Raw genomic sequence first — 52,720 nt, forward strand, 5'->3', positions numbered from 1 at the left:
CGCGGCTGAGCTCCGTCGTCGGACCGGAATGGACGCGCTCGCCGTCGCGCAGCACGGTGACCCGATCAGTCAGTTCCAGCGCCTCTTCGAGCGCGTGCGAGATGAAGATGATGGCGACCCCTTCCGCCTTGAGCCGGCGGATCAGGTCGAAGAAATGCAGCTTCTCCTCGGGCGTGAGCGTCGCGGTCGGCTCGTCGAAGATGATCAGCCGCGCCCGGTGATGGACGGCGCGGGCGATCTCGACCATCTGCTTCTGCGCGGCGCCCAGCGTCGACACCATGGCGGTCGGATCGACATGGAAATTCATCGACTGCAGGAGCTGCTGGGCGGCGATGTACATGCCGCGCAGCCTGGTCATGTACTTCTCCCGGCCGAGGATGATGTTTTGCGCCACCGTCATGGTCGGGATCAGGCTGGTCTCCTGGTAGACCATGACGATGCCGGCGCGCAGCGCATCCGCCGGCGTGGCGAAGGACTGTTTCTGGCCGTCGAACAGGATGTCGCCGGACGACAGCGATATCGCTCCGGCCAGCGCCTTGCACAGCGTCGACTTGCCGGCGCCGTTCTCGCCGACCAGACCATGGATCTCGCCGCGGCCTATGTCGAAGTCGACGCCGCTGATGGCCTGCGCCCCGCCATAGACCTTGGTTCCCTTGACGACGCGCAGCATCGGTTCTTCGCGGTTCTCCATGGTCATTGCGTCAACCTCGCGGTCACCTGCATGATCTTGCCGTTACCCTTGGAAGCGACGAACACCTGGTGCCCGTCCGTCGCCACGCCGGTGATGCCGTGGCACGTCCCGCCGACGCGGCTGTGCAGGCTTGATTCCGGCTCGAGCTCATCGTCGAGGAAGACGACCAATCCGTAGGAGCGTGGCGGCGCCCACGCCTTCAGGCTGCCATGTTTCTTCAACCCGCCGCCCTGGACCGGTTCCAAGTAGTGCCCCTCCGACCGCAGCGCGGGCGCGATCCAGAATGCCGGCTCGATCCGCTCGATCATCTTGCGCCGGTAGGAGTCCTCGGTCAGCACGAAATCGACCAGTTGCGTGCGTAGCGCGAACATGGCGAGGCAGTAGCCGGTCCCGCAGGGAACGATCCGTGCGGGATAGCCGGGAAGGTTCTGCTGCACCGGCACGGGACGCGGCCTCGCTCCGGCAGGCCCCATTGGCAGTCTGAGCAGGTCGTGCGTCCAGGCTTCGGACACGATCAGCGAGGAGCCGTCGAGCGCCACGCAGATTCCGTTCGGATAGCCTAGCCCGTCGGCGATCACGTCGACCTGCCCGCCGGCGCCGATACGCAAAACGCGGCCGGAACGCCGCTTCTGCATCAGGTCATAGGCCCAGCGGTCAGGCGTGTTGTCGCGCGAACCGTCACAGACGTAGATGTCGCCCTCCGGGCCGACGACAAGCGCCGTCGGGCATTTCAACCCGCCCTGGCCCTCGATGCCAAGCATGCGGCCTTCGTCCGGCCCGCCGATCAGGGCAATGCCCTGCCCGGCCACGCATACCGCCACGCCGCCCGCCGGATGGGCGGCGATGCCGGTGGCCGGTCCGTCGAACTCGGCGACCACCGTCGGATTGGAGAAATCAGCGCCGTTGAAGCGATGGACGCCGCGGCCCGCGGTCACATAAACGCTGCCATCCATCGCCACGGCGATGTCGTCCGGTTCGGCGATGGCGGTGCTGAGCACCGGGCATTCCTCCAGCGCCGAGTTCGGCCGCATCGGTCCATCAAGCACCGGATTGGCGCGACGGTCCCGATTGCGGAACACAAGCTCTTTCAGGATGTCGACGACGACGCTGCTCATCGGGGTTCTCCGTGTGCCTCGGTTGCGCTCATGACCGCTTGCCCCAGTAGGAGGCCGGACCGTTCCAGCTCTCGTCGACCCCGCTCAGCTTGACGCGGCCGATACGGTCGTTGGAGAGGCCGCCGATATAGAGGTAACCGCGCTCCTCGCGCATCGAGGTGACGGATGGATGGGATTTGCCACCGATGTCGCCCAACGTCTCGAGGATGGTGCCGTGCTCGTCGAATTTCACCACGCAGCCATTGTTGATGTTGGGATAGAGCCATTCGTCGTTGGGAATGCGCTTGATCATGCGGGTCCGGAAACCCGGATCCTCCATGGCAAGGTCGTAGGCCGGGGTGCGCAGCCCGACGAGCGCCAGCCAGTAGCAGCCATCGGATGCCCGGTTGATGTTGTCGGGCATGCCGGGCAGGTCGGCAATCAGCGTCTCCAGCTTGCCCGCCTTGGGGCCGGCGATCCAGTAGCGCTCGATGCGGCATGCCCATGTGAGCGCAAACAGCACCGATTGACCGTCATGGGCGACGCAGACACCGTTCGGGAAGATCTGGTTCTGCAGCAGCGTCCTGGTTTTCCTGGTTGCCGGATCGAAGACGATGATGCGGCCGTTGCCCCGCCCTTCCAGCGCGTCGGTGGCCCAGGTGTGGGCGGTGTAGCGCAGTGTCGCCTCGCTGAAATAGATCTTGCCGTCCGGCGCGATATCGAGGTCGTCGGCCAGCACCAGCCGCGAGTCATCGATGACCTTGCCGAATGTACGCGTCGTCTCATCGGTCAGCTTGTAGACGGAACGGTCCGGACGCACGCCGTAGACGCCCATGCCGGCCACGCAGATGATCAGGTTGCCGTCGCGGTCGAAGGCCATGCCGAGCGGTCGGCCGCCGGTGCGGGCGAAAACCTCCTGGGTCTGCAGGTCCTTGCCGCTGAACCGCCAGATGAACCCTTCGCGCGTGCCGCAGTAGAGGTTGCCGTCCCTGTCGAAGATAACGTCTTCCGGTCCGTCGAGCTTGCCAAGGCCGATCGCCTCGGCGTCGCGCAGCCGGTTGTTGAGCGCATAGGGCGAAGAGCTCTGCGGCGCGATGTCGTGGCGCTTGCCGAGCTTGAAATAGGTCGGCACGACATAGATCTTCTCGATCGCCTTGTTGCGGTTGCGCGCCCATTTGACGTCGATGCCGACGGCAAGCAGCATCATGAAACCGAGGAAGGCGGACGTGGCGCCGCCGACCAGGCCGAAGCGCACCAGGCCGTTGATCAGAACGAGGACGATGGTGGCGCCGATCAGCGACTGACCGATGGACCCTCTGCCGCCTGAGAGATTGACGCCGCCCAGCACCACCGCCGTCAGCGCCAGCACTTCCATGCCGACGCCGGTATCCGAGCTCGGGCTGTTGAGGCGCGCCGCGTAGAAGACGCCGCCAAGGGCGGTCAGCACGCCGGAGATCACATAGGTCAGGAACAGATGCCGCTCGACCGGTATGCCGGCGTGACGGGCCGCCTTGCGATTGGCGCCGATGGCGGCAATGTACCATCCGGGCCGCCCACGGCTGAGGAAGATATGGCCGACGATGGCGACGAGTGCCAGGATCAGGATGTTGGCGGGGACGCCGAGCACGCTGCCGCCGCCCAGCCAGTCCCAGACGCTGCTGTCGCCCATCGAGATCGCCATCTCGACGGAATAGCGCAGGATCAGCAGGTTGAGGATGGCGCGGAAGATCAGCATGGTGACGAGCGTCGTCAGGAAGGCGCCAAGGCCCACATAGCCGATCAGGATGCCGTTGACGGCGCCCATCAGCGCGCCGGCCATCAGCGTCACCAGTATGGAGACCGGCGCGGACACTTCGTACATGTTGAACAGCATCAGCGCGATGAAGTTGGCCATGGCGAAGATCGAGCCGACCGAAAGGTCGATGCCGCCGGAGATGATGACCACCGCGATCGCGATCGCGACGAAGCCGAATTCACCGAATTGGCGGCCGGTGGAGACGATGTTGCCCACCGTCAGATAACCGGGGATGAGGAATGCGAACGCCAGCACCACGAGCGCGGCGGCGGTGAAAGGCACCACCGGCTCCATCCAACGCTTCTGCAAAAGCTCGGCGATGAACTGCTGGAACGACCATTTGTAGCGGAGACGGATCAACGTCTCCCTGAAGCTGGTGTCGGCCACCCGATCCTCCTCCCTTGGATCTTTCGGGCGGCCCGTCGGGGCCGCCCGTGTCGTTATCGCGAGCGGTCAGCTCTTCTTGGGAATATCGGTGCAACGCGCCTGGTCGACATTGTCCTTCGTCACCCAGAAATAGGACGAGAACGACGCGACGCTGTGCGAGCCCGGAGGTTCGCCGGCCATCAGCAGGTTCTTCGCCATGACCATGACCTCGCGGCCCTGGTTCCAGGCGTCCCAATCCATGTAGCGATCGATCAGTCCGGCGCGCACGGCGTCACAGCCTTCCTTGTAGCCGCCGCCATTCGAGTAGACGATCACCTTGCCGCTGAGTCCGGCCTTCTTGACCGCCTGCGCGCCGCCGATCGTCATGATGTCGTACGGGCCGAAGATCGCGCATACATCGGGGTGCTGCTGCAGCACCGCGGTGGTGATGTCATAGGCCTTGGTGGCGTCCCAGTTGGTCGCCTGGCTGGACACCACCTGGATCGCCGTATCCTTGGCGAATTCCTTCATCAGCGCGTTGGTCATGTAGACGTTCTGCGCCGATGTCAGCTCTCCCTGCAGGATCACCACCTTGCCGGACTTGCCGCTGCCGGTGCCGCATTGCTTGACGATGTCCTTGCCGGTGACCTCGGCCTGCTCGATCCAGTCGCCACCGACGTAGCCGTCGCTCAGCGTGTTCGACATCATCGAAAGCTGGATGACGTAGATGCCTGCTTCCTGCGCCTGCTTGATCTGCTTGACGAGGAGCTGGACATTCGGGTTCTGGACGATGATCACGTCCGGCTTGTCGGCGATGGCGCCCTCGAAGGCCTGGGCAAGCGCCGTGCTGTTCCAGGCCGGATCCTTGACCGAGTACTTCATGTTGCTGCGCTCGGCCTCGGTGCGGATGACATATTCCCAGGTGTCCATCAGCGGCGCGCCCAGGGTCATCGGCAGGAAGGCGATGGTCTTGCCTTCGATAGCCTTGGTGTATTGCTCCTTCAGCTGGGCACCGCCGTCGGCGGCATTCGCAGGCACGGCAGCGATGCCGAGCATGGCGGTGAACATCAGCGCAATCGGCTTCGATAGCCGGCTGCATTTACTCATCAACGTCATCTTTTCCTCCCGAGATGATGCGCCTTGATTGTTGGATCGTGTCGAGGAAGGCGTCGCCTCTACAGATCTCCCTGCCTGGCCGTTTCCTCGTCGCGAGGATGCAGCTTGCGATCGAGTGTGATGGCGCCAAGAAGCACCACGCTCTTGACGATGTTCTGGACGTCGCCCTGGACGTCCAGCAGGATCATGGCATTCAAAAGCGTGCCGATGAGCGCCGTTCCGGCGAGCACGCTGGCAATGGAGCCGCGGCCGCCGCTGAGGCTCACGCCGCCCAGCACGACGATCAGCAGCACGTCGAAGATCAGGCTGGAGCTGAACACGTTGGTATTGATCGAAGCGACCGAGCCTGCGGTGACCAGCCCGGCCAGAAAGGCGACCGCGGCCGAAAAGGCATATTGGCCGATGGTCAGCACGCGCACCGAGACGCCGGTGAGCCTTGCCGCCTCGGCATTGTCGCCGAACGCATAGACGAAGCGGCCGGCAGAGGTGCGCGACAGGATGAGATGACCGATCATCGCGACCACCGCGAAGATTACCAGCGGCACCGGGATGCCCAGCAATTCTCCTTGTCCGAGCGCGAGCAGGAACGGCTGGTTCTCGGGCGCATAGGTGATGATGCCGTCGAGCATCAGCCATCGCCCGACGCCATAGACCAGAGTTCCCGAGGCCAGGGTGGTGAACAGAGCGGGGATGCCAATGATGGATATGGCAAAGCCATTGAACGCGCCAATCGCGACGGCCAGTCCCAGACCCATGGCGATGCCGGCGGCAAGCCCATAGCCCAGTCCGATCAGCTTCAGCGACCAGGCGGCGCAGATGGCGAGCACCGCAACCTGCGACAGATCGAGGCCACGTCCGATCACGACCACCGTCATGCCGACGCCGAGGATGCCCAGCACCGAGACGCTGCGGGCCAATGTCGAGATGTTCGGCAGGGTCGCGAAGCCGTTGACGAAAAGCGCGCACGCCGCGAAGATCACGATCGTGGTGGCGAAGACCAGCGTTTCCTGGCTCAGATTGCTGAGGCTGAACTTGCCCTCGCTCTTCTTCACAGCAGCGGCTCCCCTGTCCTTTATCGCAACTGCGTCTGCCATCGGCCCTGTCCCCGTCAAGCGTCCAATACCTGTCGATCCCTAAACCAGCATCGTCATCGGCTGCTCGATCAGCGCCTTGAACGCCGACAGCAGCTCGGCGCCCGTCGCGCCGTCGATCGCCCGGTGATCGACGGAGAGCGTGACCGTCATCAGGGTTCGCACTTCGGGCTTGCCGTCCCGGGCGACCACCCGCTCCTCGCCCGCCCCGACAGCAAGGATCGATGCCTGCGGCGGATTGATGATGGCCGCGAAGTCACGAACGCCGTACATCCCGAGATTGGAAACGCTGGCGGTGCCGCCCTGATATTCATCCGGCCGAAGCGAGCGCGTCCTGGCGCGCGCGGCGAGTTCCTTTATCTCATTCGATATGACCGCAAGCGTCTTTGTCTCGGCCTTGCGAACGATCGGTGTCATCAATCCACCGGGAATGGCGACCGCGACGCCGATGTCGGCATGGCGGTGGCGCAGCAATGCGCCTTCGGTGAACGAGACATTGGCATCGGGCACCCGATGGAGAGCCAGCGCCAGCGCCCTGATCACGAAGTCGTTGACCGAAAGCCTGTAGGCACGCGCGCCGTCGCGGTGCGTCGGCGCCGCTTCGTTGAATTGGCGACGCAGGGCCGCAAGCGCGTCGATCTCGCAATCGGCCGTCAGGTAGAAATGCGGGACGGTGCGCTTGGCCTCCGACAGCCGGCGCGCGATGGTCAGCCGCATCGAATCGTGCGCGACTTCCTCGAAGCTGCCGGGCTCGAACAGGTTCTTCAGGCGGGCATCGGCTTCGGCCAGCGACTGGGCCGGGATAGCAGCGGAAGGCGCGGCCGGAATGTCGGCCACCGCGGGCTTGCCCGGTATTTCGGCCTTGGCTTTCGCAGCACGGGCTTCGATGGCCTGCTTGACATCGCGCTCGACGATCCTGCCGTGAGGGCCGGTGGCCGTGACGTGCGCCGCCTCGATACCCGCTTGCGCCATCAACCTGCGGGCGATCGGCGACGCGAAAACACGGCCTTCGTCCTGGCCGTTGGACATGCTTGCGGCAGGAGCCGGCACGGCTTCGGGCAGGACTATCGGCATTGACGGCTCAGCTGGAGCCGCCTGCGCGGTCGCGGATACTGCCTCAACCGTCTCGCCGTCCGCCGCGAGAGCACCAATCGTCTGGTTGACGGGAACGTCGATCGACCCGGCCGGCACGGCGATACTGATCAGCACGCCGTCGACTGCAGCCTCCACTTCCATGGTCGCCTTGTCGGTCTCGATCTCGGCCAGGACGTCTCCGGCGCGTACCGGATCGCCAACCGCCTTCAGCCATTGGATAAGGTTCCCCTTCTCCATGGTCGGCGAAAGCGCTGGCATGAGGATGTCTACGGGCATAGCTCTTCGAGGTCCCAGGTGCCGGTTCCGGCTTCAGCGGTAGCAGACGCGGCGGACCGCGTCGGCGATGGCGTTCTGGTTGGGTATCACTGCCCGCTCCAGCTTGTCGTTGTAGGGCATCGGCACCTCCATGGAGCCGAGCCGTTCCACGGGAGCATCCAGCCAGTCGAAGGCGCGCTCGTTGATCTGCGCGGCGATCTCGCCACCGAGGCCGCCGGTGCGCCAGGCCTCGTGCACGACAACGCAGCGATGCGTCTTCTTCACGCTGCGGATGAAGCAGTCCATGTCCAACGGGCGCAGCGTGCGCGGGTCGATGACCTCGACGGAAACATTTTCGCGCGCCAGCATGTCCGCCGCCTGCAACGCGCGCTCGACCATGACCTGCGTGGCGATGACGGTGACGTCGGTCCCCTCGCGCTTGATGTCGGCCTTGCCGAGCGGAATCTCGTAGGGCGCTTCCGGCACGGGCGCGGTCTGGCCGAGATAGAGCATCTTGTGCTCCAGGAACATCACCGGGTTGTCGTCGCGGATGGAGGCGATCAGCAGGCCCTTGGCGTCGTAAGGGGTCGATGGCGCCACCACCACGAGGCCGGGCACATGCGCGAACCATGCCTCCAGCGACTGCGAGTGCTGAGCGGCGAGGCGGATGCCGCCGCCCTGTGGCCCGCGGAACACCACCGGCACGGTCGGAGAACCGCCGAGCATGTAGCGCAGCTTGGCCGCCTGGTTGACGATCATGTCCATCATGAAGGTGACGAAGTCGAAAATCTGGATCTCGGCAATCGGTCGGCGCCCGCAGACGGCCGATCCGACAGCGGCGCCGGCGATACCCATCTCGGAGATCGGCGTGTTCATCAGCCGGTCCTTGCCGAAGCGCTGAAACAGGCCGCGCGTCACGCCGAACGTGCCGCCGATCGGCCCGACATCCTCGCCGATGACGAAGACGCGCTCGTCGCGCTCCATCTCCTGCGCCATCGCCTCTTTCAGCGCCTCCAGATAGGTGAGTTCCCTCGTGCCGGGCGCAGGCTCGACCGCGCCGGCCGATTTGAACGGAGCGGAGACGGCCGGCGCCAGGCTTTCGACGTCGGGCTCGGGCGAATTCTTGGCGAACTCGACGGCGCGCTCGATCTCCGCATCCGTCTCGGCGACAAGCGCCTCATATTCAGCGTCGGTGAGCGCACCACGCTCCTTCATCATCGCAACGCAGCGGTTGATCGGGTCCATGGCCTTCCAGCGCTCGACCTCTTCATCCTCGCGGTAACCCGGCAAGTTGGCGCGCATGGAGTGATCGCCGTGGCGATAGGTTATGGCTTCGATCAAGGTCGGGCCTTCGCCCGCACGGGCACGCGCGATGGCCTCGTCGACCGCCGCGTAGACGGCGACGACATCGTTGCCGTCGATGGTTTCGCCGGGCACGCCGTAGCCGGCGGCGCGCGCCGAGATCGAACCGCCGGCGGTCGATTCCAGGAAGGAGGTCGAGAGACCGTATTGATTGTTCTCGCACAGGAAGACGATCGGCAATTTCCAGATCGCGGCCATGTTCAGCGCTTCGTGGAAGATGCCTTCGTTGGCGCCGCCGTCGCCGAAGATCGCAACGCCGGCATCCGTCGACATGCGCTGCTTGGCGGCAAGCGCCGCGCCGATGCCGAGACCCATCGAAGCGCCGACGATGCCGTTCGCGCCGATGATGTTGAGACCAATGTCGGCGACATGCATGGAGCCGCCGAGACCGCCGCAGATGCCGTCCTTGCGGCCGAGCAGCTCAGCCATCATGCGCGAGACGTCGGCGCCCTTGGCGATGCAGTGTCCGTGTCCACGGTGATGGGTGGCGATGAAGTCGCTGCGCAGCAACGGGTAGCCCGCCCCGGCAGCGACCGCCTCCTGACCGACGGAGGAATGAGCAGTGCCCTTCACCAATCCGCTGTGGAACAACTCCGTGGTGCGCGTCTCGAAGGCGCGGATCACAAGCATCGTCCTGAGCAGTTGTTTCAGCTCCGCCGCGTCAAGCCTGGGCGCGTTGCGGGTCGCCAGCCGATGAGAGGATCCGCCATTGGCAAGGATGGCGCCACCGATCGCGTTGTCGCTGATCTTTGCCGCGCCACGCGTCGAACGGCCCGCTCGGGCCAAACCGGAATTCTTCATCTTGTCCCATCCATTGCCGGCCCCTCCGTCGCGCTGGCTGGCGGCGGAAAACATCAAAGTGCCGGTGTGCTGGCGTTCTTCCCTTTGGCATCTCTTGCGGGATGCCTTGAACGAAGACTTCCACGATCCCGACCTCAAAACAAACACAAAGTTCCTATGGAAGAAATGCATTTTGGTTATGGGTGGCGGCAGGGCCAAAAAGAACGTGCGCCACCCTGCGGACAGGGCGGCGCACGTGCAACTTGAGAGCCGGTCACGAGGCCTGCTTGGAGGCCGAATGAGTGCTATCCATCAGAGTGGAGAGAAGATTGCCGGCCGGCGCGATCGGCCGGACAAAAGCATAGCGCAGATATCTGGCCGGCATCGTATGCCGACCGCGGCTCGCGGGCCGGGCGACGAGTACGTTTCACCGTTTCACGGAAACGGCGAAACGTCCTATCTCTTTGTTTTTACGCAATTCCGGACGGAAGGTTACGGCGAAGGCGCCGAACTTAACCGCTCACACCTTTCCTGGAATTGCTTTAGATCCGTTCGATAAGCTCGACGGTCACCTTGTCGGGGGTCGTCAGGTATGACACGCGCACGCCGGCGTTAGGCCCGCCGCGCTTGTTGACATAAGGCGGCGAGATCGGCACCGCGCCATAGGGCGCCAGATGGGCTATCACGCCGTCCAGGTCGGTAACGTCGAACGCGATATGGGCGAAGCCGACGTCGCAGGGCCTCGCCTCGAGCGTCCTGCGATCCGCCGGAGTACTGTATTCGATCAGCTCGACCGTATGATCCGGCCGGCGCAGGTAGGCTATCTCGACCTCGGCTCCAGGGACGCCGGTGATGGTCTGGATCGAGGCGGGATCCCGGCCGGCGCGCGAGGTCAACTCGAAGCCCAGGCCGTCGCGGAACAGCGCGATCGCCCGGTCAAGGCTTTCGACCGTGAAGCTGGTGTGGTTGGTCGCGCTGATCGCGTGGCGCATGCCGGATCCTTCCCTGTCTAGTAGTCCGTGCGCCCGCCAGACATGTCGAAGACGGCGCCGGTGCTGAACGAAGCCTCAGGGGAAGCGACATAGGCCACCATGGCCGCAAGCTCCTGCGGCAAGCCGAAACGGCCCATCGGGATCTTGGCGAGCAAGGATGCCACATAGTCAGCCGGCCAGCGGTCGAAAATCGCCGTCCTGATCGCCGCAGGCGTAATGCAGTTGACGGTGACCTTGGTGTTGGCCAGCTCACGGCCAAGCGTCTTGGTAAAGCCGATAACGCCGGCCTTGGAGGTGGCGTAGGCGCTGATCAGGGGACTGGCTTCCTTGCCCGCGACCGAGGCTATGTTGATGATGCGGCCGTAATTCGCCTCGATCATATGCGGGGCGACCGAGCGGCAGCACAGGAAGACGCCGGTCATGTTGACGTCGATGACCCGCTGCCATTCGTCGAGCGACAGGTTCCAGACATTTGCATGGGGCCCGGAGATGCCGGCGTTGTTGACCAGGATGGAGATGCCGCCGAAACGCTCCAGCGTGGCGTCCCGCGCCTGGTCGACCAGGCTCTCGGAAACAACGTCGACCACTGCGGTATGCACCCGGTCGGCGGCCGCGAGCGTCTCGGCGGCGCGCGCCAGAGTTTCCGGCTCCCGGTCCCACAGGCTTACGTTGGCGCCATCGGCGAGAAGCCGGGTGGCTATGGCCAGCCCAAGACCTTGCGACCCACCCGTCACCACGGCGGTCTGCCCATCCAAACGCGCTGCCATCTGTCCTCCCCAGGCACCCCGCCGCTCTTTCGGAATACTTGGATCCGTGGCGGCGTATTCAATCTGCTTGAAGCCAGTAGTAGCGCGTGCGAGATATCAACACTAAGACAAAAGCCAAATTGCAACCATTAGATTTGGTTATGGCTTGTTCTGCGTATGGCGGCGAGGAGGAAAACTGATGGACGTCAGGCAGCTCGAATATTTCATGCATGTGGCGAACACGTTGAACATCACGCATGCGGCGATGCGGGCGCATGTGTCGCAACCGGCGCTGAGCCGTCAGATCCGGCTCCTGGAGCAGGAGCTCGGCACCAAGCTGTTCAAGCGCAAGGCACGCGGCGTGGTGCTGACCGAGACAGGACAGCGGCTGGTCGACCGGACACGGGTGCTGCTCTCAAATGTCGGCCGCATCAAAAGCGAGATCATGTCCTCCGCCGACGAGCCGGTGGGCACCGTGAGGCTTGCGGCATCGAACTCCCTCAGCGGCCTGCTCACGTCCCGGGTGGTGGCCCGCTTTCGCCGAACCTATCCGCAGGTCTCGGTGCATGTGACCGAGAACACTTCGATGATCGTGCGGGAATCCATCGCCAATGACGGGGCGGACGTGGCGCTGTTGTCGGACCGCGAATCCTTCACCACGCTGACCAAGATGCCGCTGGTGACCGAGAGCCTGCTGCTGATCGCTCCGCTGGAGGTGGGGCTCGACCTGTCCCGCCCGGTTTCGGCCAAATCCCTGACGGGCCACAATCTCATCCTGACGCCGTTCCCCAACGGATTGCGGCGCGCCGTGGACGAGATCCTGGTCAGGGCCGGCCGCGTCGCCGAACCGAAGCTCGAGGTCGATACCAACTCGCTGATGACCAGCCTGACCAAATATGGAACCGGCTATTGCGTGCTTCCTTATAGCGGTGTCCATGAGCTGCTGGTGCGCAAGGAGGTATCGGCCGCGCCGATCCGCAATGTCCGGTGGGGCTGGGTAACCGCGGTGTCGCGAGAGCGCGCCATGTCGACGGCCACCAAGAAGCTGATAGAAATGATTGCCGAAGAGGCCAAGGTCCTGACGAGCAACGGCACCTGGAAAACCGCAACCCTGGACCTGGCTCAAGACAGCGGGAAGCATATCGGACTGGACTGACCGGGCCCTTTGTCGGCCATGGACGGATCCGATCCGACGATCGACCATCGCGATGGCATCGCGTAGATCGCAGGCAAGCCAGGGTCAGCCGGTGCCGCCCGCCGGCGTGCTCTGGTGCGCCGGATTGCTTGCGAACTTATGCAGCGAGGCGGCAGCCGCGGCCGCTCTTACCCTCCACCCCCGCTTCGGCGCTGAACCGGTCAGACGCTCTTCGAATACCCTCGGAACCATCGTTTCCGAGCGGTGTGGAGAATAGTCGTCCGGACGCCCACGTTAGCCTTGCAGGCTTCGCTGACGCTGACTATAGTCGCGGATATGAAATTAAATTCCATGTGCTAGGTACGAATGCGTCCCGCGAGCGATCAATCTCTTGTTGTGGTGGAGAGCCGCCCGTTCGCCAATGTGGGGTTGGTCGAGATCAACCGCCCCGAAGTCCGCAACGCAATCAATCTCGAAGTACGGGAGAAGCTGGCCGCTGCCGTGGCAGGCTTTTCAGAAGACGCGGAGATCCGGTCCATCGTCATTGCCGGACGCGGCGCCAACTTTGCTGCCGGCGCCGACGTCAGAGCGTTTGAAAAGCTCGGCTCCGCCGAGGTGCTTCTGCAACGCACCCATCGCTACTGGGACGTGATCGCCAAATGTCCGAAACCGGTCATTGCCGCGGTCGAGGGCTTTGCGCTGGGCGGCGGCTGCGAGCTTGCAATGCATGCCGACATCATCGTGGCGGCACGCACAGCCACTTTCGGTCAGCCGGAGGTCAAGCTTGGCCTCATGCCCGGCGCCGGCGGCACCCAGCGGCTGCTGAGAGCGATCGGCAAATACAAGACGCTGATGCTCGTCCTGACCGGCGATATGTTTGCGGCGGAAGATGCCGAGCGCGCCGGCCTCGTCAGCATCCTCACGGATGAGGGCGAGGCCCTGCAGCAGGCGCTGCAGATCGCCCAAAAGATCGGCCGCCTGCCGCCGTTGGCCGTCGAGCAGATCAAGGAAGCCGTCGTCAATGGCGAAGATGCTCCCTTGGAAACGGCGCTGCGCCTCGAGCGCAAGGCATTTCAACTGCTTTTCGATACGGCCGACAAACAGGAAGGCATCGCCGCCTTCCTGGAAAAGCGCAAAGCGTCATTTATGGGGCGCTGACTTGGCGGACGCGGGAGGGGTGTCGAGAAGTCGGATCGAGAAAGCCGGTGTCGTGGGCGCCGGGGTGATGGGTTCCGGCATAGCGGAAGTTCTGGCCGCGGCGGGCGTCGACGTGGTGATCGTCGACGAAGCGCGGGGGAAAGCCTCAGCCGCCGTCGAGCAGATCGCGTCGCGCCAACGCGCTCGGGCAGCCGCGGGCAAGGTCAGCGCGGAAACGGTCGAGAAACTGCTTGCCCATATCGAGCCCGTCGAGACTCTGGACCGCCTGGCCGGCACCGATCTGGTCGTGGAAGCCATAGTCGAACGTCTCGAGCCGAAGCGTCAGCTCATCGAGACGCTGGAAAAGATAGTCGGGCCGAACGCGATCATAGCGACCAATACTTCTTCGCTCTCGGTGACGGCGATCGCGTCAGCCGCAAAGCGGCCGCAGCGGGTCGCCGGCTACCACTTCTTCAATCCCGTCCCGGCGATGAAGCTGGTCGAGGTCATCTCCGGCGCTCATACGGCGCCCGAGGTCGAGCACGCGCTGGTCGAACTCGCGGCCCGCTTTGGCCATCGCCCCGTTATCGCCGCCGACACGCCCGGCTTCATCGTCAACCACGCCGGCCGCGCCTTCGGGACGGAAGCCTTGGCGATGCTGCGCGAGGGCGTCGCATCGATCGGCGACATCGATACCATCCTGCGGGACGCCGCCGGATTCAGAATGGGTCCGTTCGAGCTGATGGACCTGACCGGGCTCGATGTCTCGCATCCGGTCATGGAAAGCATCTACAACCAATTCTACCAGGATCCGCGCTACCGCCCGTCGGTCGTTGCCGCCCGGCGCGTGGAGGCAGGTCTTCTCGGCCGCAAGACCAAACGTGGGTTCTACGACCACGGCGATGCCCGACCGATCTCCTCCTCGGGACCGGTAGAACCGGCCGGCGCGGAGGCGGCTTTGCCGGGCCGCGTCACCGTGATCGCCGACAACGAGGTCTCGGGTATGCAGGAGCTCGTCGACTCATGCGCCGCCGAGCGTACAATCGACGGCGACCACCTCATTCTGATCGGCCTGGAGGGCGAGGACGTGGCAGGCGCGGCGGTGCGGCTCGGTGTGCCGGCTTGGCTTTGCGTGGGCTTCGACCCGTTTTTCGGCATCGACCGCCACGTGACACTCGTGGCGTGTGCCGCAACGTCCGATCGGACCAGGGAAGCGGCTTTGAGCCTGGTCCGCCGCGCCGGCCGCAAGGCGACCATGGTGGAGGATAGCTGCGGGGCGGTCTGCCAGCGCGTCATCGCCATGATCGTCAATATCGGCAGCGAAATCGTCGGGCAGAAAATCGCTTCGGCGCCGGATCTCGATGCAGCGGTCAGGCTTGGCCTGGGCTACCCGCTGGGGCCGCTGGAATGGGGCGACAAGATCGGCCCCAAACGCATTCTGCGTATCCTGGACACGATTTATGACCGCACCCGCGACCCTCGCTACAGGGCAAGCCTATGGCTGCGGCGACGCGCGGAACTAGGCCTTTCATTGCAATAGGCCGAGCGGGAGGAGACGAGTTGGCCCAAAGACATGAACTGAAACCATCGGCGCCCTGGTACCGGATCGAAGCAGGCGAGTCCGACTGGTCGAGCCTGCCCGCGCGCGATCTCGTTCGCCTCTATACCCAGATGAAGCTGATCCGGCGCTTCGAGGAAAAGATCCTCGACCTGGAGAAGGCCGGTCTCATCCATGGCCCTGCCCATGCCAGCATCGGCCAGGAGGCGGCAGCTGTCGGCGCTGTGTCGATGCTGCGCGCCAACGATCAGATCAATGGCACGCATCGCGCGCACCATCAGGTGCTGACCAAACTGGTCAATGCGCAGACAGAACCGGACTTCGATATACTGAGCCAGGACTTCACGCCGCCGATGGACGATGCCGTCTACCGCTTCATGGCGGAAATCATGGGGCTTTCGCCAGGCTATTGCGAAGGCCGCGGCGGCTCGATGCATATGCGCCATGCCGAGTCCGGCGTCGCCGGCACCAGCGCCATCGTCGGCGGCAACATTCCGCATGCCGTCGGATACGCCCTTGCCGACAACGTGCTTAGCCGGGACGGTATTTCGGTCGCCTTCTTCGGCGATGGCGCTTCGCTTCAGGGCGCGGCCTATGAATCGATGAACATCGCGGCCGCCTACAGGCTGCCGGTCATCTTCTTCGTCGAGAACAATCTCTATGCCGTTTCCACGCATATCGAGGATGTGACGGCCGAGCCCAGGAACGCATCGCGCGGCCCCATGCTCGGCTTCACCGGCATCGAGTGCGACGGCATGGATGTGGTCGCCGTCCATCGAGCGATGTCCGACGCGATCGAAACGATCCGCGCGGGGCGCGGTCCCGTCGTCATCGAGGCGAAGTGCTACCGCCATCACCATCAGAGCGGCAGCAAGACCGGCAGCGAATTCGGCTACCGCAGCAGCGAGGAAGAACAGGAATGGCTGAAGCGCGACCCGCTGCGGCTGGCGGAGACACGTCTCGGCAAGCTCGGAATCCTCGATAGCGCGGCTCTGGCCCTGATCGACGAGCGCGTAAGCGCGGTCGTCCAGTCGGCCGCGGCACGGCTGACTGAAACGGCGCCGGGCAGCAACCAGCTTCGCATACAGGCAGGCCTATGGCCTTCCGCGCAGTCGGTGGACATCGGCATCCTTGCACCCCCCGCCGAGGCCGAGGGACTCAAGTACCGGGAAATCGAGGACTTCGCGCCCGATGAGTTGGTCAAAAGCCGTTTCGTCACCGCCGCCGGCGAAGCGCTGGGGGCGGCGATGGCGGCCGACCCGACCATCATCGTGCTGGGCGAGGACGTCCATCGGCTGCGTGGCGGCGTGAGCGGCTTTACCCGCTCCGCCCTCGAGCAGTTCCCAGGACGCGTGCTGGCCATGCCGATCGCCGAGAACGGCTTTACCGGCGTCGCGCTCGGCGCCGCGCTGCGCGGGCTGCGGCCGGTCGTGGAAATCATGTTCGGGGATTTCTGCTTCGTTGCGGCCGACCAGATCGGCAACGGCATCGCCAAGGTGAGGCACATGTTCGGCGACGGGTTTCCCGTGCCGCTCGTCATGCGGGTGCGCGTTTCCCCGCACACCGGCTATGGCTCGCAGCATTCGAGCGACCCGGCCGCGCTGTTCAGGCTGTTCCCCGGCTGGCACGTGGTCGAGCCGACAACCGCCTTCGACTATGTCGGGCTGCTGAACACGGCGCTCAAGACCAACGACCCGGTCGCGATCATCGAACACGTCGAATTCTACCAGCGCGAATCTCTTATGCCGCGCGACCAGCGCGACTATTGCATCCCGTTCGGCAAGGCCAAGATCGTCCGGCCGGGATCGGCATGCACGGTCCTTGCGACATCCGTCATGGTCCCCGCGGCTTTGAAGGTCGCGGAAGAGACCGGCATCGATGCCGAAATCATCGATATGCGCAGCGTCGGCCAGCTCACGACCGACTGGCCCCTGGTCCTGTCGTCCATCGCCAGGACAAACCGCGTCGTCATCGTCGAGCAGGTTGCGAGCGGCCTGTCGCTTGGGCGCCATTGGATCGCGGAGATCCAGGCGCGCGCCTTCGATGATCTCGATCACGAAATACTCCACGTCACCGGCAGCCTTTCGGCGCCCGTCGTTTCGGCCGTGTTGAACAAGGCCGCGCTGGGCTCTCCCGAGAAGCTGCGGCAGGCGCTGGAGTTGATTACCAGTAGCGCTTGAACCGAAAATGCCAAAAGGAGCATGATAATGAGACTGGGGAACTTCAATCATATTGCCAGACATTGGAAAGGCCTTGCCGCGGCGACAATGCTTGCGGGCGTGGCTGCCACGGCGGTGCCGGCGGAGGCCAAGACGCTGGTCATCGCGCGCGACATGGACATCAACTCCCTCGATATCGACAGAAGCTGGTGCGACACCTGCATGATCTACAATGCCGCGGTCTATGACGGCCTTCTGGCGCTCGACAAGGACAACAAGCTCGTTCCGGTCATCGCCGAGAGCTGGACGGTCAACGACGACCAGACCGTGTTCACCTTCAAGCTCAACCCGAAAGCCACTTTCTCCGACGGCTCGAAGATCGAAGCGAAAGACGTCAAATGGTCGTGGGAGCGACTGAAGAACATAAAGGGCAGCCCGTCGGACCTCGCCTCGACGATTTCATCGATCGAGACTCCCGACGCCGAAACGGTGGTCGCGAAAACCGCTGAACCAAATTCGGAACTGCTGAACGTCCTGGCCGCCAGCTATTTCGGCGTCATCAACAGCGATGTCGCCCAGGCCGAGGGCAAAGCCACCGCGGCGGCCGACGCGGCACAGTCAGACCCTGCCGAGCCGTGGTTCCTGGCGCATTCGGCCGGCGCTGGCCCATTCGTGCTCGACTCCTACCAGCCCGGAGCGGAACTCAGGCTGAAGCGAAACGAAAAATATTGGCGCGAACCGGCCAAGGTCGACGAGATCGTCATCCGTCAGGTCGGCGATGCCGTCGCTCAGGCCCAGCTTCTGCAGAGCGGCCAGGCCGACGTCGCCATGAACATCGATCCCGAGACTGCCAAGACGCTGACCGGGCCGAACGTCAAAACGGAATCGGCTCCCTCCAACAACTTCGTCTACATTGCGATCAGCCCGGGAGCCGTCGCCAATCCCTTCCCGATGACCGCCGACATCCGCGAGGCGATCTCGCTGGCCGTCGACCGCAAGTCGCTCGTCGACTTCACCTTGGGCGAAGGCAATGGCCGGTTGATTTCGGTCCCCTTCCCGCTGGATTTCCCGGGCGGCGCGGGACACTCGATACCGGAATTCGACCAGGCCAAGGCCAAGGAACTGCTTGCCAAGGCCGGCCACGCCGACGGCTTTACGCTGGAAGCGACCTATCCGAAGCTGAACGTCTATGGCGTCGACTTCACCCTTGCCATGCAGAAAATCCAGCAGGACCTGGCGGCGGTCAACATCAAGCTTGACCTCAAGCCCGTCGAGTTCCCGAACTGGCGCGAGGCGGCGAACAAGGATCACATCCCGCTGACCTTCGTCTTCTTCGCCCCGGACTTTTATGGGACGTCGCAATATGTGAACTATTTCGGCCTGGCGCCGGATTCGACCTGGGCCAAGCGCGCGGGTGCCGCAACCGACCCGTCCTTCGTCATCAACGACACCAAGCCGATGCTGGCCGAAGCCCTGAAGTCGGCGCCCGACAAGGCGGAAAAGATCTATTTCGACATCGGCGAGAAGATCAAGGCGCAGAACGTCATCATTCCGATGATCAGCCCGAACACCATCCTTGCCTATGGCAGCAAGGTCCATGGCGTGCGGAACTCGCCGAGCTCGAACGTTCCTCTCTACGAGATCTCGCTCGACGACTGACCGCGCCGTTCCGTCCTCCGCGGGGCGCATGAAACGCGCCCCGCGGATACGGCCCGAAGGCCAAAACAGGATTTCTGCCAGCAAAGAGATCGAGCCACTCGCCCTTTCCATGAAACGGGAGAGGCTCTGATGGAGGATAACCGTGCCCTATACCGATTTCATTTTCGATGGTTACCGCAAGCGCCTCAGCGAGCTCGAGGCCAGCGACAACCCTTTGTCCAAGGGCGTGGCCTATATCGAAGGTGAGCTCTATCCCATCCATGAAGCCCGCATTCCGATCCTGGACCAGGGCTTCCTCCATTCGGACCTGACATATGACGTGCCGGCCATCTGGGATGGCCGCTTCTTCCGCCTCGACGACCATTTGGACCGCTTCGAGCGCAGCTTGAAACAGTTGCGGCTGCGCAGCTCGCTCGATCGTCATGGCATTCGCCAGAAGCTCGTGGAATTGGCCGCCAGGAGCGGCATCCGCGACGCTTATGTCTGCATGATCGTGACCCGGGGCCTGAAATTCATCCGCCAGTACAGTCCGGATGAAATCGAAAACAACCTCTATCTCATGGTGCAGCCCTTCGTGTGGGTCATGGGCGAAGAGCTGCAGAAGACCGGCGGCTCCGCCGTCATCGCCCGCGATGTCCGACGCGTGCCGCCAGGCGCCATCGATCCGACCGTGAAGAACCTGCAATGGGGCGACTTCGTGCGCGGCATGCTGGAGGCGCGGGACCGCGGCGCCAACTACCCGATCCTGACCGACGGCGACGGCAATCTGACCGAAGGTTCAGGCTTCAATGTCTGCATCATCAAGGACGGCGTCTTGCGCACGCCGAAGCGCGGGGTGCTGGAGGGCGTCACGCGCAAGACCGTGCTGGAAGTCGCCAAGGCGAATGGCATCGAATGCCATGTCGAAGACGTGCCGGTCAGCGCGGCCTACGATTGCGACGAATTGCTCTTTGTCACCACCGCCGGCGGCGTCATGCCGATCACCAAGCTGGACGGGGTCGCGATCGGCAATGGCGAAGTCGGGCCGCTCAGCAAGACGATCTGGAAGGCCTACTGGGAAGCGCATTACGACCCGATGCGCAGCTTCGCGATCAACTATTGAGGCGTGTCGAGACCCGGCCGAGCAGGATCGGCCTAAGCGAGCCGCCGCGAACCGATGCGGCGGCTTTTCCTTTTGGTCTGGCGGCGATCAGGCGATCTTGCAGGCATCGTCGAAGTCGAGGCGCGGAAGCCTGGCGAACAGACCTGACGGGTCACCATATCCCAGATTGACCAGGAAATTGCTTTTCCAGCTTGTCCCGGCGAAGAAGGCCTCGTCGACGAGTTGGTTCTTGAAACCCGACATCGGGCCGGCATCGAGGCCGAGCATGCGCGCGGCGACGATCAGATAGCCGCCCTGCAGCGTGCCGTTGCGAAACGCGGTTTCGTGCGCGACATCGGGGCTCGACGTGAACCACGAGCGCGCGTCGGCATGCGGAAACAGCTGCGGCAACCGATCGTAGAAGGCTTCGTCATAGGCGACGATGGCGGTGACCGGCGCCGCCATGGTCTTGGCGGAATTGCCGCTGCTCAAGGCCGGGCGCAGCTTTTCCTTGGCCCCCGGCGACTTGACGAAGACGAACCGGCCCGGCGAGCAGTTCGCCGAGGTCGGCGCCATTTTCAGAAGGTCGTAGAGCCGGCGAAGCGTTTCGTCGGACACAGGCTTGTCTGTCCACTTGTTGTGGGTACGAGCCGTCGTGAAAATGCTGAAGTCGTTCATCGCGACCCTTCAATCCCTGAACATGAAGTCGATGGGACGCGTCGCCTCAAGCCGCGCGAGAGGCGCCGACAGTCCCATTGTTGCCATCGCGGCACGGCGGTCGGCCGTGGGCGGATCGCCGCCGGCCGGCGAGCGGCTGTCAGCGCGCGATCTTGAGCCTGGCCAACACCAGAGGGTTTTCGTTCGCCGGGATACGCGTGCGTTCCGCCTTCAGCTCCGCAAAAGCCCGCTCGCTTGCCTTCAGCGTCTCGTCGATATCGGCGGCCGTCATGGCGGCATTCAAGAACATGTTGTGGTAGGGATGGAAGTACACGCCATGCTTGAGCGCGCTTGCGACCCAGGCATAGCCGAGGCGCATGTCGGGATCTTCGTGGAACAGGATTTGCGGCATCTGCACCGGACCGGTCTGGCGCAGGGAGAACCCGAAGGCCACGGCTTGTTCCTCGAGCCCTGCCCTCAGCTTGTTCCCCAACTCGACCGTGCTTTCCAGGTACCTGGTCTCGCGGATCAGCCGAAGCGTTTCTATGCCTGCCGCCATCGGCACGGCCGAAAACCAGAAGGAACCGGTGGCGAAGATCGATCGCGCGGCGGCGTAGAAGCGCTGCGAGCCCATCATCGCCGAAATCGGATGACCGTTGGCGATCGCCTTGCCCCAGCAACTGATGTCCGGCTCGACGCCCAGGATCGACCACGAACAATCGCGGGTCAGCCTGAAGCCCGCACGAACATCGTCGACGATAAGCGGCGCATCGAGATCGTCGCAGATCTTTCGGACAGCCTTTGCGAAACTCTCGGAAGGGATAAGCTGGTCGGCAAAGACCTCATGCTTGAAGGGTGTCGCGAAAATCCCAGCAACGTCGCCCTCGGCCGCGCGCACCGCCGCCTCGAGGCTTTCCAAGTTGTTGTATTCGTAGGTGAGGATCTGCTTGCGCTCGTCGTCGACGATGCCGGTGCGGTTCGGCGTGCACCACGGCTGCGAGCCATGGTAGGCGCCGGTGGCGACCAGGATCTTGCGACGCTTGGAGTAGGCCCGCGCTATCGTCATCGCCATGGAGGTCGCGTCGCTGCCGTTCTTGCAGAACATGGCCCAGTCGGCATGCGAGACCATCGAGACCATCGCCTCGGCCAATTCGACCATCAGATAGGACGGTCCGGTCATGGTGTCGCCGAGTTCCGCCTGCCTTCGTGCGGCGGCCTCGATATCGACATTTCCATAGCCGAATAGATTCGGCCCATACGCACTGAGATAGTCGATATATTCATTACCATCGACGTCCCACAGCCGCGTGCCGCTGGCGCGACTGAAGAACTGCGGGAAGTCGGGCGGCAAAAGTGCCGTGGATTCATGGCCATACATTCCACCTGGTATAACGCGCCTGGCGCGTTCCAGAAGTTCTAAATTGCGGCTGTTCGACCAAGGCATGGATATGTGACCCCTGTTTTCGAGGCAGGCTATAGCAATAAAAATATCTGCTATCAATGATGAATCCGATAGATTGCCGCTTCTGTTTCGGTTACAAATATCGAAGGTGGGATGCGTCAGCCGGCAAGGCTCGCGCAGACCAGCCTGCAGCGCCGAACGTACAAGGAGATGCCGATGGCAGGGTTGATCGAAGGAGAAGCCGGATTTGCCCAAGGCAATCCCGGTTCGATCGGCCGGTAAAAGCGGCGCCACCAAACAGGAAATCAAAGCCAAAAAGGGGAATACATGGACACGATCAGGAATGGTCTGAGCAGACGCAGCGTTCTCAAGCTTGGGGCCGGCACGGCCGCGGTATCATTTCTTGCAATGCCGGCCATCGGCCGGGCGGCTCCCACCTCGCTTTCGGTCGCCAATGGCGGCGGCGCGCTGGGTGACGCCTTCAAGGCGGCGTGCTTCGATACGTTTGAAAAGAAGACCGGCATCAAGATCATCAGCGCCCCCTACATGGAAGGCGCGCGGCTGAAGGCAATGGTCGAGGCCGGCGCGGTCGATATCGATGTCACCGATACGGATTCCTCGGAAGCGGCGCCGCTGGCCGTCGCGGGCCTTCTGGACGAGATCGATTACAGCGTCGTGCCGAAGGACAGCCTGATCGACGGCGCGGCCAGCAAATACTGGACGTCGTGCTACATCGCCGGTTGCGTTCTGAGCTGGAACACGGATTCGGCCAAGGATGGCCGGCCGAAGAACTGGCAGGAGTTTTTCGATCCCAAGTTCAAGGGGCGCAGGACGCTCTGGAAGAACGCCGCACAGACCATGGAAGTGGCGGCCCTCGGCGCCGGCCAGACGCTGGACAAGCTCTATCCGATCGACATCGACCGGGCTTTCGCAATGCTGGACGGTATCCGGTCCTCGATCACCTGGTGGACGTCCGGAGCCCAGAGCGCGCAGCTTCTGGCCAATGGCGACGCCGATTTCGGCATGTGCTGGAACGGTCGCGTCGACCCGGTCAAGCAACAGGGCGGCCCGATCGACTACACGTTCGACTACTCGCTCCACACGCCGGGCATCTGGAGCCTGCCGAAAGGCGGCCGCAACCGCGACACCGCCATGAAGTTCATCGCCCACTGCATGGACCCCGAAGTCCAGGCTGCCTTCTCCAAGCTGATCCCCTACGGACCGACGAACGACAAGGCCTTCGACATCCTGTCGGCGGAAGAGCGCGCGCGCATGCCGAGCTCTCCGGAGAACCGGAAGCTTTCGGTCGCCATCGACGGCGACTACTGGCTCGAGAACGGCACGAAGATCTACGACCGCTTCAACACCTGGGTCGTGACGAAATAGGCTGACCATCCGGCTTGGAACTGCGCGAGCGATTCTGTCGCTCGCGCAGTTCTGCCGTTGAAATTCGTCGCCGCTCGCTTGCGCAAGAGCGCAACGATCTAGTGAAATGGCCCCGACATACGGATCCACGAGTCAGGACTTGTCCACGCCATGAAGCATCGCAGCTTCCTGCTTTATCTTCCCGTCGCGCTGCTGCTGACGCCCTTCTTCCTCGCGCCGATGGCGGTGATCGGGACCGAGAGTTTCAGCGGTCAGCACGGCGTCGGGGCCGAGTACGTCAAGGTCGTGACCGATCAAGGCATCCGGACCGTCCTCTACAACACCTTCTACGTTGCCGCGATGGTGACGATCCTGTCTCTGCTGATCGGATATCCGATCGCCTATGTCCTGGCGCGGCTAAAGGGACGATGGGCGACGATCGGCATATTCCTCATCTTCCTGCCGTTCTGGGCCAGCACCGTCATCCGCTCTTTCGCATGGATGATCCTGCTTGGCCGCAAGGGACCGGTGAATTCGATCCTTCTGGGCATCGGCCTGATCGAGGACCCGATCCGCTTCATCGACAACGGGCTGGGGCTGATGATCGCCATGACCTACATCATGGTGCCGTTCATCGTCGTGCCGATCCTCAACGGCTTGCGCGCCATCGACCCCAATCTGCCGCGCGCCGCCGCCGTGCTCGGCGCAAATCCCTGGCGCCAGTTCCTGGCCGTCACCTTGCCGCTTTCGATGCCCAACATCGCGGTCGGCTGCACGATTGTCTTCGTCACCTCGCTGGGCTTTTTCGTAACGCCTTCGCTTCTGGGAGGCGATTTGACCGTGGTCTCGATGCTGATCAGCGAACAGGCCAACAGGCTCTTGGATTGGCCGCTTGCATCGGCTCTGGCCATCATCGTGCTTCTGCTGACGATCGTCATTTTCGCGCTTCTGCGGCTCAGCCAGCTGGCGTCCCGGCGCAGGGACAAGGCGCGGTCGGGAGTGTTCGCATGAGCGTTTCGGAGAAAAAACTATGGACTGCCTGGAGCCGCTTTCTGACCGGGCTGGTGGGCGCGATCCTGATCGGATTTCTGGTGCCCATCCTGGTCGTGGTTGCGGTGTCCTTCCAGAGCAAATCCTATCTCTCGTTTCCGCCGACCGACTTTTCGCTGCGCTGGTACCAGCAGTTCATCGGCAACGACGATTATCGGTCGGCAATCTTGAACAGCATGATGATCGGCGCGTCCGCCGCGGCGCTTGCGACCATTGCCGGCATTTCGACGGCGCTCGCGGTCGTGCGCGCCAGGGCGCCGGGCTCGGCGATCGTCAGCACGCTTTCGATCGCGCCCGCGGTGCTGCCGCAGATCGTTCTTGCGATCGGGCTGTTTCCCATCAGCGTGTGGCTGGGCCTTCAGGGGACGCTATGGGCTGTCATCCTGGCGCATGCCGTCATCGGCCTGCCCTTCCCTTTCATCACGGTTTGCGGTGCGCTCACGTCCTATTCGAACCGCATCGAGATCGCCTCGATGACCCTGGGGGCGAACGCCTTCCAGACTTTCAGGCTGATCACCTTTCCGATGATCCGCCCGGCCGTCATCGCCGGCTTCATCTTCGCGTTCGCGGCCTCGCTGGACGAGCTGGTGCTGGCTCTGTTCCTGAGCAGCCCGTCGACCCGCACGCTGCCGCTGCTGCTGTGGGAGCAGCTCAATTTCCAGGTCACACCCGAAATCGCCGCCGCGGCCAGCGTCATTCTTGCGGTGACAAGCCTACTCATTCTTGCGGCAACCCTGTTGCCGCGTCTCGACAAGGACAATTAGGATGCTGCAGATGGTAAGCCGATCGGCAACGACAGCGGAAAGCCGTGCCGCGGGAGGAGCCGCGGTTTCGATCCACAATCTTTGCAAGCGCTACAACAATTTTGAAGCCGTCGTCCCGACATCCGTCGAGATCGCGTCAGGCGATTTCTTTGCCATCATCGGACCGAGCGGCTCGGGCAAGTCAACGCTGCTTGGCATGATCGCCGGCTATATCGATCCGACGGCAGGGCGGATCGTGGTCGATGGACGCGACATCGTTCCCGAACCGATCTATCGCCGCAACATCGGCATGGTGTTCCAGAACTATGCCCTGTTCCCGCACCTGTCGGTCGCTCAGAACGTCGCCTATCCGCTGAAGATCCGCGGCGTCGCCAAGCATGAGATTGCAAGGCGCGTACGCGAAAGCCTGGCCATGGTCCGGCTGGAAGCCTTCGCATCGCGCATGCCTTCGGAACTCTCCGGCGGCCAGCAACAGCGCGTCGCGCTGGCGCGAGCCTCGATCTATCAGCCGTCGATCCTGCTGATGGACGAACCGCTCGGCGCACTGGACAAGAACCTGCGCGACGAGATGCAGGAGGAGATCAAGCGCTTCCAGCAGGAGCTTGGCGCGACCGTCATCTATGTCACCCATGACCAGCAGGAAGCGGCATTCCTGGCAGACCGCATCGCCATCATGCGTGACGGCGCCATGACGCAGATCGGCAGCCCGCGCTCGCTCTACGAACAGCCGAAGAGCCGCTTCGTCGCCGAATTCCTCGGCGAGGCTTCCATTTTCCCGGTCAAGACGGCTTCGGGGAAACTGACCGACCAGACCTGCCGCATCACGCTCGAAGACGGGACCGAAACGGTCATTCGAACCGGCGAGGACGGCGGGCCGGGCCGCTTCGCATGCATCAGGCCGGAACGCATCACCATCGGCCCGAAGGCTCGAGGCCTGGCGAATGCTTACACGGGCGTCGTGCGTGAGAGCCTCTATACGCCCGGCAGCATCCGGTATCGCGTGGAACTGAAGGATGCCGGTTGCCTGCTCAAGGTCCGGGCGCTGCCTCAGCACAACACCGAAGTGTTCGAGACCGGCAGCTCGGTGGACATCGGCTGGTCCGTCGACGACATGACCATCCTGGCGGAGTAGCCACGGCCGCTTGAAAAAGTCAGCCAGGCAGCGCGCTTGGCCTAGGGCATTTCAGCGTTCACGGAAACGGTGGAATGCCTTATCTCTTTGTTTTTCAAGCAATTCCGGACGGAAAACCGCTCACACTTTTCCTGGAATTGCTCTAGGCCGGCCGCTGCTGACCATAGGTCTTGTAGCGGTCCTTCACCACGCTGAGTTCATCCGCCGTCAGCATCACCGGGCGCCCGACCATGCTGGCAATCATGTACTGCCTGGCGAGCGTTTCCAATTTCTCGGTTCGCGCGAGCGCGGTGGCAAGATCCGGCCCATAGGCGATCATGCCGTGATTGGCGATAAGGCAGGTGTTGCGTTCGGCAAGCGCGCGCACCACGGCGCTTGCAAGATCCGCCGTGGCGAAGGTCGCATAGTCCGAGCAGGGGACGTCATCGCCTCCGAACGAGGCGATCATGTAATGGAACGCCGGCAGGCCCTGCCTGAGGCACGACAATGCCACGCAATGGTCGGGGTGGGCGTGCACGACGGCCTGAGCCTGGGGGAAGGCCCGGTAGATTCCCGCATGCATGTTCCATTCGCTCGATGGCCGGAAATCCCCGCCCCATTGGCCGTCGAGCGTCATTTCGACCATCGCGTCGGCATCGAGTTTTTCCGGAGAAATCCCGGTCGGGGTGATCAGCATGGCGCCGTCTCCGAGCCGCAGGCTGATGTTGCCCGAAGTTCCGCTGTTCAATCCCTTCGAAGCGATCGAGCGGGTCGCGTCGACGAGCGATCGACGCGCGGTTTGATCTTTCATTGTGCCCTCGTCGTTGGCGGCCATTGCTCGAGATACGGTTCGGTCCTTGCCGGCCGGCGCATCTCTTCGAGCACTGTTGAAAAAACGTCGATCCCGCCGAGCTTGCCCGATTTCAGCATCAGCGCGACCTGAAACGGCATTTCGGCGATCATGCGTCCCGTGCCCAGGCCCTGGTACGGTCCGACGATGAAGCGGTTGATGGGCAATCTGGGCACGATGGCGCCGGCCGTCTCGCCGCCGGCGACGACCAGACGCCTGACACCGCCCTCGAAGATCAGCCGCTGCGCGAGTTCGGTGAGAAAATTCTCAGCCGCGCGCGCCACGACGTCGCGGCCGTATTTGCCCTGCAAACGTTCGACCTCCTGCTGCGGCGCCATTGTCGCGATCGCGATCGGCCGGTTGGCCGCGATCGCCCGGTTGGCCGACGCAAGCACAGGCGCGCCGAGGTCTTCGCCTTCCATGAGCCGCGCAAGGTCGACGCTGACGATCTCGTTTTCCCGGCCGAAGTGATCGAGTTGCTCGGCGGTCCGCGGCGCGACACTTCCCGCCAGGACGACGGCCGGGCCCTCGACGCCCGGCAACTCCGCCGCCTGAGGATTTGCAAGCCTGCCGCTGCGGCGCCACGAGGTCGGCAGATGCGCCACCACCGAAGCGTTCCCGGTCATGAGCGGCATCTCGGCGGCGGCTTCGGCAATGGCTGCAAGATCGCGTTCATAGATCGTGTCGACCACCGCGAAACGTGTCCCCTCCTGCGCCAGCGCCTCGCAACGCTCGGCAATCGCCTTCGAACCGCGATCGACGACCGGATGCGCGACAAGGCCAACGCGGCTCCTGCTCTGCGCGGCGAGAACGCGCACGATGTTGGAATCCGTCATGGGAGTGAGAGGATCGAACCGCTTCGGCGATTCGGCGAGGATTTGAGAACCGCCGAACATATAGCCCTGGAACACGGTGCGCTGGGTCTCGCAAAGCGCCGGGCAGAACAGCACCAGCCTGGCGCCAAGCAGGTCCGCGAGCGCTTCGGCGCATGGTCCGATGTTTCCGGCCGGCGTCGAATCGAAGGTGGCGCAATATTTGAAGAAGATCTGATCGCAACCCGCCGACAGCAAACGCCGCGCCGCCGCGATGACGAGGTCGACCGCATCGGCGGCCGGGATGACGCGCGTCTTCAGAGCGATGACATGTGCAAGCGAATCCGGCGCGATCGCTGCATCGATGTGGGTGGAGAAACCGGTCGGCACGCCCCGCGCCACCAGCATGGCTGCCAGCTCGGAGCCTCCGGTCAGATCGTCGGCTATCGCGCCCAGCAGCAGCTGACGTTCTTCTTGCATCTTCATCGGGCTTCTCTCTCGAACCTTCGTCTTGCCATCGGTCGAATACACTCAGAGACCGAGAAAGTCGCGCATGAGGGCGAGCTGGCCATCCATCATCTGGCGGCCGAACAGTACGCGGCAGCCTTTCGCTTCTGCGGCCTGCAGCAATCTGGTCCGTTCCGGCTTCATGACGATGTCGGCGACAATCATGTCCGCCGACAGCGTTGCGAAGTCCAGGAGGTGGCCATCATCCTTGCCGGCCATCCCGACGGACGTCGCGTTGATGATCATGTCGAAGCCGGTGGCGTCGGCGGCGCCGGTTCGTACCGGCACGCCGGGATATGCGGCGGCTACCGCATCGGCAAGCCCGGCGACCTTGGCCCGGTCACGATTGCAGATGACCAGTTCAACCACGCCCGCCTCGGCCAGCGCAAAGGCCACGCTGCGGCCGGCGCCGCCCGCGCCAAGCAGGAGCACGCGAAGGCCGGCCAGCTCGACGCCCGCTTCCACCGCGCCGCGCACGAAGCCGGCGCCATCGACATTGTCGCCGATCAGCTTTCCATCGGGATTTCTGCGGATGCAGTTCACGCTGCCTATCGCGCGGGCCCGACCCGTCAATTCGTCCAGCAACGGCAGAACCGGTATCTTGTGCGGAATGGTCACCCCCGATCCGACACAGTTCCAATACGCTCGCAAAGCCTGAATGGCGCCGGCAAGGTCCTGCGGTCCGACGTGAACTGGAACGCAGACGAAATCATGGCCGGCGGCCCGCATGAAAGCCGTGATGGCTTCCGTTCCAACCACGTGCGAGACGGGATCGGCCAACAGAAGCATGATTTTTGTCTGCCCGGTTATGCGGCGCGCGTCCATCGATTCCTCCCGGGGAGCTGCTGCTGAGTTAATATGATAAATATCGGTTATCTTTTTGTTCCGGCAACGAACCAGATACAAACCGGCATCACCGGCATTTGCGCTTGTTTTCCCGTAAATTCAAGCGATTTCAGTGATCGCGGAGCCAATGCCCGGATCGAATGGCGCGGCAATTATTTGTCGCATATGCCAGTTGATAATAAATAAGTTTATCTGTAATCCTAGCCCTCTCTCACATTATGAATGGCTCGGCCACGCAGGGGATTTTTCCATGTCGAAGCGGCAAATGCATCTCATAGGTTACGTGCTGGCCGGCCCCACCTGGCATCACTACGGAGCATGGCGGCACCCGGAAAGCGACGGCCTCGATATGCTCGACCCCGCCCGCTACGAGGAGATTGCCCGAACTCTCGAGCATGGGAAATTCGACGGGCTTTTCTTCGTCGATTTCCTGATGCTGTTCGACTCATACGCCGGCGGCTACCGCACGAATCTGAAGGAAGGCGGCCAGCAATGCATGATGGATCCCATGCAGCTCCTTTCGGCAATGGCGCGTGTCACGTCGCATATCGGGCTGGCGTCGACGATGTCGACGACGTTCTACCACCCCTTCCACATTGCGCGGGCATTCGCGTCGCTCGACCACATCAGCAAGGGCCGCGCCGGCTGGAACGTGGTCACATCGGCGATGGAACGTGAGGCCAAGAATTTCGGCATGGATGCGCTGATGGACAAGAACAAGCGCTACGACATGGCGGACGAAGTGCTCGAGGCCTGCGACAAGCTTTGGCAGAGCTGGGAGCCGGGGGCGCTGGTCGGCGATCGCCAAAACAATGTCTTCGCCGACGCCGACAAGGTTCACTACGTGAACTACGAAGGCAACTATGTACGCACCAGCGGCCCGCTAACGGTGCCGAGCTCGCCACAGGTCAGGCCGGTGATCATGCAGGCGGGTTCCTCCCCTCGCGGCCGCGAATTCGCAGGGCGCTGGGCCGAAGTCATCTTCACGCTGCAGAACTCCAAGGAGCACATGCAGGCGTTCTATCGCGACATCAAGGACCGCGTCGTCGCCAGCGGCAGGAAGCCGAACGAGTGCGCCATCGTTCCGGCGGTCGACATCGTTCTCGGCGACACGGAATCGATCGCCAGGGAACGCGCCGAGGCCATCAACGAATATGCCAGCCCGACGCTCGGCGTTGCGGAGATCTCGAACGCGCTCGGCGTCGACATGTCCAAGGAGCCGCTCGACAAGCCTTTGGAGGACCTGGAATTGAGCCAGGGCTGCCGCGGCATCCTCGACGTGATGCTTCAGGGCACGAAGAAAGACGGACTGACACTCGGCCAGGCCGGCAAGGCCTGGGCAACCAGCCAGATGACGCCTCAGCTCGTCGGCACGCCGAAGATGATCGCCGATTATCTGCAGGATTTCTTCGAGGCGGAGTGCTGCGACGGCTTCATGATCTGCCCGTCCATCAGCCCGGGCACTTACGTCCAGTTCGTCAAAACGGTGGTTCCGGAGCTGCAGCGCCGCGGAATATACCGCAAGGAATACCAACACTCGACCTTCCGCGAAAACCTGCAGAACTGAGGCGGCCACGGAGCGTCCTGGAGCGGTTCATCGTTTCACGAAAAACCGCTCTATCTCCATCTCTTTGTTCTGACGCAATCCCGGACGGAAAGCTGCGAAGTTACCGAGCCCAGCGGCTCGCACCAGAAATGCTCCAAGGACGCTCCGCTACGCGCCGACTTCGCGCGTCGCGAGGATCTCCGGAAGATAGCAGCGCAGATAGGCTATGCCTGCCAGATGCGCTTCGGCGATATAGTCGTCGCGGATGTAACCGTTTTCGCTGTAAGACAGCGAGAAAACGCCATCTATCATGGCGAAGTATGTCGCAAGACGGCGCTCCCATTCCGGCATCGCCGGCACGTGGAAATAGTAGGAAAGCAGCTGCGACCTGCCGTCGACGAGGCGGTGATACTGCGATATGTCCGCGCTCTTGACCTCCACACTGATGTTGGCGCCGAGAAACAGCCGGAGCGCGGCCGGATGGCTGTTGTGATATTCGGCCGCGCTGATCACCTTTTGCCGGAACAGATCCTGCCAGCGCGCCGGCCGAACCTCCAGCGGCAGCATGGAGAGTTGCAGCAAGGCGTTGTGGTGAACTTCGGCGAGCGCAAGCAGGGCCGCTTCGGTGCTTGGGAAGAAATGGTACACCGACGCGGTCGGGACCTTCGCCTTGGCGGCGATCTGATAGAGCCCGATATCCTGGACATTGCTCGTCGCAAGCAACTCGTCCAGGGCGTCGAGCAGCTTTCGGAAGCGCACTTGCCCCGGCTTGCGTTGAGGACGCCGCGCCACGACGCGCTTCGGCTGCCGGTCCGCGGCGGACTTATCCTCGACATCGTTGCTCATCGTCACCTCGAATTGCGAAAATCTCGATTCCGAGACAAGAAGAAACGCTCCGGCAGGTCAAGACACATCAAGACAATAAACCCAGTCTTGGCGGGCGCGCCTGCCTAATAGCGGCGGTTTGGCGACCCGTGGCCCGCCGATAATGTCTGACGCCGGCCGGCTGTCATCTATGCGATTTCTGGGCTTCCACCAGTAGATGCTCATTGTTCGTCATCGCCGCGTCCCGGCGCATCCGGTCGTAAAGCCAGGAACAGAACTTCTCGCAGCTCTGCTTGCGCAACTGCCCGGCCGGTTCGACGACGTAATAGTCCGAGCCCCTCACCCTGTATGGAGCGAGCTCCAGCGCCGGCACGAGGACCCCGCTTGCGAAGAGGTCGTCCACAAGCGGACTGCCGCCCAAGGCTATTCCCTGACCGCTCAGCGCTGCCTGCATCAGAACCGAGAAATTGTTGACCGTGATCTGATGCTTGCCTTTGGTCGTTTCGACGCCATGGGCCTGGAACCAGTCGCTCCAGCCGCCGCCCTGCACCGAGCGTCCTTCGATGCCCAGCAACATCTCGCCAAGCAGATCGCCAGGACTTGCCGGACGCCTGCGGTCCTCCCAGTAGGACGGGTGGCAGACCGGCGTCACTTCGCAGCCGATCAGGAACCGCGAAGACATGGACGGCCACGACCCGCCGCCGAATCGAATGGTCATGTCGATCCGCTGCTTCGAGATGTCGACGAGCTCGTCGTTGACCGCCAGGCGCAGATCCACGTCCGGGTTGAGCTTGCTGAATTCGGCAAGCCGCGGCGCCAGCCAGTAGGTGCCGAACGCATGGGTCGTGCCGACGACAATAGCCTGGGGATCGCTCAACTCTCTCACCCGGTCAGCAAGCGAAGCGATTGCCGTGAGATGCAACGGCAGCGACGCATTCAACATGATGCCGGCTGCGGTCAGCTCGATCGAGCGATGCCCGCGTTCGAACAAGGGGGTCTGCAGGAAATTCTCCAGTTCCCGGATCTGCCGGCTGATGGCCGCCTGGGTGATGTTGAGCTCGTTGGCTGCCTTGGTGAAACTCAGCAGCCGCGCGGCCGCCTCGAACGAGATCAGGGATATGAGTGAGGGGATGCTGGTACGCAGGGAAGACATAACAAATCTTAATGCCAATCGGGCGTGAGCCGCAAGCAATTGCGACCGCGACGGCAAGCGATTTCAATGCGCTTTCGTGGATGTGATGGCGGAAACCGCGGAATTCGGATCAAGTCAACTCAGATCGATAATTCAATGCTTTAAGCGATATGACCGTCGCCGGCCGTCTGCGGTTGGCAAAACAAATTGTTATGGGTGTCCAAGAATTTTGCGCGTTTACGGCCAACGCCGGCTTCGGCATGTTGACGTTACTGAAAGCGTGATCATAGGACCAGCACCACATGAACGCTCCCATCGTCGGTACCCCCGCCCATGCGCCTTTGGCGGCCGGCCGTGACCTGTTCAAGACCGTTTCAAGTCACTGGCCGTCCGGCGTCGCGGTGATCACCGCGGTCGCCGACGACAGGAGCCTGCACGGCCTGACGATGAGCGCCGTGATCGCGCTCTCGCTGGACCCCATGCAATATCTGATTTCGGTCGACAGGACGTCCAACACTCTGCCGGTGCTGAAGGCCACCAGGCGCTTCTGCATCAACTTCCTGAGCAGCCAGCAACAGGATGTCTGCATGCTGTTCGCCAGCAAGGCAGCTGACAAGTTCGCATCCGTCAGCCACCGCATCTCCGACAGCGGGCTCCCGTTGATCGAGGGCGCGGTCTCGCACATCATCTGCGATATAAATTCAGTCATTGCGAGCGGCGATCATGAGATCATGATCGGCGATGTCCGTGATATCGAGCATGCCGGCGGCGACCCGCTCATCCACTTCAAGCGCTCCTTCCATACGGTGCAGCCAGGCTGATCCGTCCGCGCGTCCCCATTCGGGCGCAGGCCTTCGGTCCGCTCCCGGCGTGGACCGCCACACGGCCGGTGCCTTTCGCGTTTGCACGGAATGGTCACCGCATACTTACGGAAACTTGTTCCCACTTTCGGCGGACATGCTCTAGGATGAGGCCGATGCGGTTCTGTATTTCCGTGACGGCGTTGGGATTCCTGCTGGTGGCGATCGCCGCCGGCATGTGGCCGTCTTGGGCGCTGGCCTGGTCGCTGTCGCGACCCACCATTGCCGTCGCAGTCCAGTCGTCGCCCGACACCACGCAGCCTTCGGCCTTCAAGCCCTGCTATCATACGGTGCGGACGTCGAGCATATCCTGCTTCCCCCAGATCGGCCTGCCGGAAGGCGCGACCGGTGGCGAGACGCGAAATTCCAGCCATTGCATTCCTGCCATAAGCCCGCACGCGACGAAGCTCATCTTCCGCGAAACGGAACCGCGCCCGCCACGACCCTCCTTCGTCGCTTGAATCGGTGCGCCCGGGCGGACAACCGCCTGTGTGCTTCTTTCATCCATGAAGGGCGGCGATGCCGCTCCAGAGGTCATCTTATGCTCAACGAAAATCCGATCGGCCGCCGGCGCTTTCTGCTTGGCGCCTCCGCCTTGGCGGCGACCGCGACGCTCCTGCCTTTCCTGCCGGCTGGCGCCCAGGAAGGCCTGACGCCCGAACAGGTCCTCAATGATCCCGACATGCCGTTCGTCGGCGCCAAGAATGCCGACATCACGATCGCGGAGTTCATGGACTACAACTGCCCCTATTGCCGCAAGAGCCATCCGGAACTGAAGAGGCTTCTCAAGAGCGACCGCAAGGTGCGCGTCGTCTACAAGGACTGGCCGGTGTTCGGTCCGGTTTCCGAATATGCCGCCCGCATGACGCTCGCGGCCAAGTGGCAGGGAAAGTACGAAGCCGCGCACGACGCGCTGATGTCGTCACCAAAGCGCTTCCAGCAGAACAAGGAAGTCACGGCCGTGTTGACCAGGGCCGGCGTCGACATGGCGAGGCTGAACAAGGATGCCGCGGCGCACAAGGCCGATATCGACAAGCTGCTGGCACGAAACGCCCTGCAGGCCGACACGATCGGCCTGCAGGGCACGCCGTCCTGGCTGGTGCAGTCCTTCATCGTCTTCGGCGGCCTCAGCCACGCTCAGTTGCAGGAGGCCGTGGCGGAGGCGCGCCGCAGACAAAAGGCGCCGAGTGGCAAGTAGGCTTCCGTGCCTTCACGGAGGTTGCCGGCCATCCGGCATGGCAACCTCCAGCGTGTCCTTCGGCCAAGCCTTAGGCGATGAACGCCTCGGCCACGCTGCGAATGCCTGCCGCATCGAGCTTGTAATGGGCGTAGAGATGGGTGGGCGGCGCGATCAGGCTGTACTCGTCATAGATGCCGTGGCGTTTGAGCTTCACGCCAATCCCCTCGTCGGCGAGCACTTCAGCCACCGCGCCGCCAAGCCCGCCCAGGACATTGTGCTCTTCGACCGTCATGATCTTCATCTTCTTCGAGCGGGAGGCCGCTTCGAGAATGGCGTCGCGGTCGAGGGGCTTGATGCACGCCATGTCGATCACGCCGACGGAGTGCCCCTCCGCATTCATGGCACTCGCGGCCTCGAGCGCACCGTGCACGGCCATCCCGCAGGCGATGATCGTCAGCTCGTCGCCTTTCAGGTGCTCATGCGCCTTGCCGAATTTGAATGTCGGCGTCTCCTTGTAGACGACGGGATCGCGGCCACGGCCGATGCGGAAATAGATCGGCTTATCGTAGTCCGCGGAAGCGCGGATGGCCGCTTCCAGCTGCGGACCGTCCGCCGGCGACACCACCGCGAGATCGGCGATCGAGCGCATGATGGCGATGTCTTCCGTGGCGTGGTGCGAGGTGCCGTAGAAGCCGAGCGAGATACCGGTGTGATGGCCGACGAGCCGGACCGGCTGCGCGGAATAAGCAATGTCCATCCTGATCTGCTCGCAAGCAAGCAGAGCCAGGAATGAAGCGAAGGTCGCCACGAAGGGCACCACCCCGCAGGTCGCGATGCCCGCGGCCGTGCTGACCATATTCTGCTCCGATATGCCGAAGGAGATATAGCGGTCGGGATAGGCGGCCGCGAAGCGGTTCAGGCCGTTCGAATATTGAAGATCGGCCGATCCGGCCATGACGTTGTGGCCTGCCTTCACGAGATCGATCAGCCCGTTGGACAGATGATCGAGGCCTGGATTGACGGCGTTCAAGCCGCGATACTGCCACGAATTGGGAGAGAGAGGACCGTTCATTTCAAGCATCCAGCGCGTTGATCTCAGCGACGGCCTTTTCGGCATCGGACGGGTCGAGATAGCCCAGGTGCCAGCCGGGCTCGGTCTCCATGTAGGAAACGCCCCTTCCCTTGCTGGTCTTGGCGATGATCACGCAGGGCTTGTCGCGCTCATCATCCGCCCTCACCCGCCGCAGGAGCTCGGTGACCTTCGCCACGTCGTGGCCGTCGACGGTATGGACCTCCCAGCCGAAGGCGCGCCATTTCTCGTCGAGCGGCTCTATGTTCATCAGATCGTCGACGCGCCCGTCCAGCTGGTAGCCGTTGCGGTCGATGATGGCGATGAGATTGCGGGCCCGGTGCTGCGCGGCGTTGATCGCGGCCTCCCAGACCTGTCCTTCCTGCATCTCGCCATCGCCCATCATGCAGAAGACCCGATAGTCCTCCTCGCCGGTCCAGCGCTGCGCCAGCACCATGCCCAGCGCATTCGAGAGCGCATGGCCGATCGACCCCGACGAGAAGTCGACGCCGGGCACCTTCCTCATATCGGGATGATCGCCAAGCGGGCTGCCGAGGCGCGTGTACCGGTCGAGCCATTCCTTCGGGAAAAAGCCGAGATCGGCGTAGATCGGAAACAGGCCGACCGCTGCATGTCCCTTGCCGATCGTGAAGCGATCCCGCCCCGCCCATTTCGGTTCGCCCCGGCGCAGCTGCATGACGTCGTAATAGAGCGCGGCGAATATCTCCGCAGCCGAGAAGACGGACGTGTAGTGGCCCGTCTTGGCGATCTCGATCAGCCGGATCGTCTCCAGCCGCACGAAGCGGGCGCGCTCCTTGAGTATCGCCACCACATCCGGCGTGGGTTCGAAACTGTTGCTGCGCGCCTTATCCGTTGAAGAACCGCTCATATCATCCTCGATCAAGTTCATGGCTCCGCGGCGCGGGCATGGAGCCGCGCCGCGACTGCGTCAGGAACGCAGATTTTCCCGGAACGTGCTTCCGGTGTAGTCCCGGCGATAAATGCCCCTGCGCTGCAGCTCGGGCACCACCGACTTCACGAACTGGTAGAACGAGCCGGGGGTGATCGACGGACAGATGACGAAGCCGTCGCACGCCTCGGCCTCGAACAGCTCGTGGATGTGATCGGCAATCATCATCGGCGTGCCGACGAGCTGCGGCGACATCTGGGTGGTCGCATATTGATGGCCGGCATCGCGCAGCGTCTTGCCCTTGCCGCCGCTCATGATGATATCGAACACCCCGCGCGCGCCTTGCGTGATCTCCATCTCGCTCAGCGGCTGGTCTATCGGGAAGCCCGAGAGGTCGATGCCGATATGGTTCGACATCTCGGAAAGGCCAAGCTCGGCGTTGGCGAGGGAATCGATATAGTCCGCCCGCTCGCGTGCGATCGATTCCGTTTCGCCTATGACGATATCGGTCGCGGGCAGAATGGCGCAGTGCGAAGGATCGCGCCCTGCATTCGAGACGCGGTCCTTGATGTCGCGGTAGAAGGCTTGCATGTCCGCCTTGTTGTTCTGCAGCGTGAAGACGATTTCGGCCCAGCGCGCCGCAAACTGACGCCCGCGGTCCGAAGACCCCGCCTGCATCAGCACGGGACTGCCTTGCGGCGAATGCGGCGTCATCAACGGGCCGCGCGTCCTGACGTATTTGCCGGCATAGTTGGCGTAGCGCACTTTCGATGGATCGCCGAAAATGCCGGCCTGCCGGTCAAGCACCAGCGCATCCGGTCCCCAGCTGTTCCAGAGCGCCGTGCAAGCCTCGACCACCTCATCGGCATGGTCATAGCGCTGAGCCTTGTCCAGCAGCCGGTCCATGCCATAGTTCTGCGCTTCGCGATCGGTCGCCGAGGTGACGATGTTCCAGGCCGCCCTGCCGCCGCTGATATGGTCGAGCGAGGCAAAGGCACGGGCGATGTGGAACGGATGATAAAGCGAGGTCGACATCGTTGCCGAAAGGCCGATGTGGTTGGTCACCCGCGCCATTGCCGTCAGCATCTGCATCGGGTCGAGCATGCACATATGCCCGCCATATTTGACGCAGGGATCGATGACGCCGCCATAGGTATCGTAGAGGGTCTGGACGTCGACGAAGAACAGCCCGTCGAATTTTCCGGCCTCCAGGATACGGGCGATGTTCTCGTAGCGTCCGGGGTCCAGGAAATCGGTCCCGTCGCTTTCGTCATGGCGCCAGCTGCCGTTGTTGTGCCACGAAGGGCCGATCGTGCAGTAGCCGACGAAATGTAGCTGGCGCCCCATTGAAACCACCCAGGATTCGCCCGTATCGGGCCTTCAAGACATTGCCCCGGCAACCGTTACGCAGCGAAGATTTCAGGCATGACGGCGCCGATCGACCTCTGCTTTAGGCACTCGAAGCCGCGCCGTGCACTGGCAAAAACCTTTGGCTTGAATAACCTTTCGTTATGCGACACGGCGCGCGCCCCGATCCCCAAATCACGCCTCGAGCGACGGGCCCGTATACTGGCGGACGACGCCTTGGCCGATCAGCGCCTCGACTTCCTCCGGCGTGTAGCCCAGCGTTTGCGACAGCACGGCGGCGGTGTCTTCGCCAAGCATCGGCGGCGCCTTGTACTTCGCCCCGCGCTGGGCGCTCAGGCCCTGCGCCGGCCTCACAAGGGAGATCGGGCCGATGTGCTGGCTGTGCAGTGTCTGGACGACTTCCCTGGCCTTCACGGTCGGGCTCTCGAAGGCTTCCGGAACGGATTTGACCTCTCCGGCCGGCACGCCGTGGCGCAGGCAGGCCTCCATCCAATAATGGCGCGGCCGGGTCCGAAATGCCGGGCCCAGCGTTGCGAGCAGGCTTTCCCGATTGAGGGCCCTTGCCGCCGCGGTCTTGTAAAGCGGGTCGCCGGCGAGGTGCGGCACGCCGACGACCTTTTCGCACAGCGCGGTAAACTGCTTGTCGTTGCCGACGGCAAGCGCGAAGCTGCCGTCGGAGCACTCGCAGATCTGATACGGAACCACCGTGGGGTGCGCGTTGCCATAGCGCCGTGGAATGACACCGGCATTGAGGTACCCGCTGCCGACATTGATCAGCGTGTTCAACGCGCATTCCAGCAGCGAGATGTCGATATATTGCCCCTGCCCGTTCTGCCGGCGCTGATACAACGCCGCCAGTATGGATTGGGCCGACACCATGCCGGCAATGATATCGGTCATCGCCACCCCGATGCGCTGCGGCTCGCCGTCAACAGGCCCGGTGATGGACATCAGGCCGCTTTCCGCCTGCACTACGAAATCATATCCCGGGCGGTCCCATTCCGGACCGGTCTGCCCATAACCCGATATCGAGCAGTAGATGATGCCCGGATTGACGGCTTTCAGGGTTTCATAATCGATCTTGAGCCGCTGGACCGTGCCGGCTCGAAAGTTCTCGATCACGACATCGGCCTCGGCGGCCATGCGGTGAATGATTTCACGGCCCTTCGGATGCTTCAGGTCCACCGCTATGCTGGATTTGCCGCGGTTGGCGCAGAGATAATACGTGCTGATCCCGTTGTAGTTCGGCACGGACCATGCCCGGGTGTCGTCGCCGCCGTCGATATTCTCGATCTTCCAGACTTCCGCGCCGAGATCGGCCAGGCTCATCGTCGCCCAGGGACCAGCCAGCACACGCGAAAGATCCAGCACCTTGATGCCTGCCAAGGGCAAAGCGGGTGCGCTTTCGCCGGTGGGCGTCTCGCCGATGGTTTCCGACATACGTCCTCGCTTCCTTGCTTGAAATCGCCGGCTGCCGGGCGCTCAGGCCGACGGCCCGATATCCACGGGACCCGGAAAATGACACGCCGCCAGATGCCCCGGCTCGACCTCGATGAGAGGCGGCACGATCTCGGCGCACCTGTCTTGCGCCTTGAAGCAGCGGGTCCTGAATGGACAGCCCGACGGCGGATTGATCGGGCTCGGCACGTCGCCCTTGAGCAGGATCTGCTTGCGGCCTCGCTCCAGGTCCGGGTCGGCGACCGGCACGGCCGACATCAGGGCTTGCGAATAAGGGTGGAGCGGCCTTGCATAGAGTTGCTCGGCCGGCGCGACTTCGACGAAGCGGCCGAGATACATCACCGCGACCTTGTGCGAGATGTGACGCACGACCGAAAGATCGTGCGCGATGAACACATAGGCCGTCCGCATCTTCTCCTGGATTTCCTGGAGAAGATTGAGCACGCCTGCCTGGACCGACACGTCGAGCGCCGACACCGGCTCGTCGAGGACGAGGACTTCAGGCCTCAGTGCGAGGGCGCGGGCAATCACGACACGCTGGCGCTGGCCACCTGACAATTGGTGTGGGTAGCGCCTGCCGTGCGCGGCGCTGAGACTGACGAGATCCAGCATCTCCAGCACCCGCTCACGCCTTTGCGAGCGGCTCATCGTCGTAATCCGCAGCGGCTCCGCGACGCTGTCTTCGACGCGCATGCGCGGATGCAGCGATCCATAGGGATCCTGGAACACGAGTTGCAGATGTCTGCGCATCCGCCGCATCTGCTCCGCACCGAGCGAGACGATGTCCGTGCCGTTCAGCGTCACGCTGCCGGACGTCGGCTCGATCAGCCTGAGCAGGCATCGCCCGAGCGTCGACTTGCCACAGCCGGACTCTCCGACCAGCCCCAGCGTTTCGCCGGGATCGAGATCGAACGAGATGTCCGTGACGGCCTTCAGCTGCGCGACCTCGCGGCGCACCAGGCTGCCGCCCATGATCGGGAAGACCTTGGAAAGATTGCGCACAGACAAGGCGCCGCCCGCCGTCACGCCGTCCGCAGCTGGATTTGGGGCTTCAGCCATGTGCGGGCTCTTCGGATTGCGCCGCCCGGGCCGGCTCGCCCCAGGGCGGCAGCGTCTCGGCGAAATGACAGGACGCGCGGTGGCGCCCAAGCTCGACGGTCGGAGGCGCAACTTTCCGGCACACGTCCTGGGCAAAGCTGCAACGCGGGTGAAAGGCGCATCCCTCGGGCAGCGCGCCAAGCATCGGCGGTGCGCCGGGGATCGAATAGAGCTTGTCCTTTGAAGCCGTCAGCTTCGGAATGGAGGCGATCAGCCCCCGTGTGTAGGGGTGACGCGGATTAGCGAAGAGCTCCCGCACTTCGGCCTCCTCAACCACCAGTCCGGCATAGATGACAGCGACCCGATCGGCATGCCCGGCGACGACGCCGAGGTCGTGGGTGATCAGGATGAGGGCCAGTCCGAGTTTCTCCTTGAGATCGCGCAACATGCGCATGATCTGGGCCTGGACCGTGACATCCAGGGCCGTCGTCGGCTCATCGGCGACAAGCAGTTCGGGATTGTTGGCGATCGCCATGGCGATCATCACGCGCTGGCGCATGCCGCCCGAGAATTCATGCGGATATTGATTGATCCGCCGGTCCGGCTGCGGGATTGCCACCAGTTGCAAGAGCTCGAGCACCCTCGCGGTCGCTTGCGCCTTCGTCATGCTTCTGTTGTGGAGAACAAGCGCTTCGCGGATCTGATCGCCGACAGTCATCACCGGATTGAGCGACGACAGCGGATCCTGGAAGATCATGCTGATCTCCGAGCCGCGAAGCGCGCGCATCTCGCGGCGCGGACGGCCGATCAGTTCCCTGCCCTTGAAGACGACCGAGCCGGTCACCACGGCATTGCGCGCCTGCAGCCCGAGCGATGCCAGCATGCCGAGCGATTTGCCCGAGCCGGATTCTCCGACGATGCCGAGAACCTCACCCTTGGACAGTTCGACGTCGAGGCCGCGCACCGCCGGCAGCATTTTGCCGTGCGAGGAAAAGCCTACCTTCAGATCGCGTATGCGCAGCAGCGGCGCCGCGGAAGCAGGACCGGTCGTCTCGGCGACACTCATTTGGACGACCTCGGATCGAAATAGTCGCGCAGGCCGTCGCCGATGAAATTGAAGCCCAGCACCGCCGTCAGGATGGCCATGCCCGGCCCGAATGCGATCCACCAGCTGTAGAAGTATGTGGCGCCGTCCGAAATCATGGCGCCCCATTCCGGGGTGGGCGGGGTTGCGCCAAGCCCGATGAAGCTGAGCGACGCGGCAAGCAGGATGACCTGGCCGAGATCCATCGTGGCGCTGACCAGGATCGGCGTCCAGCAGAGCGGCAGGATGTGCTTGGTGAGGATACGGAAATGACCGGCGCCGGCGGCGACCGCGGCTTCGACATGCTCGCGCTCGCGCACCTCGAGCACCTGGGCGCGCATCAGCCGTGCATAGACAGGCCACCAGACCACGACCATCGCGATCGCCGCATTGCCAAGTCCCGGACCGAGCGAAGCCGCGACAGCCATCGCCAGCAGGATCGGCGGGAAGGAAAGCGTGATGTCGACCAGGCGCATGATCGCGGCGCCGATGATGCCTCCCTTGTAGCCCGAAATGGCGCCGGCGGCCGAGCCGATAAGGACAGCGCTGGCAACGACGAGGAGCGCGATCGGCAGCGAATGCTGCGCGCCATGGATGGTGCGCGAGAACACGTCGCGCCCCAAGGCGTCGGTTCCAAGAAGATAGGTGGCATTGGGCGGCTGAAGCCTGCGGCCGGCCAGCGACAGCGGATCATAAGGGGCGATCCAGCTCGGCACCAGCGTGGCGGCAAGCCAGAAAAGGACGACAAGGCCGCCGACCACAAAGGCCGGGGAAGCCCATTGGGGAAGACGGATGCGGGTGGGCGATGCTTGAACCGAAGACAATGGCATCTCTCTCAGTTCAGGCGCACGCGCGGATTGGCGAGCACGTAGGCGATATCCGTGAGAAGGTTTGTGATCAGGAACATCACGCCGCCGACGATGGTCACGCCGATGATCGCCGGGAAATCAAGCGACCGGGCTGCCGTCACGGCGTAGCTTCCCATGCCGGGCCACGCGAACACGGCTTCGGTCAGCACGGCGCCGGTGATGAGATAGGCAAAGGAATAGCTGATCACTGTCAGCACCGGCACCAGGATGTTGCGAAACGCATGGCGAAGCACCACCCGCAATTCTCCCGCGCCCTTGGCGCGCGCGGTGAGGATGAATTCGCGCTCCATCACTTCGAGCATATTGGCGCGGACCAGGCGCGAGATCGTTCCCGCCACGGTCCAGCCAAGCACGATCGAGGGCAAGATGAGGTGACTGAGCGCGTCCTTGAAGGCGGTGAAGTTTCCGGCCAGCAAGGTATCGATGGTCATGAAGCCGGTCACCACGGGCGGCGGCGACATCCTGGGATCGATGCGGCCCGGCCCCGGCAGGATCTGGTATTTGACCGAGAACAGGAAAAGCAGCGCGAGGCCCAGCCAGAAGATCGGGACGGACGATCCGAAAAGCGAAAATATGCGTGCGCCCTGATCGATCGCGGTGTCGCGGTAGTATGCCGCGAGAAGCCCAAACACGATGCCGATGACGCTGCCGATGATCATCGCCGAGATGACCAGTTCGAAGGTGGCCGGCAGCCGGGCCATCAGATCGGTCGTGACCGGGCGACGGGTGACGAACGACGTTCCCATGTCCCCTTTCAGCAGGTTGCCGACATAGATGAGATAGCGTTCCGGCAAGGGACGATCGAGACCCCATCTTTGCCGCGCGGCTGCGACGATTTCGGGGTTGTTGAGCTGCTGCTCGCTGACCACGGCCGTGAGCGGGTCACCCTTGGTGATGGCCGTCAGCAGGAATGCCATCGTAACGATCCCCAACAAAATGAAGGGCATCGCGATGCTGCGTCTGACGATGTAGTTGAGCATCCGTCGTCTCGTGGCGTAACGTTTCGCTCCACGCTTTGAGCGAGAGTCCGGCGATATTGACAAGGTGGCCAACACCAGTCAATAGAAATGAAATTAAGTTCCAAATTTCGTTGCGAGGCCTGTCGGCTGCCCGTTGCGACTGATAGGGTGGGCTCCCGACCAAGAGCCTGTAGGGCCATATTCGCTGTTGGGAGGCAGCATGCGAAAACGCAACAAACCCATACCGGCGCCATCGGATGAAGATCAGGGACAGCATTCGTCCGCCCTGGTGCGCGGGCTGCAAATCCTGCGCGCGTTCACGCCAGCCGACATATCGCTCGGCAACCAGGAACTGATCGAACGAACCGGCTTGCCAAAGGCCACGATCTCGCGCCTCACCTACACCTTGGTCGGCCTCGGCTATCTGCTTTACGATCCGGTTCTGGGCCGATACTCCATCGGGCCGGCGACCGTATCGCTCGGCTACTCAGGCCTTAGCAGCAGCGCCGTGGTGTACATGGCCAAGCCGCTGATGCAGACCCTGGCCTTCGAAACCGGCGTCGCCGTCGCCATGGGCATGCGCGACGGGCTCGAGATGGTCTACGTCTCGAATTGCCGGCCCGAGACGCCGGTCACGCTGCGGCTCAATGTCGGTTCGCGCCTGCCAATCTGGCAGACATCGATGGGGCTGGCCTATCTGGCCGCCATGGAGGAGGGCCTGCAGGGCCGCGTCATCGGCCAGTTGATCGAGAACAGCCCGGACAACAGGGAAAAGATACGCCGCGCCATCGACGGCGGGCTCGAAAGCTACGCCAAGCATGGCTACGTGACTTCGTTCGGCGACTGGTACAGCTACATCAACGCCGTCGGCGTGCCCTTCAGGCCGAGCGATGGGTCCCAGCTAGTGGCCATCACATGCGGCGGCATCAAGGACCTTGCTCCCGTCGAGGCATGCGTCTCGATTTTCGTTCCCAAGCTGAAGTCGTTGCTCGCCGAACTGCAGAACCGGCTGACCGGCGCAACGTTGCCACCGACGGGCGAGTATATGGCGGCGATGGTCCAAAGGGACTAGCCAACTCAAGGATAATTCCATGGCCATTGCCGTCATTTTTCCAAAGGTCAGCCTGGAGACCGACACCGGCACCCTCGGCCGCTGGCTGAAGGACGACGGCGCGGAAGTCGCGCAGGGCGACGCGCTGTTCGAGATCGACAACGACAAGGCCGCGGTCGAGGTCGAGGCTCCGGTGTCCGGCTTCGTCGCGCACGCTCGCGCCGCCGGCGAGGAAGTGCAGGTCGGCGAAATCGTCGGCCATATCCTTGAAAGCGGCGAGCAGATCGAAGTCGCGAGCAAACCCGCCTCGGCGCCGTCGGCCGGTCCCGACCGCAATGGAACGCCGGTGCCGCCGCAGGCGCCCTCCTCGACGCGTATCGTGGCAACACCCCTGGCAAGGCGGATCGCCGCCCAGCATCGGATTGACCTCCACGGCATCCGCGGCTCCGGCCCGAAAGGGCGCATCCAGAAACGTGACGTGCTCGGCGAGCGACCGGTCGTCGATGCGCCGGCTGTCGTCTCAAGCTTCCGTTCCGCCCAAGACGTCGATGGGCGCGAAAGCAGCCTGCAGGGCGGCGGATTGCACGCCGCATGGCTGCAGCGCGAGGGCGCCGAAACGCTCGTCGCCCTGCACGGCTTTGCTTCCGACCATAATGCATGGCGCGGCCTTCTGGCCGCCGGCCGGCCCAAGGCACGAATGCTGGCCCTCGACCTGCCTGGACATGGACGGTCGCCGAGGACAATCCCAGAGGATCTCGACGCAATCTGCGTGATGGTCGAGCAGCGTCTGGCTGCCGAAGGCATCGAGCACGCCACGATCGTCGGCCATTCCTTCGGCGCCGCCGTCGCGGCCAGGCTGGCCACTCGCGGACTGATAAGAGCCAACTCGCTTTTATTGATTTCGCCCGCCGGCCTTGGCCCTGAGATCCGCCACCAGTTCATCCATGGCTTCGTCGCGGCCAGGCAGCCGTCCAGCCTTCTGCCCTGGCTCCAGGAACTTGTCTTCGACCCCGGACAGATTTCGGAGGCCTTCATTCGCAGCGTCGTCGACCAGCGCCAGGACGACAGCCTGTCCAGCGCCCTGGCCAATCTTGCCGAGCGGTATTTCTGCGACGGCACGCAGACCTTCTCGATCCGCCGCGACCTGGAACGGCTCCGCATCCCCATGCGCATCGTGTTCGGCATCCAGGACAGGATCATTCCGTTCGCTCATTGTCATTCTTTGCCCGGGCGCGTCGGCCTCCATGCTTTCCGGCAATGCGGCCACCTGCCGTATTTCGAACAGCCCGAGCTCACCTTGTCGATCGTCGACGAAATGCTGGCGCTCGGCCGCAACGATCGCTGACGCCGTCACGGCGGCAGTAGAGGCAAATGTCGCGGCTGGGCCGCGCCTATGCGAACACCGAATGCGCGAACATCCGAGGCAGCAACTCCATGGCCCTTGAAGCAGACCTCTTCGAGCAACTCCGGCAGACGGTGCGGCGCTTCGTTCGCGAGCGCCTGGTTCCGATGGAAGCCGAGATCGCACGGGCCGACAATATCTCCCCGGAGATCAGGCAAGAGATGCGCGACCTTGGCCTGTTCGGCCTCTCCATCCCCCAGGATTATGGCGGGCTTGGCCTGACCATGGAGGAAGAAGCCCGCATCGCCTTCGAGCTTGGCCACACGTCGCCTGCATTCCGCTCCGTCATCGGCACCAACAACGGCATCGGCTCGCAGGGCCTGATCATGGACGGAACGGAAGAGCAGAAATCCACGTATCTTCCGAAGCTGGCGACAGGCGAGATCATCAGTTCGTTCGCGCTGACGGAGCCGGAGGCCGGATCGGATGCGGCGTCGTTGCGGACGACCGCGCGCCGCGACGGCGAGGAATACATCCTCAACGGCACCAAGCGCTTCATCACCAACGCGCCCTATGCCGATCTGTTCACGGTCTTCGCGAGAACCGGCACAGGCGACAAGCCGGGACGGGACGTAACCGCGTTCCTGGTTGAACGGACGGCGCCCGGCCTGTCCTTCGGCAAGATCGACAAGAAGATGGGCCAGGCCGGCTCGCACACCTGCGACGTGGTTTTCGAGGATTGCCGGGTGCCGGCTTCCGGAGTCCTGGGCGGCAAGGAAGGCCAGGGGTTCAAGACGGCAATGAAGGTCCTGGACCGGGGCCGCCTGCACATTTCCGCCTTCTGTGTCGGCATGGCCGAACGGCTTATCGCCGACAGCCTCGCCTATGCCTTGCAGCGAAAGCAGTTCGGGCAGCCGATCGCGGAGTTCCAGTTGATCCAGGCCATGCTCGCCGACAGCCGGGCGGAAAGCTACGCCGCCAGATGCATGGTGCTGGAGACGGCGCGCGCAAAGGACCGCGGCGAAAATGTTTCCACCGAGGCTGCGTGCTGCAAGATGTTTACCAGCGAGATGGTCGGTCGCGTCGCCGACCGCGCCGTCCAGATCCATGGCGGCGCGGGGTACATGGAAGAGTACGGCATCGAGCGGGCGTACCGCGACGTCCGGCTGTTTCGCATCTACGAGGGGACGACGCAGATCCAGCAGATCCTGATTGCCAGGAACATGATCAAGGAAGCGGCGGCCGCGGCTTGAAAACGGCCGCCTGCGCATCGTCCAGGCATCTCAATTCGCTGCCCTCGCGGAGTCTTGCGTGGATCAAGCATTGCCGTGGCGTGATGATTGATAATGGATTTTTTTTTGATTAATCTGCCGAAAGCTTCCACACCAACAGTCGAGCTGCCCCGTGCTTTCCAACACGCAATCCGAGACCAACGCCACCGATCTCGCCTATCATCTGCATTCGCAGACCAATCCTCAGGCCTTGACTCGCGAGGGCGCCTATATCGTCGTCAAGGGCGACGGAACCCACGTCATCGACGAGAACGGCAAGCGCTATATCGACGCCATGGCCGGGCTTTGGTGCGCGTCGCTGGGTTTCAACAACCAGCGCCTCGGCCGCACCGCGGCGACACAGTACGAGGAGCTCGGCTACTATCACAGCTTCTATGGCCGGACGAATCCGAAGGCGGCAGACCTCAGCAAGAAGCTTGTCGAATTGACAGGCATGGCGGGCGGTAAGACGTTCTTCGTGACCTCTGGCTCCGAAGCCAATGAGACCATGGTCAAGCTGGCCTGGCTTTACCATGCGTCGCGCGGCAAGCCGACGAAGCGAAAGATCATCGCCCGCGACAAGGCGTTCCACGGGTCGACAATCGTGGCCGGATCGATGTGCGGGCTTGAAATGATGCACCGCGAGTTCGGCTTACCGCTGCCCGGCTTCATCCACACGCTTTGCCCGAACAATTATCGTGTACGCCTGCCCGGTGAAGGCGAGACGGAGTTCGTGAGCCGCCTGGCCGGTGAGCTGGAGCGCATGATCCTGCGCGAAGGTCCCGACACCATTGCGGCCTTCATCGCCGAACCGGTGATAGCCGGCGGCGGCATCATCCCGCCTCCGGACGGCTATTTCGAAGCCGTTCACAAAGTACTGGCAAAATATGACATCCTCTGTCTCGACGACGAAGTCGTCTGCGGCTTCGGCCGCACCGGCAACTGGTTCGGGCGCGAGACGGTCGGCATGACGCCCGACATGATGTCGCTCGCCAAGGGCATCACTTCGTCCTACTTTCCCCTCGCCGCGGTGGTGGTATCGCCGAAGATCCTCGAGGCCGTCGAACGCTACAATGAGAGCGGCACCTCCTTCGGCCATGGCTTCACCAACGCGGCACATCCGGTGGGCGCCGCCGTGGCGGCGGAAACCATCGCGATCTACGAGGAACTCGATATCGTCCCGCATGTCCGCAGGATCGGCGCGCGCCTGCACCAGAGGCTCGCCGAGGTGACGAAGGACTCGCCGATCGTCGGAGACCTGCGCGGCGTCGGCCTGATGTACGGCATGGAACTGGTCGAGGATCCTTCGACCGGCACGCCTTTCGCGCCCGCGCGCCAGATCGGCGCGCGCCTGGCCGCCATCGCTTATGAAAACGGCCTCGTCGTGCGCGCGATGCGCGACACTGTCGGTTTCTGTCCGCCATTGATCATCGACGACAATGACGTCGAGGAGATCGGGGCCAAGTTGCAGAAGGCCCTGCGTGAAACCGAGAAGGCGGTTCAGGCGAAGTCGATCTGAGACCGGCAGGTATACAGCCATCCGGCCGGCAGGCCCGATGGCGGCCGGCCGGCGACCCCCGGCATCCAATCGACAAGCAGGCGCATTCGATGCCGGTTCGGCAATCCGTTTTCACCAATGTCTATATTTGCGCCTTCGCGGCCTATGCCTGCTTTTCGACATCCGACGCATTCACAAAGGCTCTGCACGGACCGCTGAGCGTTTTCGAGATCGGGTTTTTCGAAAACCTCTCGGCATCGATGGTTCTTCTGGCCACTCGCCACGAGAACGAGCGCTGGCTGGAGTTCTGGAAGATGAGCCGGCCCTGGCCGATTCATTTTCGCGCTCTATGCGGCGTCCTGTCGAGTTTGTGCGCGATCTACGCCTTCACGACCATCCCTCTGGTCGATGCCTATTCACTGATCTTCCTGGCGCCGTTTTTCGTTACGGTGATGTCCGTCCTGGTCCTGAAGGAGCATGTCGGGCTCTGGCGGTGGTTCGCCGTCATGCTCGGATTTGCCGGCGTCCTGCTCGCGGTCAAGCCGGGCTTTCAGGCGTTTCATCTCGGACATCTGAGCGCCGCGGTCGCCGGCCTTTCAACCGGCACGTCGATCATCATAATGCGCAGCCTGGGCTCGTCCGCGAAGAAGACGAGCATTCTGGGGATGCTGTTCCTCTACCTGGTTTCGATCAATGGCCTGGGGATGTTCCTTTGGGGTTTCAGCACACCCTCCCTGCATGACCTGCTTCTGATGGCGCTTTCAGGTCTTTGCGTCGGCCTCGGCCAATGGGCCTTCGTCAGCGCCGCGCGATACGGCAGCGCCACACAGATCGCGCCCGTCGCCTATTCACAGCTTGGCTGGGCGATGCTCTTCGGCATCATCGTCTTTCATGAGTATCCCGACTTGCTGGCTATCGTCGGGGTTGGCGTGATCGCGAGCGCCGGCCTGTTGACCGTGCTGCGGGAACGCGTCCGCCGGATCAGGCCGGCCAACCCGCCAGGAATCCGTTGACGCGAACGCTACGGCGGTGGCTTCCTGGGCCGTTCAGGGCGTGCGCATCTTTTCCAGGGCCGCCGAGAAGACGTCCTCGGCCCCGATCTTCCCTGGCTTCAGGAACAACGAAATGCGCCGCGCATCGCGAGAGACGCAGGAACCGGCGCCAAGCTCGTCGAATGGAAGAACCTGCATGCTCTGAATGCCGAGGGCTTCGACGATCGCACCCGATGTTTCGCCGCCTGAAACGACGAACTTGCGGACACCTCTTTCGCCCAAGCCCTTGGCTATGCCGGCCAGGATGGCTTCGGCCTTGCGCGCCGCGCCCATTATGCCGAACTTGGCCTGGGCATCGGCAACCGACACAACATCCCCGGCGACCGAAAAGCCTATCGGTTGGCCGGCGCCAAGCTTTTCGTCCGCCCAGGCAAGCGCCCGCGCCGTCAGGACATCTTCATCCGCCTCGCGAATATCGATGTTCAGCATCGGATTGCGCTCCGCGAAATGATCGCGCTGTCGCAACGTGACGCCGCTGCAGCTTCCCACCAGCACGACTTCACCGCCCTGCGCACGAGCCACCGGCGACGAGATCCGACGGCCGGTCCCGGCACCCTCGGACGTCCATTGCGAAATCAGTTCGATCGCCAGCGCGTCCGCCCCCGTGGTGATACGGTCGTGCCGGAAAATCGTCGCGCCGACGGTGACATCGTCATTATCGACGCAGTCCATGAGGAAGTAGCGCACCCCCTTCTCTTGCTGACCGTCCACATAGTCGCGCGCGAATTCCACACCGCGATGCAGGACGCGATGCGGTAAAAGCCCGACGGTCTCGGCGGTCTGGCGCTGCAGCACCCTGGCCATGTCGGGGTCGCTCATGGGCGTGATCGGATCGGAGCGCTTGATCGATTCCGAAATCAGCCGATCCTTGTAGAACATGTACCCTTCGTGCACGTAGGTACGAAGATCAGGATAGCCCGGTCCAAACACCAGGCGCTGCTGCCCGTACTTCCTTGCGAGCAGATCGCCGCAAGGGCCGATATTGCCTTCGGCGGTCGAATCGAAAGTCGAGCAGTATTTGTAGAAGATACGCTCGACGCCGATCCGGTCGAGCATGCTCGTCAAGCTGTCGAGCGTCGCGACCGCCTGCGCCGGCGGCATAAATCGCAGCCGGGTCGCGATGACGAGAACCTCGCCATCGGCCGCCTCATTCAGAACGGCCGTGTCGCACACATAGAAAACCGGAATGCCGAGCTTTTCCAGATTGCTGGCGACAAAAAGCCCGCCGGTGAAGTCATCGGCGATTACCGCGATCCTGACGCTCATCGAGCACCCTGTTGTTCATGGCTGCCGCCAGCACTTCCTGCAGTTCCACCACGGCGTCGTTTGCGGAACGGCCGGAACCTTAGTCGCAATCTGCCCCTGTCGCCGCGCCCCCGGCGGCCGGATCATCCCACCTGCAGGTGGCTGACGAACTTGGTGTTGAAGTAGGGCTCGAGCGCATCCGCACCGCCTTCCGTGCCGTAGCCGGAATCATTGATTCCCCCAAAGGGAACTTCCGGAAGCGCCAGACCGAGATGGTTGATCGAGACCATGCCCGACCGGACACCGCCGCTGATGCGCGCGGCATTGTCGGCGGATCGGGTGAAGGCGTAGGCGGCGAGGCCGTAGTTGAGCCGGTTGGCTTCCGCGATCGCTTCGTCGAGGCCGTCGACGGGAACCATGAGCGCCACCGGGCCGAAGGGCTCCTCGTTCATGATGCGGGCCGTCTTCGGCACGCGCGAGAGCACCGTGGGCTCAAAGAAGTAACCGGCATTGCCGAACCGCTTGCCGCCGGTGACCAGTTCGGCGCCGGCCTGAACGGCATCCTGCACCAAGGCACTGACCGCTTCCACGCGCCGCTCGCTGATGAGAGGCCCCATCGTCGTGCCCTCTTCGAGACCGCTGCCGACCTTGATCGCCTTGGCCGCGGTCGTGAAGACGTCGACGAACCGATCGTAGACGCCGTTGTCGACGAGGAAGCGGGTCGGCGAAACGCAGACCTGGCCGGCATTGCGGAATTTCGACCCGGCCATGACCTTCGCGGCCCGCTCGACATCGGCATCCCGCAGGACGATCACCGGCGAATGGCCGCCGAGCTCCATGGTGGAACGCTTCATATGCTGGCCGGCGAGCGCCGCCAGTTGCTTGCCGACCGCGGTCGATCCGGTGAACGAAATCTTTTTGATGACCGGGTGCGGGATCAGATAGGACGAAATTTCCGCCGGCACGCCATAGACGAGGTTGACCACGCCTGCCGGCAAACCGGCATCGACGAACGCCCTGACCAGTTCCGCCGGGGAGGCCGGCGTATCCTCCGGCCCCTTGATGATGATCGAGCATCCCGTCGCCAGGGCCGCCGACAATTTCCTGACCACCTGGTTGAGGGGAAAATTCCATGGCGTGAAAGCCGCAACAGGGCCGACCGGCTCCTTGACCTCGATCTGGCTGATGCCTCCGGCCCTGGCCGGGATGACCCGGCCGTAGGCGCGGCGGCCTTCCTCGGCGAACCAGTCGATCAGGTCGGCGGCCGACAGCGTTTCGCCTTTCGCTTCGGCCAGCGGCTTGCCCTGCTCCGTCGTCATGATGCGCGCGATCGTGTCGGCGCGCTCGCGCACCAGCGCTGCCGCCGCCCGCATCAGCTTGTAACGTTCAAACGCTGGCGTCCTGCTCCAGATCTTGAAGCCGCTGTCAGCGGCGGCCAGCGCTTCGTCCAGATCGGCGGTCTCGGCATGCGCCAACCTGCCCAGCAC

General features: G+C 63.2%; 45 protein-coding genes (1 of these 45 running past the window's edge). 19 read left to right on the forward strand and 26 right to left on the reverse strand.

Annotation, left to right across the window (positions count from 1 at the left end; translation table 11 throughout):
• The 9 genes from FJ471_RS05930 to FJ471_RS05970 form a co-directional block, all read right to left on the reverse strand.
• Positions 1 to 691, reverse strand: the beginning of a protein-coding gene (locus FJ471_RS05930) for a sugar ABC transporter ATP-binding protein (protein WP_140802266.1). It extends 821 nt beyond the left edge of the window; only the first 691 of its 1,512 coding nucleotides appear in the window; its start codon is at positions 689 to 691; its stop codon lies off the left edge, out of view.
• A gap of 2 nt (positions 692 to 693) precedes the next feature.
• Positions 694 to 1,806 (reverse strand): SMP-30/gluconolactonase/LRE family protein, encoded by a 1,113-nt coding sequence (locus tag FJ471_RS05935; RefSeq protein ID WP_140802223.1) that lies wholly within the window; start codon positions 1,804 to 1,806, stop codon positions 694 to 696.
• 28 nt (positions 1,807 to 1,834) lie between these two features.
• The gene (locus FJ471_RS05940) at positions 1,835 to 3,967 is read right to left on the reverse strand and encodes an SMP-30/gluconolactonase/LRE family protein (protein ID WP_246684626.1); all 2,133 of its coding nucleotides are present in this window, start codon (positions 3,965 to 3,967) and stop codon (positions 1,835 to 1,837) included.
• A 66-nt stretch (positions 3,968 to 4,033) separates the two neighbouring features.
• Positions 4,034 to 5,062 carry a sugar ABC transporter substrate-binding protein gene (locus FJ471_RS05945; protein ID WP_140802224.1) on the reverse strand — a complete coding sequence of 343 codons (1,029 nt, stop codon included), beginning with the start codon at positions 5,060 to 5,062 and terminating at the stop codon, positions 4,034 to 4,036.
• Positions 5,063 to 5,121: 59 nt separating this feature from the next.
• Entirely contained in the window at positions 5,122 to 6,156 is a 1,035-nt protein-coding gene (locus FJ471_RS05950; RefSeq protein WP_140802225.1) for an ABC transporter permease, read from the reverse strand.
• A gap of 39 nt (positions 6,157 to 6,195) precedes the next feature.
• Positions 6,196 to 7,524 carry a pyruvate dehydrogenase complex dihydrolipoamide acetyltransferase gene (locus tag FJ471_RS05955; RefSeq protein ID WP_140802226.1) on the reverse strand — a complete coding sequence of 443 codons (1,329 nt, stop codon included), beginning with the start codon at positions 7,522 to 7,524 and terminating at the stop codon, positions 6,196 to 6,198.
• Positions 7,525 to 7,557: 33 nt separating this feature from the next.
• Positions 7,558 to 9,666, reverse strand: coding sequence for a dehydrogenase E1 component subunit alpha/beta (locus FJ471_RS05960; RefSeq protein ID WP_224668629.1), 2,109 nt, complete (start codon positions 9,664 to 9,666; stop codon positions 7,558 to 7,560).
• A 521-nt stretch (positions 9,667 to 10,187) separates the two neighbouring features.
• Positions 10,188 to 10,637 carry a VOC family protein gene (locus FJ471_RS05965; protein ID WP_140802227.1) on the reverse strand — a complete coding sequence of 150 codons (450 nt, stop codon included), beginning with the start codon at positions 10,635 to 10,637 and terminating at the stop codon, positions 10,188 to 10,190.
• 17 nt (positions 10,638 to 10,654) lie between these two features.
• Positions 10,655 to 11,404: an SDR family NAD(P)-dependent oxidoreductase gene (locus FJ471_RS05970; RefSeq protein WP_140802228.1), complete on the reverse strand. Its 750-nt coding sequence runs from the start codon at positions 11,402 to 11,404 to the stop codon at positions 10,655 to 10,657.
• A 178-nt stretch (positions 11,405 to 11,582) separates the two neighbouring features.
• Between FJ471_RS05970 and FJ471_RS05975 the strand changes: the two genes are divergently transcribed.
• The 6 genes from FJ471_RS05975 to FJ471_RS06000 all read left to right on the forward strand — a co-directional run bounded on the left by FJ471_RS05975 (position 11,583) and on the right by FJ471_RS06000 (position 20,133).
• Complete coding sequence (locus FJ471_RS05975) at positions 11,583 to 12,539, forward strand: LysR family transcriptional regulator (protein WP_140802229.1); 957 nt, start codon at positions 11,583 to 11,585, stop codon at positions 12,537 to 12,539.
• A gap of 345 nt (positions 12,540 to 12,884) precedes the next feature.
• Positions 12,885 to 13,676: an enoyl-CoA hydratase-related protein gene (locus FJ471_RS05980; protein ID WP_140802230.1), complete on the forward strand. Its 792-nt coding sequence runs from the start codon at positions 12,885 to 12,887 to the stop codon at positions 13,674 to 13,676.
• Between the two features lie 19 nt (positions 13,677 to 13,695).
• Positions 13,696 to 15,195 carry a 3-hydroxyacyl-CoA dehydrogenase gene (locus tag FJ471_RS05985; RefSeq protein WP_140802231.1) on the forward strand — a complete coding sequence of 500 codons (1,500 nt, stop codon included), beginning with the start codon at positions 13,696 to 13,698 and terminating at the stop codon, positions 15,193 to 15,195.
• Between the two features lie 20 nt (positions 15,196 to 15,215).
• Positions 15,216 to 17,393: an alpha-ketoacid dehydrogenase subunit alpha/beta gene (locus FJ471_RS05990; RefSeq protein ID WP_181179183.1), complete on the forward strand. Its 2,178-nt coding sequence runs from the start codon at positions 15,216 to 15,218 to the stop codon at positions 17,391 to 17,393.
• An 87-nt stretch (positions 17,394 to 17,480) separates the two neighbouring features.
• Entirely contained in the window at positions 17,481 to 19,031 is a 1,551-nt protein-coding gene (locus FJ471_RS05995) for an ABC transporter substrate-binding protein (RefSeq protein WP_246684628.1), read from the forward strand.
• A 142-nt stretch (positions 19,032 to 19,173) separates the two neighbouring features.
• A complete protein-coding gene (locus tag FJ471_RS06000; protein ID WP_140802234.1) occupies positions 19,174 to 20,133 on the forward strand; it encodes an aminotransferase class IV in 960 nt (319 codons plus the stop codon).
• 87 nt (positions 20,134 to 20,220) lie between these two features.
• Here the strand turns inward: FJ471_RS06000 and FJ471_RS06005 are convergent, their stop codons facing one another.
• A complete protein-coding gene (locus tag FJ471_RS06005; RefSeq protein WP_140802235.1) occupies positions 20,221 to 20,790 on the reverse strand; it encodes a malonic semialdehyde reductase in 570 nt (189 codons plus the stop codon).
• A 139-nt stretch (positions 20,791 to 20,929) separates the two neighbouring features.
• A complete protein-coding gene (locus tag FJ471_RS06010) occupies positions 20,930 to 22,147 on the reverse strand; it encodes an aminotransferase class III-fold pyridoxal phosphate-dependent enzyme (protein WP_224668621.1) in 1,218 nt (405 codons plus the stop codon).
• 351 nt (positions 22,148 to 22,498) lie between these two features.
• On the opposite strand from FJ471_RS06010, the gene FJ471_RS06015 reads away from it, so the two are divergent.
• The 4 genes from FJ471_RS06015 (at position 22,499) to FJ471_RS06030 (ending at position 26,482) form a co-directional block, all read left to right on the forward strand.
• A complete protein-coding gene (locus FJ471_RS06015) occupies positions 22,499 to 23,557 on the forward strand; it encodes an ABC transporter substrate-binding protein (RefSeq protein WP_140802237.1) in 1,059 nt (352 codons plus the stop codon).
• 150 nt (positions 23,558 to 23,707) lie between these two features.
• Positions 23,708 to 24,547: an ABC transporter permease gene (locus tag FJ471_RS06020; RefSeq protein WP_140802238.1), complete on the forward strand. Its 840-nt coding sequence runs from the start codon at positions 23,708 to 23,710 to the stop codon at positions 24,545 to 24,547.
• On the forward strand, positions 24,544 to 25,350 hold the full coding sequence (locus FJ471_RS06025) for an ABC transporter permease (protein ID WP_140802239.1): 807 nt from the start codon (positions 24,544 to 24,546) through the stop codon (positions 25,348 to 25,350). Before FJ471_RS06020 ends, FJ471_RS06025 begins: the two co-directional genes overlap by 4 nt.
• Position 25,351: 1 nt before the next feature.
• Complete coding sequence (locus tag FJ471_RS06030; protein WP_140802240.1) at positions 25,352 to 26,482, forward strand: ABC transporter ATP-binding protein; 1,131 nt, start codon at positions 25,352 to 25,354, stop codon at positions 26,480 to 26,482.
• Between the two features lie 142 nt (positions 26,483 to 26,624).
• Here FJ471_RS06030 and FJ471_RS06035 read toward each other — a convergent pair whose 3' ends face one another.
• From FJ471_RS06035 to FJ471_RS06045, 3 genes are read right to left on the reverse strand one after another with little or no spacing between them, the layout of a single operon-like run.
• A complete protein-coding gene (locus FJ471_RS06035; protein ID WP_140802241.1) occupies positions 26,625 to 27,272 on the reverse strand; it encodes a class II aldolase/adducin family protein in 648 nt (215 codons plus the stop codon).
• Positions 27,269 to 28,609, reverse strand: coding sequence for a 3-oxo-tetronate kinase (gene otnK, locus FJ471_RS06040; RefSeq protein WP_181179185.1), 1,341 nt, complete (start codon positions 28,607 to 28,609; stop codon positions 27,269 to 27,271). The genes FJ471_RS06035 and otnK overlap by 4 nt, the downstream gene beginning before the upstream one ends.
• A 45-nt stretch (positions 28,610 to 28,654) precedes the next feature.
• On the reverse strand, positions 28,655 to 29,536 hold the full coding sequence (locus FJ471_RS06045) for a shikimate dehydrogenase (RefSeq protein WP_140802242.1): 882 nt from the start codon (positions 29,534 to 29,536) through the stop codon (positions 28,655 to 28,657).
• Positions 29,537 to 29,726: 190 nt separating this feature from the next.
• Between FJ471_RS06045 and FJ471_RS06050 the strand changes: the two genes are divergently transcribed.
• Positions 29,727 to 31,043: an LLM class flavin-dependent oxidoreductase gene (locus FJ471_RS06050; protein ID WP_140802243.1), complete on the forward strand. Its 1,317-nt coding sequence runs from the start codon at positions 29,727 to 29,729 to the stop codon at positions 31,041 to 31,043.
• A gap of 147 nt (positions 31,044 to 31,190) precedes the next feature.
• Here the strand turns inward: FJ471_RS06050 and FJ471_RS06055 are convergent, their stop codons facing one another.
• On the reverse strand, positions 31,191 to 31,868 hold the full coding sequence (locus tag FJ471_RS06055) for a TetR/AcrR family transcriptional regulator (protein ID WP_140802244.1): 678 nt from the start codon (positions 31,866 to 31,868) through the stop codon (positions 31,191 to 31,193).
• 163 nt (positions 31,869 to 32,031) lie between these two features.
• The gene (locus FJ471_RS06060) at positions 32,032 to 33,057 is read right to left on the reverse strand and encodes a LysR substrate-binding domain-containing protein (protein WP_140802245.1); all 1,026 of its coding nucleotides are present in this window, start codon (positions 33,055 to 33,057) and stop codon (positions 32,032 to 32,034) included.
• Between the two features lie 224 nt (positions 33,058 to 33,281).
• Here FJ471_RS06060 and FJ471_RS06065 point away from each other — a divergent pair, with 224 nt between their 5' ends.
• The 3 genes from FJ471_RS06065 to FJ471_RS06075 all read left to right on the forward strand — a co-directional run bounded on the left by FJ471_RS06065 (position 33,282) and on the right by FJ471_RS06075 (position 35,037).
• A complete protein-coding gene (locus FJ471_RS06065; RefSeq protein ID WP_140802246.1) occupies positions 33,282 to 33,800 on the forward strand; it encodes a flavin reductase family protein in 519 nt (172 codons plus the stop codon).
• Between the two features lie 155 nt (positions 33,801 to 33,955).
• Positions 33,956 to 34,300, forward strand: coding sequence for a hypothetical protein (locus FJ471_RS06070; protein ID WP_140802247.1), 345 nt, complete (start codon positions 33,956 to 33,958; stop codon positions 34,298 to 34,300).
• Positions 34,301 to 34,380: 80 nt separating this feature from the next.
• Positions 34,381 to 35,037 (forward strand): DsbA family protein, encoded by a 657-nt coding sequence (locus FJ471_RS06075; protein ID WP_140802248.1) that lies wholly within the window; start codon positions 34,381 to 34,383, stop codon positions 35,035 to 35,037.
• A 70-nt stretch (positions 35,038 to 35,107) separates the two neighbouring features.
• On the opposite strand, the gene FJ471_RS06080 is transcribed toward FJ471_RS06075, so the two are convergent.
• The 8 genes from FJ471_RS06080 to FJ471_RS06115 form a co-directional block, all read right to left on the reverse strand.
• The gene (locus FJ471_RS06080) at positions 35,108 to 36,091 is read right to left on the reverse strand and encodes a transketolase C-terminal domain-containing protein (RefSeq protein ID WP_140802249.1); all 984 of its coding nucleotides are present in this window, start codon (positions 36,089 to 36,091) and stop codon (positions 35,108 to 35,110) included.
• A 1-nt stretch (position 36,092) separates the two neighbouring features.
• Positions 36,093 to 36,977 (reverse strand): transketolase, encoded by an 885-nt coding sequence (locus FJ471_RS06085; RefSeq protein ID WP_140802250.1) that lies wholly within the window; start codon positions 36,975 to 36,977, stop codon positions 36,093 to 36,095.
• A gap of 60 nt (positions 36,978 to 37,037) precedes the next feature.
• Positions 37,038 to 38,345: an LLM class flavin-dependent oxidoreductase gene (locus FJ471_RS06090; RefSeq protein ID WP_140802251.1), complete on the reverse strand. Its 1,308-nt coding sequence runs from the start codon at positions 38,343 to 38,345 to the stop codon at positions 37,038 to 37,040.
• Between the two features lie 195 nt (positions 38,346 to 38,540).
• Positions 38,541 to 39,806 (reverse strand): CaiB/BaiF CoA-transferase family protein, encoded by a 1,266-nt coding sequence (locus FJ471_RS06095; protein WP_140802252.1) that lies wholly within the window; start codon positions 39,804 to 39,806, stop codon positions 38,541 to 38,543.
• 42 nt (positions 39,807 to 39,848) lie between these two features.
• Entirely contained in the window at positions 39,849 to 40,883 is a 1,035-nt protein-coding gene (locus tag FJ471_RS06100) for an oligopeptide/dipeptide ABC transporter ATP-binding protein (protein WP_140802253.1), read from the reverse strand.
• The gene (locus tag FJ471_RS06105) at positions 40,876 to 41,928 is read right to left on the reverse strand and encodes an ABC transporter ATP-binding protein (RefSeq protein ID WP_140802254.1); all 1,053 of its coding nucleotides are present in this window, start codon (positions 41,926 to 41,928) and stop codon (positions 40,876 to 40,878) included. Before FJ471_RS06105 ends, FJ471_RS06100 begins: the two co-directional genes overlap by 8 nt.
• Positions 41,925 to 42,770 carry an ABC transporter permease gene (locus tag FJ471_RS06110; protein WP_224668607.1) on the reverse strand — a complete coding sequence of 282 codons (846 nt, stop codon included), beginning with the start codon at positions 42,768 to 42,770 and terminating at the stop codon, positions 41,925 to 41,927. Before FJ471_RS06110 ends, FJ471_RS06105 begins: the two co-directional genes overlap by 4 nt.
• An 11-nt stretch (positions 42,771 to 42,781) precedes the next feature.
• A complete protein-coding gene (locus FJ471_RS06115) occupies positions 42,782 to 43,795 on the reverse strand; it encodes an ABC transporter permease (RefSeq protein ID WP_140802256.1) in 1,014 nt (337 codons plus the stop codon).
• Positions 43,796 to 43,994: 199 nt separating this feature from the next.
• Here FJ471_RS06115 and FJ471_RS06120 point away from each other — a divergent pair, with 199 nt between their 5' ends.
• The 5 genes from FJ471_RS06120 (at position 43,995) to FJ471_RS06140 (ending at position 49,949) form a co-directional block, all read left to right on the forward strand.
• Entirely contained in the window at positions 43,995 to 44,846 is an 852-nt protein-coding gene (locus tag FJ471_RS06120; RefSeq protein WP_140802257.1) for an IclR family transcriptional regulator, read from the forward strand.
• 19 nt (positions 44,847 to 44,865) lie between these two features.
• A complete protein-coding gene (locus FJ471_RS06125) occupies positions 44,866 to 46,170 on the forward strand; it encodes an acetoin dehydrogenase dihydrolipoyllysine-residue acetyltransferase subunit (RefSeq protein WP_140802258.1) in 1,305 nt (434 codons plus the stop codon).
• 89 nt (positions 46,171 to 46,259) lie between these two features.
• A complete protein-coding gene (locus FJ471_RS06130; RefSeq protein WP_140802259.1) occupies positions 46,260 to 47,420 on the forward strand; it encodes an acyl-CoA dehydrogenase family protein in 1,161 nt (386 codons plus the stop codon).
• 151 nt (positions 47,421 to 47,571) lie between these two features.
• Positions 47,572 to 48,957 (forward strand): aminotransferase, encoded by a 1,386-nt coding sequence (locus FJ471_RS06135; protein ID WP_140802260.1) that lies wholly within the window; start codon positions 47,572 to 47,574, stop codon positions 48,955 to 48,957.
• A gap of 89 nt (positions 48,958 to 49,046) precedes the next feature.
• On the forward strand, positions 49,047 to 49,949 hold the full coding sequence (locus FJ471_RS06140) for a DMT family transporter (protein WP_140802261.1): 903 nt from the start codon (positions 49,047 to 49,049) through the stop codon (positions 49,947 to 49,949).
• Positions 49,950 to 49,982: 33 nt separating this feature from the next.
• Here the strand turns inward: FJ471_RS06140 and FJ471_RS06145 are convergent, their stop codons facing one another.
• Positions 49,983 to 51,254, reverse strand: coding sequence for a four-carbon acid sugar kinase family protein (locus FJ471_RS06145; RefSeq protein WP_140802262.1), 1,272 nt, complete (start codon positions 51,252 to 51,254; stop codon positions 49,983 to 49,985).
• A gap of 122 nt (positions 51,255 to 51,376) precedes the next feature.
• The coding region (locus tag FJ471_RS06150; RefSeq protein ID WP_140802263.1) for an NAD-dependent succinate-semialdehyde dehydrogenase at positions 51,377 to 52,720 on the reverse strand (1,344 nt) is incomplete at its 5' end.

Source organism: Mesorhizobium sp. B2-7-1 (genome assembly GCF_006440735.1).
GTDB lineage: Bacteria > Pseudomonadota > Alphaproteobacteria > Rhizobiales > Rhizobiaceae > Mesorhizobium.

Bases quoted from the DNA above. Each gene is read 5' to 3' on its own strand.
- FJ471_RS05935 (WP_140802223.1), bottom strand. From the start codon at position 1,806: ATGAGCAGCGTCGTCGTCGACATCCTGAAAGAGCTTGTGTTCCGCAAT.
- FJ471_RS05945 (WP_140802224.1), bottom strand. From the start codon at position 5,062: ATGACGTTGATGAGTAAATGCAGCCGGCTATCGAAGCCGATTGCGCTG.
- FJ471_RS05950 (WP_140802225.1), bottom strand. From the start codon at position 6,156: ATGGCAGACGCAGTTGCGATAAAGGACAGGGGAGCCGCTGCTGTGAAG.
- FJ471_RS05955 (WP_140802226.1), bottom strand. From the start codon at position 7,524: ATGCCCGTAGACATCCTCATGCCAGCGCTTTCGCCGACCATGGAGAAG.
- FJ471_RS05960 (WP_224668629.1), bottom strand. From the start codon at position 9,666: ATGAAGAATTCCGGTTTGGCCCGAGCGGGCCGTTCGACGCGTGGCGCG.
- FJ471_RS05965 (WP_140802227.1), bottom strand. From the start codon at position 10,637: ATGCGCCACGCGATCAGCGCGACCAACCACACCAGCTTCACGGTCGAA.
- FJ471_RS05970 (WP_140802228.1), bottom strand. From the start codon at position 11,404: ATGGCAGCGCGTTTGGATGGGCAGACCGCCGTGGTGACGGGTGGGTCG.
- FJ471_RS05975 (WP_140802229.1), top strand. From the start codon at position 11,583: ATGGACGTCAGGCAGCTCGAATATTTCATGCATGTGGCGAACACGTTG.
- FJ471_RS05980 (WP_140802230.1), top strand. From the start codon at position 12,885: ATGCGTCCCGCGAGCGATCAATCTCTTGTTGTGGTGGAGAGCCGCCCG.
- FJ471_RS05995 (WP_246684628.1), top strand. From the start codon at position 17,481: ATGCTTGCGGGCGTGGCTGCCACGGCGGTGCCGGCGGAGGCCAAGACG.
- FJ471_RS06005 (WP_140802235.1), bottom strand. From the start codon at position 20,790: ATGAACGACTTCAGCATTTTCACGACGGCTCGTACCCACAACAAGTGG.
- FJ471_RS06010 (WP_224668621.1), bottom strand. From the start codon at position 22,147: ATGTATGGCCATGAATCCACGGCACTTTTGCCGCCCGACTTCCCGCAG.
- FJ471_RS06015 (WP_140802237.1), top strand. From the start codon at position 22,499: ATGGACACGATCAGGAATGGTCTGAGCAGACGCAGCGTTCTCAAGCTT.
- FJ471_RS06020 (WP_140802238.1), top strand. From the start codon at position 23,708: ATGAAGCATCGCAGCTTCCTGCTTTATCTTCCCGTCGCGCTGCTGCTG.
- FJ471_RS06025 (WP_140802239.1), top strand. From the start codon at position 24,544: ATGAGCGTTTCGGAGAAAAAACTATGGACTGCCTGGAGCCGCTTTCTG.
- FJ471_RS06030 (WP_140802240.1), top strand. From the start codon at position 25,352: ATGCTGCAGATGGTAAGCCGATCGGCAACGACAGCGGAAAGCCGTGCC.
- FJ471_RS06035 (WP_140802241.1), bottom strand. From the start codon at position 27,272: ATGAAAGATCAAACCGCGCGTCGATCGCTCGTCGACGCGACCCGCTCG.
- otnK (WP_181179185.1), bottom strand. From the start codon at position 28,609: ATGAAGATGCAAGAAGAACGTCAGCTGCTGCTGGGCGCGATAGCCGAC.
- FJ471_RS06050 (WP_140802243.1), top strand. From the start codon at position 29,727: ATGTCGAAGCGGCAAATGCATCTCATAGGTTACGTGCTGGCCGGCCCC.
- FJ471_RS06055 (WP_140802244.1), bottom strand. From the start codon at position 31,868: ATGAGCAACGATGTCGAGGATAAGTCCGCCGCGGACCGGCAGCCGAAG.
- FJ471_RS06065 (WP_140802246.1), top strand. From the start codon at position 33,282: ATGAACGCTCCCATCGTCGGTACCCCCGCCCATGCGCCTTTGGCGGCC.
- FJ471_RS06070 (WP_140802247.1), top strand. From the start codon at position 33,956: ATGCGGTTCTGTATTTCCGTGACGGCGTTGGGATTCCTGCTGGTGGCG.
- FJ471_RS06075 (WP_140802248.1), top strand. From the start codon at position 34,381: ATGCTCAACGAAAATCCGATCGGCCGCCGGCGCTTTCTGCTTGGCGCC.
- FJ471_RS06080 (WP_140802249.1), bottom strand. From the start codon at position 36,091: ATGAACGGTCCTCTCTCTCCCAATTCGTGGCAGTATCGCGGCTTGAAC.
- FJ471_RS06085 (WP_140802250.1), bottom strand. From the start codon at position 36,977: ATGAGCGGTTCTTCAACGGATAAGGCGCGCAGCAACAGTTTCGAACCC.
- FJ471_RS06090 (WP_140802251.1), bottom strand. From the start codon at position 38,345: ATGGGGCGCCAGCTACATTTCGTCGGCTACTGCACGATCGGCCCTTCG.
- FJ471_RS06095 (WP_140802252.1), bottom strand. From the start codon at position 39,806: ATGTCGGAAACCATCGGCGAGACGCCCACCGGCGAAAGCGCACCCGCT.
- FJ471_RS06100 (WP_140802253.1), bottom strand. From the start codon at position 40,883: ATGGCTGAAGCCCCAAATCCAGCTGCGGACGGCGTGACGGCGGGCGGC.
- FJ471_RS06105 (WP_140802254.1), bottom strand. From the start codon at position 41,928: ATGAGTGTCGCCGAGACGACCGGTCCTGCTTCCGCGGCGCCGCTGCTG.
- FJ471_RS06115 (WP_140802256.1), bottom strand. From the start codon at position 43,795: ATGCTCAACTACATCGTCAGACGCAGCATCGCGATGCCCTTCATTTTG.
- FJ471_RS06120 (WP_140802257.1), top strand. From the start codon at position 43,995: ATGCGAAAACGCAACAAACCCATACCGGCGCCATCGGATGAAGATCAG.
- FJ471_RS06125 (WP_140802258.1), top strand. From the start codon at position 44,866: ATGGCCATTGCCGTCATTTTTCCAAAGGTCAGCCTGGAGACCGACACC.
- FJ471_RS06130 (WP_140802259.1), top strand. From the start codon at position 46,260: ATGGCCCTTGAAGCAGACCTCTTCGAGCAACTCCGGCAGACGGTGCGG.
- FJ471_RS06140 (WP_140802261.1), top strand. From the start codon at position 49,047: ATGCCGGTTCGGCAATCCGTTTTCACCAATGTCTATATTTGCGCCTTC.
- FJ471_RS06145 (WP_140802262.1), bottom strand. From the start codon at position 51,254: ATGAGCGTCAGGATCGCGGTAATCGCCGATGACTTCACCGGCGGGCTT.